We start from the raw sequence: 55,275 nt of genomic DNA, 5'->3' as shown, positions 1-55,275 counted from the left end.
GTCTGGATGAAGGAGGTGTAGAAGCCGCGCTTGCCGTTCGGCGCATGCTCCGCGACGTAGGTCGCCGCACCGCCATATTCGCCGCCGAGCGCCAGACCCTGGGCGAGGCGCAGCACGATCAGGATGATCGGGGCCGCGATGCCGATGGTCGCCGCGTTGGGCAACAGGCCGACGATGAAGGTCGACAGACCCATGATCAGGATGGTGACGAGGAAGGTGTATTTGCGGCCGACGATGTCGCCGACACGGCCGAACACAATCGCGCCGAACGGACGCACCAGGAAGCCCGCGGCAAACGCCAGCAGCGCGAAGATATCGCGGGTTGCCGGCGGATAGGCCGAGAAGAACTGCGCGCCGATGATGCCGGCCAGCGAACCGTAGAGATAGAAGTCGTACCACTCGAAGACGGTACCGAGCGAGGAGGCGAGAATGACGAACCGTTCGTCCTTCGTCATCCCCTGCGCGCTCGATTGAGACACAGCCATTGTCGACATGTTTGGGTCGCTCCCCGAAAATCGTTTCCTCTCGCCCCCAGAATGTCCGGACGTGCCGGATCAGCCCAGGTCTTGGCCACAAGGTAACATCGGCGTGAAACCCTCCCCAATACGACTTTCGGCCTTGCGCACTGGTGCTGCGGTATCCAGCGCCGGTGTGCAAATGCCAAGCCGGGGGGATTAACCCCTTTGCAGCAAAGGGATAATGTCCACTTGCATGCCACGGCCGCTCGGGGAAGAATTGACGCACCCGGGATCTGTTCGCCGATCCGCCGCGAACGACAGCAAGAGAACGATGAACGCTCCTTCGACCCATCTCGTCATCGCCGACGATCATCCCCTGTTCCGCGATGCGCTGCGGCAGGCGGTGGCGGGCGTTCTCCCCTCGGCCCGGATCGACGAGGCCGGAACCTTCGAGGATCTGACCAAGCTCCTGGAGCAGACCTCCGAGGTCGATCTGGTCATGCTCGACCTCTCCATGCCGGGGATCTCCGGCTTTTCCGGCCTGATCTATCTGCGCGCGCAATACCCGGCGATTCCGGTCGTGATCGTCTCGGCATCCGACGACAGCGCCACGATCCGCCGCTCGCTCGATTTCGGCGCGTCCGGCTTCATCCCGAAGCGGTTCGGGGTCGAAACCTTGCGCGATGCCATCCTCAAGGTGATGGAGGGCGACGTCTGGGTTCCCACCGACACCGACCTGTCGGCTGCGGCCGATCCCGACATGACCCGCCTGCGCGACCGCCTGGTGACGCTGACGCCGCAGCAGGTCCGGGTCCTGATGATGCTGTCGGAAGGCCTTCTCAACAAGCAGATCGCCTACGAGCTCGGTGTCTCAGAGGCCACCATCAAGGCGCATGTCTCGGCGATCCTGCAAAAGCTCGGCGTCGAGAGCCGGACGCAAGCGGTGATTGCCGCGGCGAAGATCGCCGGCAGCCAGTGGAAGCAGGGCACGCCGACGGGGTAGCGTTTGCGCGTCAACTGGCGGATGTCCGGGCTCGCGGCAGAGCGCAATCATTCGTCGCGATGAGAGCTTCGGCGGTTTTGACCCGTGTGGGCATGTCGATCGATGGATTAGCTGGACCGCTAAACCGTCGTTTGGAATAGACCGCCAGTAGCTGACGCGGCTAAGTTGGGGTCAAACCCCGGAGGATGAAGATGCCGTACTTCACAGCCAACCAGACCCAATCCGATCGCACGTCTAAGGTGCTTGCAGATGTCTTCTGTGCGCTTTTACTAGGGACCTTTTCCATCGTCTTTTTCGGCCTGGTTGGCGGCCTTATTGCTTTAGTTCTGCTGGAAGCTTGCTTGCTCGCCCTCGATTGGGTGATGCCGAGCGACGATGATGCCGCTGGGGTTGTCCGCTAGGAGATCAAGGGCCAACGAATGAGCAAGCCCGTAAAATCTGAAAGCGAACTCGTCGCCATGGCGAGAGCCGAGTTGAAGGTCCACGCCGACTGTCCCGATGGAATGACGATTTCCATCCTCCGCGACGGGAAATCCTGGGAGTTTCGGGCCAGCGCTGATCAGGCGACCTCTGATCGGCCGGGCTATCCTGAATGCGTTGCCATGCTGGTCCAGATTGGGGATCACCTCTGCAGGCAGTACGACGTCGAGGGTTAGGCGCGCCTCGACAGCCGACACCGGTCAGAAGATGCGGTCGATCACCATCGTCAGGCCAGCTGAGAAGGCCATGATGATCACCAGGGGGACTCCTGTCTCAAAGAATGGCAGCTCCATCCACCGATGTGACTGCCCGTTGCGAGGCAGGAAGACCCAGAGGAGAGCGATCGACAAGACGACCAGGAATGCGCCGATCACGAAATCCTCCTCTGGAGCAGTGATATCTCGCTGGAGGTTGTCCTCCGCCGGTCGCGTCGCCGGTAAGCCCCGAAGGTCAACCCAATTAAGCCTAGTGACGCTAACTTAGACATTGCTGCGGCAAACTGTCCATTTTCCTGTTGACCGGGAATTGGCCGACGGTAAAGGTGGCCCTGCTTCACGCGGCGGCTGAGACCTGAACGTGTCTTGCCGAAAACCGACAGCAAGAACGGGCGGAAGCATCAGGAGGGGTCAACTAGCTCCCGCGCAGACGTGGCAGGCAGCTGATGCAGCGCCATGGTCCTGCTCGCCTGGGGGATAGTACTCAGCGAGCGGGGACAAGGCATCGATGCGCCCATTGTTGGCGATGAGTACGGCTATCGACTGGCTGAACGAAAAGGTCGGCAACGTCTGCAATATTCTGGTGCTCGCGGCCTGCGTCGTGAGTGCTGTCAATGCGATGATCCGCTACGCCTTCAGTTACAGCTCGAACAGCTGGCTAGAGACGCAGTGGTATATGTTCGCCGTCATCGTGATGTTCGGCGCGTCCTACACCTTTAAGCGCAACGAGCACGTCCGCGTCGAGATCCTTTATCTCATGCTCACCGAACGCGGCCAGCTGTGGCTGGACCTGATCGGGACATTGGTCTTCCTCGTCCCTGCCTGCCTGCTCCTCAGCTACCTCTCTTGGGGGATGTTCTACAATTCGTTCGTCATCGGCGAAATGTCCAACAATGCAGGCGGCCTTCTGCGGTGGCCGATCAAGTTCGTCCTGCCGGCCGGCTTCTTCATGGTGGCTTTGCAGGGTATCTCGGAGGTCATCAAGCGCGCCGCCGCCTTGCGCGGTGAAGTCACCATCGATGCGAAATACGAGCGGCCGACCCAATGATCACGATCGAGATGATGCCGCCGCTGATGTTCGGCGGTCTTGTGCTGGCGATGCTCATCGGCTTTCCGGTCGCCTTCACGCTGGCCGCCCTCGGGCTCTCGTTCGGATTTCTCGCGATCCATTTGGGATTTTTCGAGTTCAGCTTCCTCCAGGCGATCCCGGAGCGCATCTACGGCAGCGTTCTGTCCAACGAGCTGCTGCTGGCCATCCCATTCTTCACGTTCATGGGCGCGATCCTCGAACGATGTGGCCTCGCAGAGGACATGCTGGATTCGATGGGACAGCTGTTTGGCCCCGTTCGCGGCGGTCTCGGCTATTCCGTGATCATCGTCGGCTTCATCCTTGGGGCCATCACAGGCACAGTGGCGGCGCAGGTCATCGCCATGGCGCTGATCTCGATGCCGGTCATGATCCGCTACGGCTACAACGTGCGCTACATCACCGGCGTGCTCGCAGCCTCCGGCACCATAACCCAGCTGGTGCCTCCCTCGCTGGTTTTGATCGTGCTCGCGGACCAACTCGGAAAGTCGGTGGGTGACATGTATCTGGGCGCCTGGGGGCCATCGATACTTCAGATCGCGCTGTTCGCGGGCTACACCTTCGTTCTGAGCATCGTCAAACCGGGCCATGTTCCGGCGGTGCCGAAGGAAGCGAGGACGCTCAAGGGCTGGGCACTCTGGCGCAAATGCCTTCTGGGCATCATTCCGTCCGCCGTTCTGATCTTCGTGGTGCTCGGCACGATGATGCTGGGGCTCGCCACGCCGACCGAAGCGGGTGCCATGGGCGCCGTCGGCGCGATCGTCCTCGCCGTCATCCATCACAAGGATTTCAGCTCGGCCGGTCACAAGGTCTTGCTCGTGGGCGTGGCCGCGGCCGGCGTGGGCACCATCATCGGCATCTACTTCACGCCTAATCTGCCGTTCAAAATTGCGTTCGCGATTGCCTATCTGGCGGTGGCCTGGGCGTGTCTCGAGGTAATCAGGATTCCCGACCTGCGCTTGCTGGTAAAGCAGGGTTATGAGACCACCATGCGCATCACCTGCATGGTGACTTTTATCCTCATTGGATCGACCTGTTTCTCGATTGTCTTTCTCGGCTGCAACGGGGGCGTCTGGCTGGAACACATGCTGACATCGTTGCCGGGCGGTGTATGGGGCTTCTTAATCTTCATCAATCTGTTCATCTTCTTTGTCGCCTTCTTCCTCGACTTCTTCGAGATTGCCTTCATTATCGTTCCCATGATCGCGCCGACCGCCCTCAAGCTCCTCACGCCTGTCGTCGGCGCGGATGCCGCCTTGATCTGGTTTGGGATCATGCTGTGCGTGAACATGCAGACCTCCTTCCTGCATCCCCCCTTCGGCTTCGCACTGTTCTATTTGCGCGGCGTGGCGCCGAGGGAAGTCAAGAGTTCAGACATCTATTGGGGTGCGGTGCCGTGGATCGGTCTGCAGGCGATCATGGTTGCGGTCGTGATCGCATTCCCGATCACTGTCACCGGGTTGCTGGACGCCCCGATCAAGGTGGATCTGGATAAGATCAAGATCGAGATTCCGGACATCGAGTTGCCGCCACCGCTGGTCGATTTCGGGCAGCCCAAGAACTAAGGGACGTCCGCCGAAGCACTTCCGCTTTTCGTCCAACCCGGGGGGTTGACGCTCTCCGCTTTTCGCGCTGCTGCTGGAGATGACGGGACATCATGTGCGCGTTCTTCGAAACATGATTTGCAGGGACGTGACCGAGCCACCCCTAGGGGTTGGGCCGTCGTCGCTCAAAACAGCAACGGCTGGGTCAACCGATCGGCGGCCAAATATTCTACTTTACAGAAATTCGGATTCAGCGTAAATCCTGGCTCACCCTGATCCGGCGAAAGGGGCGGTCGTACGTCGTCACGAGCCGCGGATCGGGCTGCGGTGGACGCTTTGGCGCCGTCGCGGATGTGGGACGCAGGGCGGGGTGATGGATTGAGCCGAGCCCCGTGAGCGCCTCGCAAGCCGCGTTGTACGAACGGCGCCGTTCGCGTAACGGCAAAACCGTGTGGTCCTGGCCGTCGTTGCTACGGTCAAGCGCTTGCGGATGCGGCATCTGCGCCAACCGGCGCGGTGTCGGTGACTTTCGTGAGGGCGAGGGAGGCCAGAGGGAACTCGGCTCCCGGGAGAGCGCGGCATAAGCCGTCCGACCATCGCGCAGGGAAGGCCGTGTGTTCGGCTTCACCTGTATGCTGCTGTGCGGTTCCTTCTGCGTGTGCATTTCGCGCAGCGGACCGCGGGTGCGAGCCAGCACCCGGCCTTCCCTGCGCCCTTTCTCCAGGAGGGCGTGACGCGAAGCGCAAAACTCGGGCGAAACGCGCCGCGAGAAGGCGAAGCCATGTCTGCGAGTCGAGACGCTGGTTTGAGGTCGATAACGGTTCACCTTGCGCCGTCATTGCGAGGAGCGCAGCGACGAAGCAGGGTACGCCGACGGGGTGATCCGCTACAGCGTGGTCAGAAGCACGCTGGCCGCTTTGATATCCGCCGTATCGGCGCCCTCGGCAAAGCCCTCGAGCGGCGATTGGAGCCATCGCTTCGCCTCGTCGCGCTGCCCGCGTCCGGCAAACAGCCCGGCGAGATCGATCGCAGCGCGCAGCTCCCAGGCCGTGGCGCCTTGCCGGCGGCTGAGATCCAGGGATTGCATGAAGTGGGCTTCTGCCTGCTCGGCGTCGGGCTCCGGCAGCGACAACAGAACTCTGCCTTTCATCCGCAGCAATTCGGGCATGTAGAGATGATCGCCGCTCTGATCGACGAGGCGGATCGCATCGTCGATCAGGCGCGCACTCTGCTCGACCTGTCCAAGCGCCAACAAGCCTTGAACCAGCGCGATGTTGAAGGTCGTGGTGAGCAGTTCGTAGCCGGCCTCGTGGAGCTCGCGTAGGCAAGCCATGATCGTATCGACGCCTTGCGCGGCGTCTCCCCGCCGGATCGCCAGTTCGCCCTTCACGCCGCGGCCCACCACGAGATAGGGACCCATCGAGCGAGATTCGGCATGCGCGATGAATTGGTCGATGCTCTGCTCGGCGCCGTCGAGATCGCCGTCCCAGAGCGAGATCGAGACCGCCCAGATCAACGCGATGCACAGCGTGATCGGATGCTCCATCTGCGCGGCTTCAGTCACCGTCTGTTGCGCCAGCTGCCGCGCGTCCGCGGGCCGGCCCTGCAACCAGAGTTCGCGCGCCAGCGTGATGCCGGCCCGGTTGCGATGATCGAAGCCATGGATGGTGCTGATTCGTTCGGCGCCCGGCCCTTGCCATGCGACCTCCAGCATCTTCAGCGCGTCGCGGTGCTCGCCGGCCAGATGCAGCGAAACCCCGAGCAGCGAATGGGCGAGGACGATCGAGCCGGGATCGCCGAGCGCCTGCGCGACCGCAAGGCTCTGCTGCGCATAGCCAAGCGCGGCATGGAACTGCCCCATCCGTTCGTGAAAGATATGCATGCGGCCGAGCAGCTGCAGCTGGTTCGGCGCGTCGCCGCGCGCCTCCGCGATCGCAAGGCTCCTGCTCAAGGCCACGCGCGCCGCCTCGCTGCCGCCGCGCGTGAACATCAGGGTCAGCCCGAGGGCAGCCTGGATGTGCATTTCATCGGCGCTGCCGCGCGCGGACGGGGTCATCGCAAGCAGTGCCCGTTCCGACCAGCGCCGGCATTCGATCAAGAGGGACATCGCGAGGAAGATCGGCGCTGCCGCGGCGGCGAGCGCAATGCCGGCGGTGGCGTCGCCGCCCGCGCCAAAGCACCAGTCCAGCGCGGCACGCACATTGTGGAGCGCGGAGAAGTGGATCGCCCGTTCGTCGGCGTTCGGCGTTGCCGCCCATGTGCTGCCGGCCTGCTCCAGCCATCGCCGGTAGTAGGTCGCGTGGCGGGCGGCGAGCGCGGCGTCGTTCGGCTCGATCTCGAGCAGATAGGCGCGCGTGGTATCGAGCAGACGGTAGCGCATCATGGCGCCGACCGGCCGCGGCGCGACCATCGATTTGGCGACGAGACTGTCGATGGCATCGAACAAATGGGAGCGGTCGGCACGTTCATCCGGGACGACCTCGAGGGCGGCGTCGATGGTGAAGTGACCTGCGAAGACCGCCAGCCTGCGGAGGACGAGGCGCTCGATGTCGGACAGCAGCCCGTAGCTCCAGTCCAGCGTCGCCCGCAACGTCTTCTGTCGCGGGGGCGCGGTGCGCTGGCCCTGCCAGAGCAGATTGAGACGCTCATCGAGCAGCGCGGCCGTCTGCTCCAGGCCGTAAGCTTCGACCCGGCCGGCGGCGAGCTCGATCGCCAGGGCCATGCCGTCGAGGTTGCGGCAGATCCTCGCGATAGTCGCGGCGTTGGTATCGTCGAGCGCGATCTGCGCGCCGCCAGCGGTCGCCCGTTCGATGAAGAGCTGAAGCGCGGGATAGGTCTGTGCAGCCGCCGCACTCAGCCCGGCACTATCAGGCGGTACGGCGAGCGGCGCCAACCGATAGACCTGCTCGCCCTCGACGCGCAGGGCTTCGCGGCTGGTGGCGAGGATGTGGACATCAGGCGCAGCGTGGAAGATCGCCGAAGCCAGCGGTGCCGCCGCGGCGATGACATGCTCGCAATTGTCGAGGATGAGCAGCAACCGCTTGTCCCTGACATGCGCGAGCAGCGCGGGCAGGGGATCGTCGGTCTCGGCCGGCAAGCCGAGCATCAACAGGATCGAGGTGATCACGAGATTGGGATCGCTGAGCGCGGCAAGGTCGACGAAATGCGCGGCGTCGGAGAACGTCGCGAGCAGGTCGTGGGCGATCGCCACCGCGACGGCAGTCTTGCCCACGCCGCCCGGACCGACGATCGTGACGAAGCGCGAGGTGAGAAGCTTGTCGGAGATGGTGGCGACCGCCTGGTCGCGTCCGACCATCCGTTGCAGCCGATTCGGCAGCTTGACCGGCGGCAATTCCATCGGCGGGGACGAGCGCCGCGCCGCCGGAGGCTCCGTGTGCGAGATCGGCGCCACGAAGCAATAGCCGCGCCCGGAAAGCGTCGTGATGTAGCGTGCGCCGTCCTTGCCGTCGCCGAGCGCCTTGCGGAGAGCGGCGATGTGAAAGCGCAGATTGGCCTCTTCGACGGTGATGCCGGGCCACACCAGCGCCATCAGATCCCATTTGCTGACGACCTCGTTCGGCCGCGACATCAGTGCGATCAGCGCGTCGAAGGCCTTCGAACCCAGCGGCACCGCGACGCCGTCGCGCGTCACGAGCCTTTCATGTGGCGCCACGGTGAATGGTCCGAACGAGAGTCTTGGCCCGGTCGGCGTGGTCATCGCGAAATCTTGCTCATTTGCGAACCGGATAGCCAGAGGGCAGCCATCCCGCAAGGCCTGCGTTGCATCGGCCTCAGACCGTGTTTGCAAGCCTCCCATAAGCTTCTGCGCCGGCCTCACAACTTCTCACAAGTCCAAACGGGTCTCCGGGGCGCGTCGCTGCTAGTCAGTTTGCGCGACGGCAAGGAGCTCTTCATGACGCAAACGGCAAAACTGCTCTACACGGCCCGGACCCACACCAGCGGAGGCCGGCACGACGGCATATCGCGCAGTTCCGACGGTCGCCTCGACGTCAAGCTGTCGCCGCCGGGCGGGGCCGGCATCGGCACAAATCCCGAGCAATTGTTTGCGGCCGGCTGGTCGGCCTGCTTCGAAGGCGCCATGGAACTCGCCGCGCGCAAGCAGAAGGTGACCCTTCCCAGGAAAAGCGCGATCGATGCGGAGATCGATCTGGTGCTCGACGAGGGCGCCTACGCGCTGAGGGCGCGCCTCAATGTCAGCCTGCCGGGACTCGACCCCGAGATCGCACGCGGCATCATCGATGAAGCGCATCAAACCTGCCCCTACTCCAAGGCCGTCCGCGGCAACATCGACGTCACGGTCGCGCTGATCTGACGCACCATCATAAATCACGACAAGGTCACATCATCATGAAGCAGCTCATCGATCAGCACCGCCGCCAGTTTCTCGGCATCGCCACCGGAGCCGCCGCCGCCGGCATCGGCGTGATCGCGTTCGCTCGTGCCGAGACCGAACCGCAGCGATCCCAAGCATCGAATGCGTCCTTCGGCGCGATCAAGCAGATCGATGCCGGCGTTCTCAACGTCGGCTATGCCGAGGCGGGTCCCTCGAACGGTCCGGTGGCGATCCTGCTGCATGGCTGGCCCTACGACATTCACGCCTTCATCGACGTCGCGCCCCTCCTGGCAAAGGCCGGCTATCGCGTGATCATCCCATACTTGCGTGGCTACGGCACGACGCACTTCCTCTCCAGCGAGACGCCGCGCAATGGCGAGCCTGCCGCGATGGCCTCCGACATCATCGCGCTGATGGACAAGCTCGAGATCAAGAAGGCCGTCGTCGCCGGTTTCGATTGGGGCGCGCGTACCGCCGACATCATCGCCGCGCTGTGGCCGGAGCGGTGTCGCGCGCTGGTGTCGGTCAGCGGCTATCTGATCTCCAGCCAGGCTGCGGGCAATATGCCGCTGCCGCCGTCGGCCGAGCTGCAATGGTGGTACCAGTTCTACTTCGCGACCGAGCGCGGCCGGGCCGGCTACGAGAAGTACACGCATGATTTCGCCAAGCTGATCTGGAAGCTGGCTTCGCCGCAGTGGAAGTTCGACGACGCTACCTTCAACAGAAGCGTGGCGTCGCTCGACAACAAGGATCATGTCGCGATCACGATCCACAATTACCGCTGGCGGCTCGGGCTCGCCCAGGGCGAGGCAAAATACGAGCATCTCGAAAAGAAGCTGGCCGCGGCTCCGCAGATCGAGGTGCCGACGATCACGATGGAGGGCGATGCCAACGGCGCGCCCCATCCCGAGCCGAGCGCCTATGCCAAGAAGTTCTCAGGCCGATACGAGTTTCGCCTGATCACCGGCGGCGTCGGCCACAATCTGCCACAGGAGGCGCCGCAGGCCTTCGCCAAGGCCGTCATCGACGCCGACGGCGCCTAGGCATTCGTCGGCACCTCCGTCCAGCCTCATTGATCGAGCCCGATGAAACATCATGACGATAGCCGAACCCGAAAAGAAGAAATCTTTCTACACCACGATGATCGTGCTGACCGTGGTCGTCCTCGTCGTGCTCCTGACCTGCATGCCTTACCTCGTCACGATCGCCTTTGCGGAAGGGCCAGCGGAACAGAGCGCGGCGGACGCCTCGCCGATCTTCGGCGTCACAATTCCAGCCGGCTATAAGCGGTGGGAGCTGATCGCGCCGGCCGAAGAGGCCGCGCCGCTCGACGAGCTGCGCGCTGTTGTCGGCAACCAGACCGCCATCGATGCCTATCAGGCCGGAAAACTGCCGTTCCCGGACGGCACCATTCTGGTCAAGCGCGCCTGGAAGCGGAAGCAGTCACCGGAGTTCGCGTCCGCGACGATTCCCGGCGCCGCCACCACGGTCCAGGTGATGGTGAAGGATTCCAGGAAATACGCGGCTACCGGCGGCTGGGGCTTTGGCCGCTTCGTCAACGGCAAACCGGTGGACGAGGCGCAGCACCGCACCTGCTGGGGCTGTCACGAAGCCCGGGCCAAGAGCCGCGACTATGTCTTCACGCGGCTTGCGCCTTGAGACATACGGTGACTGGCTTGAAGACTTGGTTCATCAGCGGCAGCTCTCGCGGGCTTGGCCGTGCCATCACGGAAGCGGCACTCGCCGCGGGCGACCAGGTGGTTGCCACTGCGCGAACGCTCCAACCGCTTGAACCGTTGCGGGAACGTTTCGCTGAAAGACTGTGCCTTGCAACGCTCGACGTCACGGATGAAGCTGCCGCGCCGGCAGCCATCGCGCTTGCTGCGGAGACGTTCGGCGGACTCGACGTGGTCGTCAACAATGCCGGCTACGGCGACCTCGGATCGGTCGAGGATACTGGCCTGGACTCGTTCCGGCGGCAGATCGAGGCCAATTTGATAGGCACCATTATCGTCACCAAGGCGGCGATTCCGGTGCTGCGCCGGCAGCGCCGTGGCCACATCGTGCAAGTCTCGTCCGTAGGCGGCCGGATCGGCGCCCCAGCCCGCGCCGCCTATTCGGCCGCGAAATGGGGTATCGAGGGCTTTTCGGAATCGCTGGCGCGCGAGATGGCGCTGATCGGCGTGAACGTCACGATCGTCGAGCCCGGCGGCTTTCGCACCGGCTTTGCGCGAGCCGCACATGGGACCGGCGAAGGACGCCCGGAATACGATGCGCTCGTCGGCGCTGCCGTCAGGATGCAGCGCGATTACGACGGCCGGCGGCCCGGCGATCCAGCCAAAGCCGCGGCCGTGGTTCTGAAGCTTGCCGATATGGAGCGCCCGCCTCTGCGCATTGCGCTCGGAAGCGATGCCGTCGACGCCATCGCTGCGATCGATAAGCTCCGCCTCGAAGAGCTGGAGAGGTGGCGAGCGCTCAGCGTATCGACTGACTATTGACCCCGGGGGCCTCACTCCGCCGCCACCATTTGTTGCGTGCGCCACTGGCCCAGCAGGGCACGCAGCGAAGCCGGCTTCACCGGCTTGTTGAGCACCGCGATCTTCTCGTCACGCGCGGCGACCTGCACGGCGGGACTGCGATCGGCGGTGATCAGGATCGCAGGGATGCCATCGCCGAAACGGCGGCGGATCTCGCGGATGGCGGCGATGCCGTTGCCGCGATCGAGGTGATAATCGACCAGAAGGCCGGTGACGCGGCGGCCGGCGGTTTCGATCGCAGCGATCGCGCCTTCGGGATCGGCGACCGCGATCACCTCGGCGTCCCAAGCCTTGAGCAGCGTGCGCATGCCGTCGAGGATCGCCGCATCGTTCTCGATGCAGACGATCAGCGCGCCCGAGATCGGTGTGCGCGCCAGCGGCGTCGCGCTGGTCACGGCCGCGGTGTGGGTGACCGCCTTCGCCGTCGGCACCGTCACCGAGAAGACCGAGCCGCCGCTTCGATTGCCGTCGATGGCGATGCCGTGCTTGAGCACGCGGGCCAGGCGTTCCACGATCGAGAGGCCGAGGCCCAGACCGCGCGCGATCCGCGCCCCCTGCTCCAGGCGATGGAATTCCTTGAAGATCTCGCCTCGCTTGACCGCGGGGATACCGACGCCGGTGTCGTAGACGCAGATCTTGAGCGAGGCGCCGCGGCGGCGGCAGCCGACCAGCACGCGGCCGCGCGGGGTATACTTGATCGCGTTCGAGATCAGGTTCTGGAGCAGGCGCCGCAGCAGGAGCCGGTCCGACTCGACCGGCAACGAGCAGGGCACGAAGGCGAGCTCCAGGCCCTTGGCGCGCGCGATCGGCGCGAACTCGATTTCCAGCGACCGCATCAGATCGGCCATCTTGAAGCTCGAGATCGAGGTCGCCATCGCGCCAGCGTCGAGCCTGGAAATGTCGAGCAGCGCGCCGAGGATTTCCTCGATCGCCTGCAAGGATTCGTCGATGTTCTCGACCAGCCGCGTCTCCTCGCCATTGTGCTGGCGCTCGACGAGGCTGGTGACGTAGAGCCGCGCCGCGTTCAGCGGCTGCAGGATGTCGTGGCTGGCGGCGGCGAGGAAACGCGTCTTGGAGATGCTGGCGTCCTCCGCCGCGCTCTTGGCGATGGCCAGCTCGGAGTTCAGCCGCGTCAGCTCCTCGGTGCGGTCGCGCACGCGCTTTTCCAGCGTCGCATTGGCGCGCTCCAGCGCTTCGGCGGCTTCGAAGCTCGGCGTGACGTCGGTGAAAGTGATGACGAAGCCCCCGCCGGGCATGCGGTTGGTGAGCACTTCGATCACCATGTGGCGTTCCGGCAGCCGCTCGAGATAAGGCTCGCTGTCGGTGGTGTAGGCCGCAAGGCGCCGTTCCAGCAGGGCCTTGCGCTCGAGCGGATCGTTCGGATCGCCGAGGCCGATGAACTCCAGGATCTCGCGCAAGGGCGTGCCGAACTGGATCAGATGCAGCGGCACATTGAGGAGGTCGCCGAACTGCCGGTTGGAGCAGATCAGTTGCAGATCGGCGTCGAACACGGCGATGCCCTGGCGCACATGGTTGAGCGCGGTCTGCAGGATCTCGCGGTTGAAATGCAGCGCGGCGTGCGAATCGTCGAGCAGCTTCAGCGCGGCCTTGGCGGAGACCGTCCGCTTGCGCAGCAGCAGCGACATCACGAGGCGGGAGGAGGCCGCGCCGATCGAGGAGGCAATCAGATGCTCGGCGTGCTGCAGCAGCTCGAAATCGGCGGGCGCACCGGGCTCCAGCCGCACGTTGCGCCGCGCCGAGAAGGCCTCGAAGGAATGTCGCGCGCGGTCGGGCCCGAGATATTGCGCCACCGTGGTCTGGATGTCCTGCACGGTGACGGTGCTGCGCCAGCGGCGGAAGCTCGGGGAGATCGGTGCGAGCGTATTGGGCACGAACAGATCGGCTTGCAGCAGCTCGATGGAGGATGGCCGGCGTGCCAGCGACAGCAGCACATAGGTCAGGATGTTGAGGGACAGCGACCAGATCACGCCGTGCATCAGGGGCGGCAGGTCGGCGCCGAACAGTGCCTGCGGCCGCAGCGCCTCGATGCCGAACGGGCCGTGCTGCAGCAGCAGGATGCCTGACGTCGAGGAATCCATGAAGCTCGGCATGAACAGCGTGTAGAGCCACACCGCAAACCCGACCAGCATGCCGCCGATCGCCCCGCGCGCGGTCGCGCGCCGCCAGAGCAGGCCGCCGAAGAAGCTCGGGGCGAGCTGGGCGATGGCGGCAAAGGAGAGCAGGCCGATCGCCGCGAGCTGGGTGCTGCCGAGCGCGCGATAGTAGAAATAGGCCATCACCATGATGGCGAAGATCGCGAGCCGGCGCGAGCGCAGCAGGAAGTTGCTGAAATCGGCCCCGCCGGCGCGCCCCTCCGGCCGACGTTTCAGCACCAGCGGCACCACGAGGTCGTTCGAGACCATGATGGAGAGCGCGACGCATTCGACGATCACCATGGCGGTTGCCGCCGAAAGCCCGCCGACGAAGACGGCGACGCTGAGCAGGTTCGCGCCGCTCTCGATCGGCAGGGCCAGCACGTACATATCAGGGTCGGCCGTGCCGAACGGGAAGGTCACGAGGCCGGCGAGCGCGATCGGGATCACGAACAGGTTGATGGCGACGAGGTAGAGCGGAAACAGCCAGCGCGCGCGGCCGACCTCGGCATCCGAGGAATTCTCCACCACGCTGACGTGAAACTGGCGCGGCAGCAGCATGATCGCGCACAGCGACAGCAATGTCATGGTCAGGAAGTTGCCGATCGACGGCGAATAATTGATGGCGCGCACCGCTTCCGGCGTCCTCATCGCGCGCTCGATCAATTCATGCGGCGAGAACATCCAGAAGGTGACGAAGATGCCGGCGGCGAGGAAGGCGACCAGCTTGATGATGGACTCGGTCGCGATCGCCAGCATCAGGCCGTGCTGGTGCTCGGTCGCGTCGGTCTGTCGCGTGCCGAACAGCACAGCGAAGGCCGCCATCGTCAGCGTCACCATCAGCGCCATGTCGCCGAGGATCGGGATGTGCGAGAAGGCCTGGTCTTCGCTCAGGATTGTGCCCAGCGAGGAAGCCACCGCCTTGAGCTGGAGCGCGATATAGGGCACCGAGCCGATGATCGCGATTGCGGCGACGGTCGCCGCCACCGCTTGGCTCTTGCCGTAGCGGGCCCCGATGAAGTCGGCGATAGAGGTGATGTTGTGGGCTTTCGCCAGCTGGATCACGCGTCGGAGCACCCCGGCCCCCAACCCGATCATCAGGATCGGGCCGACATAGATCGCGAGGAAATCGGTCGAGGTGCGGGTCGCGAAGCCGACCGACCCGAAGAAGGTCCAGGACGTGCAGTAGATCGCCAGCGACAGTGGATAGATCAGCCCGGAGGCGCGGCCGCGACCGGCCGGCGAGCGGCGGTCGCCGTGGCTCGCCACCAGGAACAGGAAGCCGATATAGCCGAAGGCGGCGGCGATCACGCCCCAATCGTGCAGCATGGGTCGGGGGCTCTCTCCCTGGGCGCCGGCGGCGCCCGAGCTCATTTTCCTTGCAAACCTAGCGCGTTGAGCGGACGCAAGCGACAGCGAAATGCCGTGCGGCGGTAGGAACTGCCGGCGTCGTTAAGCGGTGGGGCGAGCTGTCCGCCCGCTCTTACCCTCCAGGGGAGGGTAAAAGAGGCCTATTCCGCGGCCAGCGACTTCGCGCGCAGCGGCAGGCCGAGGCGGTCCCACACTTGCAGCAGCGCTTCGGCGAGCTGATCGATAAGGCCGTCGTCGTGATACGGCGAGGGCGTGATGCGCAGGCGCTCGGTGCCCTTGGCGACGGTCGGATAGTTGATCGGCTGGATGTAGATCCCGTGCTGTTCGAGCAGCAGGTCGGAAGCCTGCTTGCACTTCTCGGGATCGCCGACGAACAGCGGTACGATGTGTGTGTCGCTCGACATCACCGGCAGGCCGGCGGCATTGAGGATCGCCTTGACCCGGGCGGCACGGTCCTGGTGGCGCTCGCGCTCCCAGCTCGACGTCTTCAGGTGCCTGATCGCGGCGGTCGCGGCCGAGCAGACCGCCGGCGGCAGCGCGGTGGTGAAGATGAAGCCCGGCGCATAGGAGCGCACGGCGTCGATGATCTGGCCGTTGGCGGCGATGTAGCCGCCGAGACAGCCGAACGCCTTGGCCAGCGTGCCCTCGAGAATGTCGATGCGATGCATCACGCCGTCGCGCTCGGCGATGCCGCCGCCGCGCGGGCCGTACATGCCGACGGCGTGGACTTCGTCGACATAGGTCATCGCGCCATATTTCTCGGCGAGATCGCAGATCCTGGCGAGCGGCGCGACATCGCCGTCCATGGAATAGAGACTCTCGCAGACGATCAGCTTCGGCCGATCGGGACCGGCCGCTTTCAACAGCTCTTCGAGATGCGCAACGTCGTTGTGGCGGAACACGATCCGCTCGCAGCCGGACTGGCGGATGCCCTCGATCATCGAATTGTGGTTGAGCTCGTCCGACAGGATCAGGCAGTTCGGAATGAGCTTTGCGATGGTCGGGATGCCGGTCTGGTTCGAGACATAGCCCGAGGTGAACAGCAGCGCGGCTTCCTTGCCGTGGAGATCGGCGAGCTCGGCTTCGAGCTGCACCAGCGGATGATGCGTGCCGGCGATGTTGCGGGTGCCGCCGGCGCCGGTGCCGACGCGCGTGGCAGTCTCGACCATGGCGCCGACCACCTTCGGATGCTGGCCCATGCCGAGATAGTCGTTGGAGCACCAGATCACGACGTCGCGCTTGCCCTTGGGCGAGTGCCAGACCGCATGCGGGAACCGGCCGGCCGTGCGTTCGAGGTCGGCGAACACGCGATAACGCCGCTCGGTGTGGAGACGATCGAGGGCGGAATCGAAGAATTGGGCGTAATCCATCGGCAAACCTGCAACGGAACCTGACCAAGGGGACGGGTCTACTTAGAGCTTTTCCAGCTCCAATGTCTATGCGCTATCCCACATTTGGATCTGTGGGGCATTTGGGCAAAATGCCCTATCCGGCGCGTCTCAGTTTGATCCCGATCAATCCTGCGCGACATATAATGCTGCTCTGCACCATCTGCCGGGGCGACCCAGCCTATGGTCTTCCGTCGCAGCCCGGCGCGCGCTTTCCTTGCTCAACCAGGCTCTCGAAAGGACCCTTCCATGAAGCGCGTGATGATCCTCAACGGCCCCAACCTCAACATGCTCGGCATCCGCGAGCCGCACATCTACGGCACGACGACGCTCGCGGAGGTCAACGCGAGCTGCGAGGACGCGGCCGCCAGGCTCGGCCTCAAGCTCGCCTTCCACCAGTCCAACCACGAGGGCGTGCTGGTTGATCTGATCCAGTCGGCGCGGCAGGACGCCGAGGCCATCGTCATCAATCCGGCCGGCCTCTCCTTCACCTCGGTCTCGATCATGGACGCGATCAAGACGTTCGAGGGTCCGGTGCTGGAGGTGCACATCTCCAACATCCACGCCCGTGACGAATATCACCGGCACTCCAAGATCTCGTACGTGGCGACCGGCGTGATCTGCGGGCTCGGGCCGTTCGGCTACATCGCGGCGCTGCACGCGATCGCGAATATGAAGTGAGGCGCCAGCCGCGCCGGAGGTCTGCTCCCTCGCCCCGTTCTTACGGGGAGAGGGTTGGGGTGAGGGGCTGTTTCGGCAATGATGGTGAGAGTTGGACTCGCGGAGACTCCCCCTCACCCGCCACGCTTCGCGTGTCGGCCTCTCCCCGCAGGCGGGGAGAGGCGAATAACTCACGTCGTCCGAAACTGCAGCACGCCGTCCTGCATCTCGGGCGTGAGGCGGCCCTCGACGATCATGTAGTTGACGTGGGCGACGAGCTCGCCGGCGGCAAAGCCCATCTGGTGCTCGTCCAGCACGTGCTTGTTGAACACCACGGGCACCAGAGCGCGCGAGGTTTGCGGCACCTCACGGCAGGCTTCCGCGATCAATCGGCAGCGCTCTTCGTGGTGGTCGGCGAGCTGCTTGATGCGGGTCTTCAATCCGTAGAATGGCACGCCATGGCCGGGCAGCACCAGCACGTCATAGGGCAGCGTCGTGGTCAGGCTGGCGAGCGAGGCCAGATATTCGCCGAGCGAGTTCTGGTCGGGCTCGACCGCCCAGACGCTGACATTCGGCGAGATCTTGCTCAGCACCTGGTCGGCGGAGAGGAACAGCTTGTCGTCGGCGCAATACAGCATCACCTGGTCGAGGGCGTGGCCGCCGCCGGTGATGACCTTGAAGCGGCGCGTGCCGATCACGACGTCGTCGCCATGCGAGATGCGGCGGTAGGACGGCGGCAGCACCGAGACGCGCTTCAGATAGTCCTGGCCGCGGCCGAGCAGCTTTTCGGTGAGCGACTCGTCCATGCCATGGCGGCGGAAGAACAGCCGCTGCGCCTCGCGCCGCTCCTCGGTGCCGCGGTTCTGGTGATAGACCGATTGCAGATATTCGACCTGCGACATCACCAGCGGGCAGCCGAACCGCTCGACGATCCAACCGGCGAGGCCGACATGATCCGGGTGGGAGTGGGTGACGATCAGGCGCGTGATGTTGACGCCTTTCAGCGGTCCGTCGAACAGCTTCGTCCAGGCCTCGATCGTCTCCTCGTTGCCGAAGCCGGCATCGATCATCGCATAGCCGTCGCCATCGGCGAGCAGGTAGATGTTCACGTGGTTGAGGCGGAACGGCAGCTTCAGCCGCGCCCACAACACGCCGGGCCGCACCTCGACCACCTGTTCGGGGCCGGGATGCTGTTCCCAGGGGTAGCGCAGGGCCTCGGCCGAGGACTGCGGGGTGTCGGTTTTCGAGCTCATGCTATCGGCTTAAACCCAGCGCGCGCGGGGCGCCAGCCGAAAAAGGATGCTGGGCGGCGACAGCATGGCGGTCATACCGAGGCAGTTTTCCGTAGCCCGGATTGCGCTACGCTCCATCCAGGCTACAGGACAGGGCCTTACGCCGCCCGCATGTCGTTGAGGAAGGCGTCGATCTCCCCGCGCAGCATATCGGCCTCGCGGCGCAACGCGTCCGAAGCGCCCAGCACCTCGGTGGCCGCAGCGCCGGCTTCGGCGGACGCGGTGGAGACGCCGACGATGTTGCTGGAGACCTCGCTGGTGCCGCCGGCGGCATGCTGGATGTTGCGGGCGATTTCGCGCGTCGCGGCGCCCTGCTCCTCGACCGCCGCTGCGATCGTGGTGGTGACGTCGTTGATCTCGCCGATGATCCGGCCGATGCCCTGGATGGCGCCGACCGCGGAGGTCGTGACTGACTGCATGCTGGCGATCTGGGTGCGGATCTCGTCGGTCGCCTTGGCGGTCTGGCTCGCCAGGCTCTTCACCTCGGAGGCAACCACCGCGAAGCCGCGGCCGGCCTCGCCGGCGCGCGCCGCCTCGATGGTGGCGTTGAGCGCGAGCAGATTGGTCTGCGAGGCAATGGTCTGGATCAGGTCGACGACGACGCTGATGCGGCTCGCGCTGTCGGCAAGGCTCTGCACCGTGGCGTCGGTCGCTCCCGCTTCGTCGACCGCCTTTTTGGCGATCTCGGCGGAGGTCACGACCTGACGGCTGATCTCCTGGATCGAGGAGGACAGCTGCTCGGTGCCGGCCGAGACGGTCTGCACGTTGACCGACGTCTCTTCCGCCGCGGAGGCGACCGCGTTGACCAGCGCGTTGGACTGGTCGGCGGTGTTCGACATGCTCTGCGCGGTCGATTGCATCGAATTGGCCGATTGGGCCAGATTATCGAGCGCGGAGCGCACCGTGCTTTCGAACTGGGCGATCTTCGCCTCCATGCGCGCGGCGCGCTCGGCCTTGGCGATACGGTCCTTGTCCTGCTCGCTCGTCAGCGCGCGGGTCTCGATCATGCTCTCCCGGAACACCTGCAGCGTGTTCGCCATCACCGAGATTTCGTCGTTGTGATTCTTCGAGCGGTAGATCTCGGTTTCGAGATCCCCGTTCGCGAGCAGCTGCATCGACTGCTGCAAGGCGCCGATCCGGCGCAGGATGTTACGGCCGACATAGAGCCAGACGAACAGCGCCGAGCCGACCAGCATCAGCGCGCCCAAGCCCAGCATGACCGACGTCGCGAGCGAAATCTCCTGCCGCGCCTGGAAGGTCGAGGTGTTGGTCTCTTTCTGCACGCCGTCGACGAGCTGCTGCACGCTGATGCCGAGCCCGACATTGAGCTTGCGGGTCTCGTCCAGGATGGTCTGGCCGTAGTCGATGGAGTCGAGCTCTTTCTCGCGCAGATTGAACACGCCGGTCTTGCCGGTGCCGAGCGCGAGCAGCTTTTCCGCGGTGTCGCGCAGCATCTTGTTGCCCTGGTTGTCCGGCAACAGATCGAGGTTCGACCGCAGGCGCCCCTGCGCCGTCTTGAATTCCTTCTGGATGTCATCGAGCTTGTCGCTGGTGTTCGCCGACAGCGCCGCGCTCATGTTGGCGGCGGCGAGATTACCGCTGGCGACGACGTTGCCGAGCTGACCGACGGTCTGCGCGGCGTCGGTCGCGTCTGCGGCTGACAGGTCGGCTGAACCGAGAATGGCATTGACGCGGGTCTGCGCGTCCAGCATCGCCGGACTCGCTGCGCCGACGAACGCGCCCTGCGCGGCGCGAAGCGCGTCATATTGCTTGTCGTGCAGCGCCGCGATGTCGAGCCGTTCGCGGGCGGCTTTCGTCAGGCTCTGAGCCGCCTCGTTGATGCTCTTCATCGTCTCGCTGAGCCCGGAGACGACGCTCTTGTCGCCGCCGAGCTCGATGATCTCGTTGAGCTTCTGCTGCGTCTGCTCCTGTAATTCCCTGAGTTTCTTGGTGCGCTCGTTCAGAGCGTCCTCGCTCTGCGCCGCAAGCAGGGCCGGTCCCTGCGCCGCGAGGCTCGCACTCAGCGCCGACAATTGCAGGCTGGCGGAAAGGCGCGGAATGTCCCGTCCGCTCAGTTCAGTCATGCGTCCGCCGAGATTCTGCAGCGCAAGGCCGGCGCCGGCCGCGATCACGAGGCCCATGCCCGCGATGACCGCAAACGCCGCGAACAGGCTGCCGCGCACGCCCCATTTGGGCATTTTGAAACGCGGACGGAAACTGCCAAGGAAGCGGCCAAGGCCCAAACGGATCGGCATCGAAAATTCCCCCAATGTTCTTCTATTTGTGGCTGCAGTATCGGCAGCACCGGTTAAGGAATCGCAATGAGCCCAATCGGTTGACGTTGTTCCGCAGAGCGAAAAAAGAGGGGCCGGCAACGAGGCCGGCCCCTTCATCTTGATAAGGTCCTGGTAACCGATCAGTAGCGCGCCATGGCCGGGCTCGCCCAGTTGAAGCGGTAGTTGACGCCCGCCTTGAAGGTATGGTCGTCGGTGGTGAAGGCGCCGGTGCCGGCGAGCGGACCGGCAGTGAAGCTGGCGTCGCCGAAATTGTAGTACTGGTACTCGGCCTTGGCCGACCAGTTCGGGGCGAACATGTATTCGAGGCCGGCGCCGACGGTGTAGCCGTTGCGGTGATCGCCGGTGATGACGAAGGCGGCCGGCACGCCGCCGACGGTGACCCTCTCGTTGTTGTCCGAATAGGCGTAGCCGCCCTTCACATAGACCAGGCCGGGACCCCAGGTGTAGCCGACGCGGCCCGTGATCGAGCCGAGGCCGCGCTGGTCGTTGGTGTAGGCGATGCCGCCCGGGAACACGGCGCCGACGCTGCCGGAGAGCCAGGAATACTGGCCTTCGACGCCGACCACGAAGTTCGGGTGGAACTGCCAGTCCGCACCGACCTGCACGCCGCCGAGGAAGCGGCCGTTGCCGTTGTTGCCGGTGGAAAGGCCATTGAAATTGTTGTCGCTGGAGAACGCGCCGCCGACATGGGCGCCGAGATAGAAGCCCGTCCAATTGTAGATCGGCGCGGCGTAGGCCGGCGCGGGCGTCTTGTAATAATTGCGGTTGCCGAGATCGGCACCGACGGCCGGCGCAGCCGCGCCCAACACGAGCAGCGCCACGGTCGCAAACAGAATCTTCTTCATCGTCTTGAACTCCAACACGTAAGGTCCCCGGCAGGCGCGTTTTCTGCGCCGCATTGGTTTTGCAGATAGCTCGCTTTTGACGAAAATGCTGTCACATCCGTGGCACAGCGACGGCCAACGTAACTTGTTGGGCCGTAAATGATTTTCGTGCTTAATGGCAACTTAAGAAGTGGTGAAGGAAGGCTTAACGGCGCACTCTGTCGGTAACTTGCGCGCGCCTTGCGTTAACCAAGACGCCGCCGTGCCTCATCGCGCATCTGCGCGCGAAAGGCGGCGCGCTTTGCCGGCCTGTCTTCCTCACGCACGTCGTGTCGATCGAAGATGTCGAACTTCTCCAGGATCGGATAGCGCTCGCTCGCCATCGCGAGCACGCGCAGTATCCTGGTCCCCTCCGGCGTCGGGCCGCTGACCTCCCAGCGCCGGATGGTGTCGGCGCCGCCTCTTTCCGGCAGTCCGCAAAGCTTGGCCATGTCGGCCGCGCTGAGCTTGCGCTCGAGGGCATCGGAGAGGTCGTTGCGAAGCTGCTTCAGTTCGGCGCCGGTCATGCTTGCGTCCAGGGAAGTCACTGAAAGCAATGCACTAGCGCTGATTCGGGTCCATCCGAAGACGGTGTGAGTCCGCCGCGCTCCGGCACCTTCGTCCGCACACGGAGTTATGAAGGGAGAACCCATGGAAATTTGCCGATACATGAACACTTGGCATATCGGGGCGCGCAACGGGTGAAGGGATCAGCCATGAAAACCATCAGACTCGCCATTTCCGCGCTGATCACGACGGGACTGCTTGCCGCATCATTCGCAGCTGAGGCGAAAAAGGTCCGGTCCAGCCGGCAATACAGCACTGGTGTGGTGGCTCCGACCTATGGCGGAGCCGGAGCGCCGGCCGCGCAACCGAGGGCGGCCTACGGATCGTCGGGACAGACGGTTGGCACTGTCACCGCGCCGTCGATCGGATCATACAATTGGCCCTCGGTCGGCGTGACCAACTCGGCTCCCACCTGGAGCAACACCACGAGATAGAGGGCTCCGGCAAGGTGGAGGCCACTGGCGGATCAACGCATGCCGCTCGCCGATCCCGAGAGCAGATAAAGCGCGATGAGCAATGTCGCGACCGACATCATCGTCGTGATCGAGACCGTGGCCGCAACCAGCTTCTCCTCGACCTTGTGTTCATGTGCGAGGACGTAGACGGTTTTCGCCGTCGGCACGGCCGCGCAGATGACCGCCGCAACCGTGTAGAGAGGGGTGAGGCCGATCACGACGCAAAGCCCGTAGACGATGAGCGGCATGACCACCAGTTTCACCGCCGCGAGCGCAAACGACGCTTTCAGGTTGGACCGCAAGCCCTCGATGGACAGGCCAAGCCCAATGGCGAACAGCGCGCACGGCGTGAGCGCGGCAGCGATCATGTTGAGATAGGCCGCGACCGGTGCCGGAATCGGCAGTCCCGTCACCGCCCAGGTGAGGCCGATGAACGTCGACAGCACCATGGGATTGAGCAGGATCTGCTTTGCCAGTCCCATAGAGCCCACGGAGGCCCCGCGTGCATCGCGCTTTTCCAGCAGGATCACCGTGATCGGAAACATCACCGCGGCCACGAACACCGTCGCGACGGCCGCGGGCAGGACGGCGGGTTGGCCGTAGATCGCATGCAGGATCGGCAGCGCAACGAACCCGGTGTTGGTCATCGCCGCCGCCATCCCGTGAATGGTGCTGCTGGCGAGGTCGTGTTTGCCGCCTGCGCGGACCGGCACGAACACGAGCGCGAAGCAGATCAGCGAGCCGCCGCCGAAGGCGAGCAGAAAACGCCATTCCAGGAGATTGCGCGCCGGCTCCTGGGCGATCGTGACAATCAACAGCGCCGGCATCGCCACGTTGTAGGCGAAATGCACCAGGGCATCGGCCAGCGCCCGCGAGAGATAGCCGAGCTCGCCGGCGAGCCAGCCGGTGACGATGATCGCGAATACGGGAAGAACGAGGCTGGCGACCTCCATCCGGCTTCCCCCTCATTTTCGAACAGGGAGGGTAGACCGGCAATGGACTGGCGTCACTCCGTGATTTGTGGGTCGCCTTGATTTGTCGGAGGGGAATCCGCCTCGCTAGATTCCCCGGCGCCCCTGGTCTCCGATCACGCAGCGCCAGGCCGCCAGGCGCTCGGCCGGATGCTGGTTCATCCATTCGGCAAGCTGCGGCGCGCCCATCAGGCAGGCCTGCACCGAAATTTGCGCAAAGTCCGACGTGGTGACGATCTGCTCGTGACAATTGGAGGGAGAGGCGAGGCTGCAAAGCACGGCGATGATCTTGATCACGATACGTTACCTCCGTCGCGGCCGATGAACGGGCGACGGATCGCCGGCTTTCCCTGGCCCTCGTCCGTCGGATCGACCGGCGGGAAGATGCTGTCGTAGATCGCCCGCGCTTCCTGGATGAGACGCGTTCGCTCGCGCTCGGACTTCGAGACAAATCGAATAACTTCGCCCATGTTGGCTCCGAATATCAGTGTGAGTCCGTCATGAGATGACGTCGATCATTCAAACGTCATCTATGGTCATGCCCTTAAGCTTTGAAGCGGCCGGTCCGGTCACGACTGGATAAAAAGCGCGTGACCAGGCTGCGCAGTTCCCAGCATCCCGGTGCGTCTTGCTTGCTGGGTTGTTGAGCTGCCCATCACACCACGTTCGTTGTACGGCGCCAGCCGCGACGAGCGATTATGGCGTCAAGTCACCCCTTGCCGACATGAGCAAGGATGATCTCACGAAAGCAAATGCCGCTGAATCGAATATGTTTCGCCTTGCTCGGCGTGCAAGTTTTTGGAACCATCACGGAAATCAATGAACGAGGATGAGCCGCCTCAGGCCGCCGGCGCGTGCTCCTTCCGTCCGGGCATGGCTGCGAGCAATTCGCGCGTATAGGCGTGCTCGGGCGCGGCGAAGAGTTGCGCCGTCGGCTTCAGCTCGACGATGGCGCCGCGCTGCATCACCGCGATACGGTCGCAGATCTGGGCCGCGACGCGCAGATCGTGGGTGATGAACAGCATCGACAAGCCAAGGCGCGCCTTGAGATCTTCCAGGAGCTTCAACACCTGCGCCTGCACCGAGACGTCGAGCGCCGAGACGGCTTCATCCGCGACGATGATCTCCGGCTCGAGCGCGAGCGCGCGGGCAATGCCGATGCGCTGGCGCTGGCCGCCGGAGAATTCATGCGGATAGCGCTCGAGCGCGCCGGCGTCCAGGCCCACCATCTTGAGGAGCTCGCGGGCGCGGTCGAACGCCACCTTCGGATCGGTCCCGGCTGCGATCGGCCCGTCGGCGATGATGTGGCCGATCTTGCGGCGCGGATTGAGCGAGGCGAACGGATCCTGGAAGATCATCTGGATGCGATGGCGCTCGCCGCGCAGCGCCTTGCCGGAAAGCGAGGTCAGGTCGGTCTCGCCGATCCGCACCGTGCCGCGGTCGGCTTCGATCAGTCGCATCACCAAGCGCGCTACCGACGACTTGCCCGAGCCGGATTCACCGACGAGGCCGAGCGTCTCGCCCTTGAGGATGTTGAAGTTGACCGCGCGCGCCGCATCGACGCGGCGGGCCTGGCGGAACCAGCCGCCCGACGTGACGTAGGTCTTGTCCAGCCCGATCACCTCGACGGCCTTGGCCCGATCGTCCAATGGCTCTCGCGGCGGCGGATCCATCGAGGGCACGGCGGCAAGCAATGCCTTGGTGTAGTCGTGCTGCGGCTCGTTGAAGATGGCCGCGGCCGGACCTTCCTCCACGACCTTGCCGTGGCGGAGCACCACGACCTGGTCGGCGATGTCGGCGACCACGCCGAAATCATGGGTGATGAACATCACCGCCATGTTGCGGCTCCGCTGGAGGTTGCGGATCAGCTTCAGGATCTGGGCCTGCGTGGTGACGTCGAGCGCGGTGGTCGGCTCGTCCGCGACCAGCACCGCGGGCTCGAGAGCGAGCGCCATCGCGATCATGGCGCGCTGGCGTTGGCCGCCGGAGAGCTGGTGCGGATAGGCGCGCACGATGCGCTCAGGGTCGGGCAGGCCGACTTCGCTTGCCAGCGCCAGCGCCTTGGCCCGCCGCTCCTTCGGCGTGAGCAGGCCGTGCGCCTCGAACATCTCCGCCATCTGGTCGCCGATCCGCATCAACGGATTGAGCGCGGTCATCGGCTCCTGGAAGATCATCGCCAGCCGACGGCCGCGCAGATCGCGCCAGCCGTCGTCAGCGAGCTTGAGCAGGTCCCGGCCCTCGAACTGGATTTCACCAGAGGTGACCGAGACCGTATCCGGCAAAAGGCCCATCAGCGCATGCGCGCACATCGACTTGCCGGAGCCGGACTCGCCGACGACGCAGACGATCTTGCCGGGCTGCAGATCGAGCGAGACACCGTCGACCGCGAAGGGGCGCTCGGCGCCCTTGGGCAGCGCGATCCGCAAGTTCCTGATGGAGACGGCGGGCGAGGCGGTCATCGTCAGCGGCCCTCCCGCGACAGGCGCGGATTGAGCGCATCGTTGAGGCCTTCGCCGATCAGGTTCAGCCCGAGCACCGAGATCAGGATGGCGATGCCGGGAAACACGGTGATCCACCAGGCCTGCCGGATCACGGTGCGGCCGGCGCCGACCATGTAGCCCCAGGAGATCAGATTGGGATCGCCGAGGCCGAGGAAGGACAGCGAGGATTCAAGCAGGATCGCGGTGGCCACCATCAACGAGGCCAGCACGATCACGGGCGACAACGCGTTGGGCAGGATCTCGCGCAGGATGATCCAGCTGTTGCTCTGGCCGGTGACGACGGCGGCCTGGACATATTCGCGGGTGCGCAGCGACAGCACCTCGCCGCGCACGAGGCGAGCGACCGGCGGCCAGCTCACCACCGCGATCGAGGCGACGATCGAATAGATCGAGGGCTGCAGGATGGCGACCAGCACGATCGCGAGCGCGAAGCTCGGAATGGTCTGGAAGAACTCGGTGAAGCGCATCAGGGCGTCGTCGACCTTGCCGCCGAAATAACCGGCCATGGCGCCGATCGGCACGCCCACGATCAGCGCCGCCAGCGTGGAGACGAGACCGACCAGCAGCGAGACGCGGGCGCCGAAGATCATGCCGGCGAAGATGTCGCGGCCGAGCGCGTCGGTGCCGAGCGGCACGGCCCCGAGCGTGAACGGCGGCAGGAACGGCCGCTGCACCATGCGCCAGGGCGAGTTCGGGAACAGCATCGGTCCGAACACCGCGACAGAGATTGCAACCAGGAGGATGACGAGCCCGATGACGCCGCTCGGGCTCTTCAGCATCGATTTCCAGAACTGTTTCATGCGGCGTATTCGATCCGCGGATCGACCAGGCGATAGACGAGGTCGGTGATGAGGTTGAAGGTGAGGACCATGGCGGAGCAGATCACGAACACGCCGAGCAGCAGATTGTAGTCCCGCTGCAGCAGCGCGTCGTACATCAGCCGCCCGATGCCGGGCCAGGCGAACACGGTCTCGGTGATGACGGCGCCGCCGATCAGCGTGCCGGAATGCACGCCGGCGAGCGTCACCACCGGCAGCAGCGCGTTGCGCAGCACGTGGCGGCGCTGGATCACGGCGTCGGAGAGCCCCTTGGCGCGCGCCGTCTTGACGAAGTCGAGGCGTTTCACCTCCAGCATCGAGGCGCGCGTCATGCGGGTGTAGGTCGCCATGAAGAACAGGCCGAGTGTCATCGCCGGCATGATCAGGTGCTTTGCGACGTCGACCGCATGGGCAAGGCCGGTGAGGTTGGCCCCGACCGTCTCGTAACCGAAGCTCGGCAGCCAATCCATCGTGACCGAGAACAGGAGGATGCCCATCAGCGCCACCCAGAAGATCGGCATGGCGTAGAAGATCAGAGCGAACACGGTGATGGCGGTGTCGAGGAAGGTTCCGGCAAAGCGCGCGGCGAAGGTGCCGAACAGGATGCCGAGCGTGAGCGAGATCGCGAAGGCGGTCAGCGTCAACAACAGCGTCGCCGGCAGCCGCTCGCCGATCAGTTTTGCGACCGGAGCCTGCTGGCGGAAGGAAAAGCCGAGGTCGAGGCTGACGACGCCCTTGACGTAGATGAAGAGCTGCTCGGGCAGCGGCTTGTCGAGCCCGAACTTCTCCCGGAGCTGCTTGACGAAGACCTGATCGCTGGCCCCGGCCTCGCCCGCCATCACGATCGCGGGATCGCCGGGCGCCAGGCGGATCAGGAAGAAATTGAGAACGACGATCGCGAGCAGGACGATCACGCCCTTCAGGACACGCTGAGCAACGAAGGAGAGCATCTAGTGAGTCATATTGGTGATGTGACCTGGCGCCACGGAGACGGAGTGACTCCCTCGCCCCGCTCTTGTCCGCCGAAGCCTCGGCGAAGGCGGATGCGGGGAGAGGGTTGGGGTGAGGGGGACTTCCCGCGAGCGTATCAGCAGTTGGACTCGTGGAGACTCCCCCTCACCCGAATGTGCGCTATGCGCACATTCGACCTCTCCCCGCAGGGGAGAGAGGTAAGAGGCTTCACTTGTCGAGCCATGCGTCCTTGAAGCCGTCATTGACCCCGATCCCCGTGGTGATCAGGTTCTTGACCTTGCAGCGCATGATGGTCGGAAATTGCAGCTCGAGCATCCAGGCCACCGGCACGTCCTCGACCAGGATCTTCTGCGCCTTCTCGTAGATCTCCTTGCGCTTGGAATCCGGCGTTGCAACCGCGCCCTCGGCGAACAGCTTGTCGATATCCGGGTTGGAGTAACCCTCGACGTTGTTGAACATCTGGCCCTTGGCGATGTTGCTGGAGATGTAGTTGCGTCCCACTCCGAGCGCGGGGTCGCCGTACTGGTAGAGATAGGTAAAGGCGATGTCGTAATCCCACTCGGCGATCTTCTGGTTGCCGCCGGCGACGTCGGTGGCGATCGTCTCGATGGTCATGCCGACATCCTGGAGGTTCTGCTTGACGGCTTCGCCCCAGCGCTGCCAGGTCTCGCCATAGGCGAGCGGCAGCAGGCGGATCTTTTCGCCCTTGTAGCCGGCTTCCTTCAGCAGTGCCTTGGCCTTGGCCGGATCGTAGGGGTATTTCTTCACGTCATCGGTATAGAACTTGATGGTCGAGGCCGACGGGCCGGTGGCGACCTTGCCGAGCCCGTTCCAGATCACGTCCTTGGCGAAGTCGCGGTCGACCGCATACATGATCGCCTGCCGCACCCGCTTGTCGGCGAGCGGACCTTGGCGGTTGTTCAGCCACAGCCAGGCCAGCGGCGAGAAGAATTCCCAGCCGGCGCCGGTGACGCAGGTGTCCTTCAGCTTGGACAGCCGCGGCACGTCGAAATTCTCGACCGAGCCGCCGGGCAGCACGTCGACCTTGCCGGTCTCGTAAGCCACCGAGCGCGCGGCGGCGTCCGGGATGATCTGCCAGTAGATCTCGTCGAGATGGGGCTTGCCCTTTTCGTGGTAGTTCGGATTCTTGACCAGGCGGATGAACGAGCCCTTCTGCCATTCCTTGAACATGAATGGGCCGGTGCCGATGGGTGCGTTGTTGTAGGGGTTGGTCTTCCAGTCGGTGCCTGCATAGAGATGCTTCGGCACCATCGGCATCGAGCCGACCTCGAAGATGCCGAGGAACGGGCCGAACGGCTGCTTCAGCGTGAAGACCACCGTATGATCGTCCGGCGTCTCGACCTTGTCGACCTGCGCCAAATTGGTGCGGGCGCGCGCATGGGTCTGCTTCAGCATCTCGATCGAGAACAGCACGTCGGCGGCGGTGAAGGGCTTGCCGTCGTGCCAGGTCACGCCCTTCTTCAGCTTGAAGATGTAGGTCTTGGCGTCCTCGCTGACGCTCCAGCTCTCGGCGAGCTCCGGCAGGGGATCGAGCTTGGGGCTGTAGCGCAAGAGGCCTTCGAAGATGTTGCCCGAGACCATCTGGGTGGGGCCGTTCTGGACCTGTGCAAGCATCAGGCCGGGCGGCTCGGGCTGAATCACGGCATTGATCACACCCCCCGTCTTCGGCTCTTGCGCCAGCGCAGGGGCCGCAAGGCCGCAAGCCAGGAGGAGACCAAGCAACACTCGTTTTGGCATGTCGTAATCTTTCTCAAGCGAGACCAGCCGGAAACGCTTCGCACGCGCCCTCGCGCGCAAAGCGACGGTCGGTCCATCCCAGTCCCCATCCGCCATCGAGGCTCACACAGTCCCGTTCAGCGCGGCAAGATGAAAGTCGCGACAGTGCTCGCACAAAAAATGTACAGCTCGTCCTGTTTCTCCGCCTGTGCGACGGCACGGTAGATCGGCCAGCTCCGAGGGATCAGGCGGCCTTCAGAAGTGATGAGAGCATGCCGGGGCAGTGCACAAGTCCGCGCCTGCGACCAAAAGCATCAGCCCGTCATTTTGCGCCGAGCGCCCGCCGCAATTCCTCGAGCGCCTCTGCAAGCTGCTCGCGGTGCGCGATGTCGTCCTTGGGAAGCGCGGCGACGCTGCCGGCGAGCTCCCGCAGGATGCCGGCCAGCAGGCCGAAGTTGACGTGCAGATGCACCGATTTGCGTTCATCGGCCGCACCAGGATGTTGCAGCACCAGCGCAATGCCGCTGCCGTCGAGCTTCGCCTCGAAGCGGGACGAATGCTCGAAGGTGCCGACATAGAATTTGTCGGGATATTCGAGTGCGACCTCTGCCTTGTCGGGAACCGGCTTGGACATGCGAACCTCATCTATGCCCGCGCATTCTGGCCGGGAATGAGCCGGCCCGCCTTGCGCCAGGTCAGAGGCGGTCGACGCCAAATTTGATCCGGATCAAAGCCGGCCCGCCGCTTTTGCGATCGAATGGCAAGTAGCGGGACGCGGCTGCGCATCCCGTTTGCTTGAGCCGTGAGACGATGGATGGACATTCAGGCCACGACTATCCCTGCGGATGACGACGGCGGACCCGATATCGCCGGTCTTGAGCCGTCGCCGGATGCGGGCGTGCAGCACTGCCTGCAATTGCTCGGCAATGCCGGCTTGCGCCCGACACGCCAGCGCGTGGCGCTGGGCCGACTGCTGTTCCTGGGCGGCCATCGTCACGTCACCGCAGAAAGTCTCTACGCAGAAGCGATGGCTGCGAACGCATACCTGTCGCTCGCCACCGTCTACAACACGCTGAACCAGTTCACCGAAGCGGGCCTCTTGCGCCGGATCGCGGCCGACGGCATCAAGTCGTTCTTCGACACCGACACGTCCCTGCATCCGCACTTCTATCTCGAAGGCGAGGACGTGCTGGTCGACGTGGCCGAGGGCCTCGCCTTCACCAAGATGCCCGAGGCGCTTCCCGGCCACGAGATCGCGCGGCTCGATGTCGTCGTCCATTTACGCCGGAAGCGAACCTAGCGCTTGCCCTGCAGGGAGGGTAAGACGCCTCACTGCAAGCCTGCGCGGCGGAATCCCTCCAGATAGTGTTCGCGATCTCGCTCACTGGCCCACGGCAGCTGCGTCGCGATCCAGTGCAGCGAGATGCCCGGCTGGGTGCGGCGGAGCTCTCCGAGTGCCATTTCCGCAAGCGTGCCATCGCCGGTCATGCCGGCGGAGACGGCGAGCACGCGGTATGCGCCGGTAAGATCGCCGCGGTGGCGGATCGCCTCGCGCGCCAGCGCGATGGCCTCGCCATAGTGCCGTTCGGTGAAGCGCGCATAGGCGGCGATACCGTGATAGATCGCCAATGACGGATCGCGCGGCGACAGCCGGATCGCCTTTTGCGCGGCCTCGAACGAGTCGTTCGAGCGTCCGGCATAGGACAGTGCCAGCGCGTAATAGCCCTGCGCCAGTGAGAAGTTCGGATTGAGCGCGAGCGCCTGCTCGAACTCGGACAGCGCGTCTGGGAGCCTGCGGGTCGAGAAGCAGACGCTGCCGAGCGCGGCATGTGCCCAGGCGTCCTCATGGTCGCAGCGCACCGCTTTGAGCGCGGCGGCTTCCGCGGACGGCGCAACCGCGGCCAGCTCGGTCCAGCCGAGATGCACGCCGAACATGTCGTTCACGGCCAGCACCGACAACGCCTGGCCGTAATCCGGATCGATCGCGATCGCGCGCGCGAGCAGCGCCTTCGCGGCCGCATGGTCCTGCCGGGTCACGCGCCAATAATGCGACAGCGCGCGCATCAACAGGTCCCAGGCGTCGAGGCTCGCCGGCGGCTTACGACGGCTGCGGAAATTCTCGGCGGCGTGGATCTGCGGCTCGATCGCGGCGGCGATCGCGTTGGTGATCTCGTCCTGCACGGCGAAGACGTCGACGAGCTCGCGGTCATAGCGCTCGGCCCAGAGATGACCGCCCGACACGGCGTCGTTGAGCTGCGCGGTGATGCGCACCCGGTTGTCCGTCTTGCGCACGCTGCCTTCGACGATGTAGCGGACGCCGAGCTCCTCGGCGATCTGCCTGATATGGACCGCGCGTCCCTTGTAGGTGAAGGAGGAGTTACGGGCGATCACCATGAACCAGCGCTGCTTCGACAGCGCGGTGAGGATGTCCTCGCTGATCCCGTCGCCGAAATAGTCCTGCTCGGGATCCCCGCTCTTGTTCTCGAAGGCGAGCACCGCGACCGCCGGGCGGTCCGCCATGCGCGGGGGAGCGAGCCTGGCTTCGGTCCGCGCGGGCGATGCCGCCACCTCTTCCCGGACCTCGCCGACGAACCGAAAGCCCTTGCGCGGAATGGTCTTGATCAGGCGCTGGCTCGCGCCGTCGTCGCCGAGCGCCTTGCGCGCGGCGTTGATCCGGCTGTTGAGGGCGGAATCCGAGACGATGCGGTCGTTCCAGACCTGGCTGATCAGGTCATCCTTACTGACCACACGCGCCCGTTGCGTGACCAGATAAAGCAAGAGATCGAACACTTGCGGCTGCAACGGAACGGTTTCCCCGTCGCAAGTGAGCTCCCGAAGGTCACCGTCCAGCACGTTGTTTTCAAAGCGAAATCGCACGTTCTCGTCGTCTCAAGCAAAAATCAAAGTCGTCTCAGGCGAAAATCAATCGTCCGCGAAAGCCGCGGGACGTCCGATCCGGCATGGTGCGAAGACCAAACCGTGTCGATGCCTCGGCACAACGGAGTGTTTCATGACCCAAATTGATCATCAGGTTCATTCTCTCGGCCCGGAGGTTACGGGCTCTCGTATTTTCAGGTTCATCGCCTTTCTGTACGGAATTGCGGCATATCTCGTGTTTTTCGTCACCATTCTCTACGCGATCGGCTTCGTCATGGGGGTGATGGTGCCCAAGACCATCGATACCGGTGCCGAAGCGCCCGTCGTTCGCGCGGTCGTCATCAATCTGCTGCTGATGTCGCTGTTCGCGGTTCAACACAGCGTGATGGCGCGCCAACAATTCAAGGCATGGTGGACGCAGTTCGTCCCCAAGCCGGTCGAGCGAAGCACGTATGTGCTGTTCGCGAGCCTGTCATTGCTCCTGCTGTTCTGGCAGTGGCGTCCGCTACCCGCGGTCATATGGGAGGTCGAGAACCCCGATCTTGCCGTGACACTGGTCACATTGTCCTTCGCTGGCTGGGTGCTGGTGTTCACCTCGACCTTCATCATCAACCATTTCGAACTGTTCGGCCTGCATCAGGTGACGAATCATCTCGTCGGCAAGGAAATGCAGCCGCCGCGTTTCAAGACGCCGCTGCTCTACAAATTCGTCCGCCATCCGATCTATCTCGGTTTCATCATCGCGTTCTGGGCGGCGCCAGTCATGACCGCGGGTCATCTCTTGTTCGCGGCCGTGACCACGCTCTACATCTTCGTCGGCATCGCGCTGGAGGAGAGCGATCTCGTCGATCTCTTCGGCGACGAGTACCGGCAGTACAAGCAACGCGTCTCCATGCTTATTCCCTGGCGCCGGTCGGTATAGTCTAGGTCAAGCCCCGCGCATCCAATCGAAACGGCGCGCGGGGCGCCGACGCGCGATAACGATCCATCAGAAAAAGGGAGACGTCCAAATGAAACATGTCGGAAACTGCTTCTGCGGCGCGGTCACGGTCGAGGTCACGGGCGCGCCGGAGGCGATGGGCTATTGCCATTGCCGCTCCTGCCGCTCGTGGTCGGGCGGTCCGGTCAACGCTTTCAGCCTTTGGAAGCCGGAAGCCGTGCGCATCATCGAAGGCGCTCAGAATGTCGAGACCTTCGTCAAGACGCCGCTCAGCCAGCGCAAATATTGCAGGAAGTGCGGTGGCCATCTCATGACCAACCATCCGCCGCTCGGTCTGGTCGACGTTTTCGCCGCCACCATCCCCACCCTCGCGTTCACGCCCAGCGTCCACGTCAACTATGCCGAGACCGTGCTGCCGATGCGCGATGGCCTGCCCAAGCTGAAGGATTTTCCCGCCGAGTTCGGCGGAAGCGGCGAAATGATGCAGGAATAGCGGCGCGCCTTTGGCATTTTTTCGAGAGGGCGGCAGAGCGCCGCCCTCTCTGGCTTCTTCCAAGAGAGAAGGATCAAGGACTAGCCTCCGCGCGATTCGACCACCTTGCGGCAGGAATCGGACAGCTTCGACTTGTTCTCGCGCAGGCAGGCGTTCATCTGCGGCGGCTTGCCGATATGCTCGGCGCAGAATTTGCTGGCGTCGCCGCGGCAGGCCATTTGCTCCTGCACAGATGGACCGGACTGTGCGGCAGCAGGCAGGGCGGCAGCTGCGAGCAGCAGCGCGGCAAGAACCGAAATCTTCATAGAGCACCTCTTTGGAATTCTCGTTGGTCCCGACCGGGATCAATCGGGCCGGACCATTCCGCAAAGGCCGGGCGCCGGTCCATGCCATGTTCATGGCAGCGGCCAGTCCTCCCGCCCGCGGTACCCCCATCTTCATGGCATGTATCCGCGCGCCGACTTTTGTCATTCAGGCTGCACCTCGGCTGCGAGACCCGGTGATTGCGTCGGGACGCCGAACGGAACCAGGAGAGCAAGATGTCGAAGAGAGCTGGAGCGCTGGGCGCAGGGCTGACGGTCATGGCGCTGGCGGGCGCGGCGACGGTGTCGCTGGGCACGAGCCCGGCGCAGGCCGTGGTCTATTGCAAGACCGTTGGCGTGCCCAAGGGCTGCGTGGTGCGGCCGACTGGCGCCGTGGTGGTGGGAGCGCCGGTCGCGCGGGCTGCCGTCGCGACCCCCGGTGTCGGCGCGCCCGGTGTCGGTGTGCGTGCCGGCACGCCGATGAATCGCGGCGGCCCGGTCAATCGCGTCGGCGTGCGCTGATATTTCCGCTTCATTGAATTGATGCATCGCTTCGGGCCAAGGGGCCTGCGGACGACCCCCCCGTCCTCCGCAGGCAATTTTACCCGGCCCGTCCCCTCTCTCCGTGCGCCCCACACGTTCGGGGAGGGGGCCCTTTCAGCCCGCGGCCATGTCGCTGTCGGGAAAACGTTGCGGCAATTTCAGCCGCACGCGCGTGCCGGAGGAATCAGACGTCAGGTCGAGCACCGCGCCGCAGCGCGCGGCGCGGCTTTTCATGTTGCGCAGGCCGCGCGCGGTCTGGCCGGCCCCCGCGGCCTCGCCATTGCCGGCCAGCGCAAAGCCGCCTCCGTCGTCAGTCACGCTGATCACGCCATACGGCCCCTGGCCCGCGTCGAACGTGTCGATGGTCACCGCGATGCGGCGGGCCTGCGCGTGCTTGACCGCATTGGTCACGGCTTCGTCGAGGATGCGCACGATCTGGACGACGTGCCATGGCCTGAGCTCGGGATGCAGCGGCAGGCCCTGCGGCGTCGCCACGCGCCAGTCGAGCGTGATGTCGTGCGGGCGCAATTGGGCCGTGGCGCGCTCGCGCCAGGAGCCGAGCGCCAGCATCAGGTCGCCGCCAATGTCGTCCATGGAATCGATCACGAGACGGAGATCCTTCAGCGCCGCGCGGGCGGCGTCCGTGATGCTCGCGCCCGTGCTGCCGCGTTCGGACAGCGCGACGATGCTCACCAGCTGGCCGCCGAGGCCGTCGTGCAGGTCTCGCATCAGGCGCGTGCGCTCGTTGGCGAGCGCCGCCGCGCGGGCGCGCTCCTCCTCGCGGGCAAAGCTCGCCTTCAGCCGCTCCTCGGCCTCCCGCACCCGCGTCACCAACTGGCCGGCAAAGCTGTCGACCTGGTTCAAGGCGCGGGCGAAGCGCCAGGTCAGCCCGGCGCCGATCGCGACCAGCATCGCCGAATAGGACAGGCGCGAGACGAAGATGCGATCGTTGCTCACGATGTCGAGCACCGTGAGCATGTCCTGGACCCAGCAGACCAGCACGATGGTCACCGCGCAGCCGATCGTGAAGCTCGCCGCGTCTTGCCGTCGCACCACCGCGGTTGCAGTGACGCAAGCCATCAGAAACAGGCAGAGCCCGACGGTGGGAATGCCGAGCACCAGGAACAGGATGCGCGGTAGCGGCGGGCCCCCGATCAGCCCGACCACGAACACGAGGACGCCGGGCACGAACAGCAGCGTGCCGTAGCGCGGCCAGCGCCAGCCGAAGAACAGCACGCCGAACACGACGATCAGCGCGCTCTCAATCGGTGCGGAGGCCAGCAGCACCGCGGCCAGGTGCGATACCGTAGCCGGCGGCACCGGCGGCGGCGCGAATGCCTGCACCACGCCGAGCACCATCGCCGTCGCCAGTACGCCATAGACCGGCTCGTGACGCCGCATCAGCCACATGATCGCGAGGATGACGGCCAGGATCGCCTGCCAGGCGGAAAACACCACCGGCAGGGTGACGAACAGCAGCGTGCGTGTCTCATAGGCCGGGCGCAAGGCGGCATCCGGCCCGACATAGACGGTGTCGAGGAAGCCCTTGAGCGGGCCCCATACGAACAGCCGCACCGTGATCTCGTTTCCGCCCTCGCGCAGCAGCGACGCGGGGATGGCGGCGATCTGCGGCGTGTTGCGGTCGGGCCGGTTGGCGTTGGTGTCGCGTCGGGAGTCGAGCACGACGACGCCGTTGACGGCGACCTCCACCGCGTTGCTGAAGCGCGGCAGGAACACCGACCAGCCCGAGGCCGCATCGCCGCTCCGGAACGTGAAGGTGCCGGCGTAGATCGGCGGGTCGGCCAGCGAATAGCGCGACGAGGTGAAATGGGGCAGCGTCACCGGGCGCGTCAGACCGTCCTCCCGCGCCGAGAAATCGTCCACCGCGTAGTCGTCGGGATCGCTCGGCTGCAGCAACCGAATCCCCAGGATCGTGACGATCACGATCAGCGCCTGAAGCAGCAGATAGGGCACGAGGCGCGAGGCGATTAGCCGGCGCCGCGGGCGTGTCGGTGCCTTCGTAGGTGCTTTGGCCGCGATCTCGCTCACAGCTTGATCAGGCCCTGCTGCACCGCCTCGAACACCGCCTCGCTGCGCGTATGCACCTCGAGCTTGCGATAGATGTTCTTGATATGGCCGGGGACGGTCTGTTTGGACAGGCCGAGATGGCTCGCGATCTCGGCATAGCTGAAGCCTTTGGCGATGCCCCACAGAATATCGATCTCGCGCGGGGTGAGCCTTGCCGTATTGAGCGCGGGGCCGGGCGGCGGCTCCGCCGAATTCTGCGCGGCACCTTGCGTCCTGCGCACGATGAAGCGGGCGATCGAGGCCGAGATCGGCGAATGTCCCGCGACCAGATCGCGCACCGTGGTGGCGATGTCGGTGGGGAAGGCGTCCTTGAGCAGGTAGCCGGTGGCGCCGACCGTGATCGCGGAGATCACGCTTTCCTCGTCGCCGAGCGCGGAAATCACCATGATTTCGGTGTCGGGGAAGCGCTGCCGCATCTCGCGGATCAGCTCGACGCCGTGGCCGTCGGGCAGTCGGAGGTCGGTCAGCAGCACGCGCGGCGCCCCGGCGGCGAGGGCCTGCCGCGCCTCCGCAAGCGTACCGGCGCTGCGGACCTCGTAACCGGCCTTGGCCAGCGCATCCTGCAGCCGCCAGCAGGTCGGCGCATCGTCCTCGACGAGGAGGATGGTGATGGCTTCACCCGTCTCGCCTTGTTCGGTCATGATCATGGTCCCGCGATCCGCGTGTCCCCCGCGGCGCGAGGCAAGTCTAACCGCAGCCCGAAGACGGTGACACCCATAATCATGGGGGCGGGAAAGTCACGGGACTGCCATGTGCCGACCCAACGTTGCCGCGCGACGGAGTGCCGCCGCCAATCCAGCTTACGAAAGATCAACCCGCGGCGGCGGATATCGCCGCGCCAGGACCGATAGCGACAGCGGCCGTTCGTCTTCCGGTAGCTCCAAATAGGCCAGCACGAGCGGCCGCTTCCAATCGCCGACGCCGAAATCCATCGCCGTCCATTTCTGCGGCTCGGGCCCTTCGAGCCCCCGGACCCAGACGAAATAGCGGGGAAGGTCGTCCGTGTCCGTCGTGCGTCTCCTGGCCATCGAAGCGGTCCGCTGCGTCAAGATCGTTGCCGCACGATATAGGGAATATCTGGGGGAAGTCGAACGTCCCGGGACGATCGGGGAAGCTTGCCGCCCGCGCCGGTGCCGGTTGGCGACAAAAGCGCTGTCGTTGCCCGTTAAGGTTCGATCCGTTCGAGAAATGATCGCGTCAGCGCGACAACCTCATCGAGGTTGGTTTCGAGCAGCCAATGGCCGCCATCCAGGAAATGCAGTTCGGCATCCGGCAGGTCGCGGAGATAGGCCCGCCCTGACTCCTCAGGCATGTAATGGTCCTGCGGCCCCCACAGGATCAATGTTGGCGGCTTGTGCTGCTGAAGATATCGGCGGTGCTCGGGAAACCATTGGCGGTTCGCCTTGAGGCCAAACAGAACGTCTGCGGCGGCGTCTTTCCGCCGCTCGGTCATCAGCGACCAGTGCAATCGCCAAAGGTCCGGCGCGATGAGCCCAGCCAGATCCGCACGCACGTCATTCAGGAACTCGTCGCGGAAATTCTCTTCAGTGATAGCTTCCCTCATCGCCGCACGCATCTCCTGATCGGGCAGTGACCAGAACTTCTCGATGTCGGCGTATGCCGGGCCAAGCGCATCTTCGTAAGGTATGTCGCCGTTTTGAATGATCTGGGCCACCACCCTTTCAGGCCGCATGATCGCCAGCCTGGCTCCGATCGGTGAGCCGAAATCATGAAGGTAGATCACGAAGCGTTCGATCTTCAGCTGCTTCACGAACTGGTCGAGCCACGCGGCATAGCCGTCGAAGCTGTAATCGAAGTCATCAGGTGTCCCGCTATAGCCGAACCCGGGATAGTCGGGAGCAATCAGCCGCCATTTATCGGCCAGTCGCGGCATCAGATTGCGGAATTCGTAGGATGAACAGGGATAGCCGTGCGGTAGCAGAACGACGGGCGCGCGTTCAGGACCGGCTTCTCGGTAGAAGGTATCCACGGATCCGATCCGGACCCTGCAATGTCTGACGCGTGTGTCCATGTCTTGCTTCCTTTGTAGATAAAGCAACTTCGGGGGCGGGGTTCCCGGCATCTGCTTCGTGGTGGGTAGAACCGCAGGCGGCTCTGCGGAACAACGACCGGAAGCTCACCGTTACGAAGCAACACCGGAACGGGAGGTCGTTGTGATCCATCATGTCTCCGTCGGTACGAATGATGTTCAGCGTGCGAAGCGCTTCTACGATGCGGTCTTGCCGGTCGTCGGGATCACGCCGATGGCCGAGGACGAGGGTGGACTGGGCTACGGAAGCGGGACGTTTCACTTCAGCGTTCAAGTTCCGATCGATGGAAAACCCGCGACCGTGGGTAACGGCAGTCATATCGCCTTTGCCGTCGAGAACCGCGCGATGGTCGATCGCTTCTACGCAGCAGCATTAGAGCATGGTGGCAGCGACGCTGGCGCTCCCGGGCTGCGGCCGAGTTACGACCTCAACTATTATGGGGCGTTTGTCCGCGATCCAGACGGTCACAAGATCGAGGCCGTGACCTACTCGGCACAATAGTCGCGAGCGGGAAGGCGCCATGCCGACCATGCCCTATGCAATTATCGAAGCGCCTTCGACGCTCGGCCTTGCGACCGACGGCGTGGAGCGCTTGCCCGAACAGCTGCTGAAGCTTCGACTTGCGGAGCGCATCGGCGCACGCCGCGCCGGGCGGCTGGTGGTGCCTTCGAAAGATCCGGTGCCGGATCCCGAGACCGGCATCTTGAACGCCGGCGCAATAGCGGCGTGGTCGCCCCAGCTCGCCGACGCGGTGGAAGCGGTGCTTGTCGCGGGCGAGTTTCCGCTGGTGCTGGGCGGCGATTGCACGATCTTGCTGGGCTCGATGCTCGCGCTTCGACGGCGCGGCCGCTACGGCCTGTTGTTCATCGACGGCCACGCCGATTTTTTCCAGCCCGAGGCGGAGCCCAATGGTGAGGGCGCCTCGATGGACCTTGCCTTCGTTTCCGGCTACGGCCCGTCCCTCCTGGCCGACATCGAAGGTCACGGTCCTCTGGTCCGCCCTGAAGACATTGTGGCGTTTGGATATCGCGATCACCAGGATCAGGCGGAATATGGAAGCCAGCCGCTTCCCGAAGAGCTCAAGGTGCTTGATCTTCCTGCTGTGCGGGCGCGGGGCATCGAGGCCGCTGCACGCGAAGCCGTCGATTACCTGATGCGAGCCGAGCTGGACGGCTTCTTCATCCATCTCGACGCCGATTGTCTCGACGATGCCATCATGCCGGCTGTCGATTTTCGCGTGCCGGGTGGGTTGTCGTGGGACGAGCTATCGACCGTGCTCCGGGTTGGCTTGGCGAGTGGCAAGGCGGTCGGCCTGGAGATCACCATTTACAATCCGGGCCTGGATGAAGACGGCAGCGCCGGGCGTGGCCTGGCCGATGTGCTCGCAGCAACGCTCGGGTCGTAGCTCGAGCTTGCTGAACCAGTTCGACTTCGCCAAGAGGCTTCGCCGGACACGCTTCGCCCTTCGAGCCCCGCCACGCGAAGCCCGAAGGGCGAAGCGTGGTGCCCCTGGCCGGAATCGAACCAGCACTCCTTGCGGAACTCGATTTTGAGTCGAGCGCGTCTACCAGTTCCGCCACAGGGGCCCTCGGTCGGCCCCATAGGCGGCGTCGCGAAGCCGGCGGACTATAGCCATGGACGGGACGGGGTCAACCCGCGCCAAAGTGATCCCGGCCGTTCTCGACAGCCGCATGGGCCGGGGCTAGAGGCTTAGGGCGCGCGAGAGATACGAAAGAGGCTGCCGTGACCACCCAGAGTGCCGCCATACCTGCGTTCAAGCCGGGCGCCACGAGCCCCGCGCTGACCGCCGCGGCCTTGGTCACGCTGATCGGCGCAGCCACGATTGCGGGCGCCTGGTTCTTCCAGCTCGTCCTGGAGATCCTGCCCTGCCCATTGTGCCTGGAGCAGCGCTACGCCTATTACCTTGCGATACCGCTCGGTGTGCTGACGGCGCTGGCGGCGCGAAGCGGCGCGCCGCGGCCGCTGCTGCTGGCTGGGCTGGCGATCCTCACCCTGGCCACGCTCGCCAATGCCGGCCTCGGCGCCTACCATTCCGGGGTCGAATGGGGGTTCTGGAAGGGGCCGACCGATTGCTCCGGTCCGGTCGTCAACCTCGGCAGCGCCGCCGATCTCTTGTCGAAGCTCGACACCGTGAAGGTGGTGCGCTGCGACGAGGTGCAATGGCGCTTCCTCGGCCTGTCGCTCGCCGGCTACAACGTGCTGATCTCCCTCGTGATGGCCGCGATCGCCGCGTGGGGATTCGTGCGGACCGCGAAGCGCTAAAGCTCAATCATCCACGTCGTCCTGCGTGCGCCCGAACAGGTGCACGATGCCCGGCGTTGCGATCGTCACGAAGACGAAACGCGACAGGTGGTGGGCGCCGACGAAGATCGGGTCGATGTGCAGCGTCAAGGCCAGCGCCAGCATCGCGTCCATCGCGCCCGGCGCGAAGGCGACGACGACGTCGGAGAATTTCACCGGGGTGGTCAGCGCCACGATGCCAACGAAGATGGCGGAGACGGCGATGGCCACGGCAAACGAGCCCAGCGCAGCGCGGAGGTGGCCGGCGAGCGTCTTGATCCGCATCCGCGCGAAACGGCTGCCGATCAGTGCGCCGATCCCGATCAGCGCAACGCCACGCACCCAGTCCGGCAGGCCGCCCTCGACCCATCCGGCACCATGCAGCACGCTGGAGGCGATCATCGCGCCGAACATCCAGCTCGCGGGAAACCTGATCAGCCGCAACACGAGCGCTGCGGCCAGCGACGCGGCGGCTAGCTCGAGCAGGTCGAGCGGCGAGGCGATGGTCGTCGTCAACGACGGTGCAGCGGAGGGCGTGACGCCTGCAATCGCCAGCACCATCGGCAGCGCGGCGGTCAGGATCATGACGCGCATGGTCTGCACCACCGCAATGCCCGGCAGGTCGGCGCCGCGCTCGACCGCCAGGATCGTGATCTGCGACAGCGCGCCGGGACTGCCGGCCAGGAAAGCGGAGGTGCGGTCCCAGCCATGCATGCGCTGGAGGTAATAGCTCGACCCGAACGTGGAGCAGAACGTGGCGAGCGCAAGCAGGCCGATGGTGACGGGGTAGGCGCTGACCTGCTGAAGCAAATGGCGCGAGACGACCGAGCCCAGCGAGATGCCGAGCAGCACCAGCACGGTCTGGGTCAAAATCGGCGGCAAGGTCAGCTGGCGGCCGGCGATCGCGGCGATCCCGACCGCGATCATCGAGCCGGAGATCAGCCCGCCGGGAAGGCCGGCGAGCAGAAACACAAGGCCGCCGGCGGTGCCGATGACGAGCGTCTCCACCGTGCTCAGGATCGTGGCACGGCTCGGCCATTCGAACGACAGGGAGGCGGTGATGTGCTTCACGCCACCTTATCGCAAATCAGCGCGAGGCGCACAATTGCAGGCTCATCATGCCGCAATGCGCGAGGCCTTCCGCGGAGGCTCGGAAGGAATCGTGACGGGCTTATTTCTTGTCGGCTGCGGGAGCGGCGACTGCGCTGCCGGCCTTCGCCTCCTTTTTGCATTCGCGACGGAATTTCTTGCGCTCCTTCCCCTTCAATCCCTTGGCGTCCGCCTGCCTGGAGCATTCCAGCGATTCCGCCGATCGCTCCTTCGTTGCCTTCTTGTCGTCGACGGTGGCGGCAGTGTCGGTCTTGGCGGCCGGCGCGGCGGTCTGCGCGAAAGCGGTGCCGGTGACGAGCAGGGAGGCGAGAGCAACGGCGGCGAGGCGGGACGTGAAGGTCATGTGGTGCACTCTGCTTGCGAGAATTGCGAAGGGCTGGAACGTTGGCTCGCGTTGCTGAACGCGACATGAATGAGTTGAGCGGCAGGATCACTATATTTTGCCGGCGCAACCCATCGCATCCTTGTCGCAAGCGGCCGGCACGCTAGGATAGCAATCCTCAATTCACTTCCGTCGGGGAAGATCAAGCAGGAGACCCAGGGATGACCATTCAGACGAAATTGTTGTATGCGATCGCAGCGTCCGGTGTCGCGGGATTGCTGACGAGCGCGCCGGCACAGGCACTGACAGCGCAGGAGTGCAGCGCGAAGTACCAGGCCGCCAAGAAGGACGGCTCGCTCGGCACCATGAAGTGGAATGACTTCCGCAAGGCCCAATGCGGTGCCGATGCGACGCCCGCCGCTGCGCCGACAGCGGCTGCGCCCACAGCTCCCGCGGAGCCGAAGCAGGCCAAGAAGGAAGAGGCACCCGCCGCCGCGCCGGCCCTGCCGGCCGGTCCTGCGGTCTACCCAAACGCGGTCGATCCGAAATATGCCAAGGAGACGCCCGGCAAGGCGCGCCTGCACACCTGCGTCGACCAGTACAATGCCAACAAGTCCACCAACGGCAACGGCGGCTTGAAATGGATTCAGAAAGGCGGCGGCTATTACAGCGAATGCACCAAGAAGCTGAAGGGCGCCGCCTGAGCTTCGCAGCGAAGGCCGGAGCAAGGCTCCGGCCGATTCGCCTGAATTCTCGCGCATGATCTTGGCAGAACACCTGCGCTCACCCGGCCCTGGGGGTCCGGATCATGCTTAGTCCAGCAGCTTCTCGGCAGATTTCGCCACGAGCTGCGACCGCTTGCGCGGACCGCTCTCGACGAACAACAGGCTCTGGCCGAAGATGAAGCAGTAGAACAGAAAGGCCTGCGCGTCGGCCTCCTCGGCCGCAAGACCGGTTGCGCGATAGAGGTCGCCGACGTGCCTGAGCCGCGCCGCGTCGACGCTCGCCACCGCCGCCGCGGCGTTGTCCTCCGATCGGGCCCATTGCCGGATCGCGAGCTCGATCGCCATCCCTTCTGGATTGAGCCGCTCGGAATAAAGCTGGATCACCGCCTTCAGCCGCTCGCGGGGCGCTTGTCCGTCGAGGCTCGTCTGCTGCGCGATCGCGGCGATGCGGCCCTTGCGCCAGGCTTCGAGCATGGCCTCGAGCAGTGCGGCGCGGTCGGCGAAGCGCCGGTAGAAGCCGCCCTTGGTGACGCCGAGATTCTTGGCGAGCACCTCGACCCGCACGCCCTCCACCCCCGCGCGGGCGAGCTCGGCAAACCCAGCCTCGACCCAGACGTCGCCCTTGCCGTCGCTCATGAAGAAAGCCTCACCCGGTCTTGATACGGTGCCGTATTGCTAACGTGACACGGGTTTGATACGCTACCGTATCAACGAGCAAGGACGAAATTGCGGGAGGAAATGCGATGGAGCAGGAGGCGACCTATCGCGGCACGGTCTATCCGTGGCAATGCGACCATGTCGGGCACATGAACATCATGTGGTATGTCGGCAAGTTCGACGAGGCCAATTGGAATCTGTTCGCTCGTCTCGGCCTGACGCCGAGCTATTTGCGCATCTCCGGCCGCGGCATGGCCGCGGTGCAGCAGAACATCGCCTACAAGCGCGAGCTGCTCGCCGGCGACATCGTCGAGATCCGCAGCCATCTGCTCGAGATCAGGGACAAGTCGATCCGCTTCCGGCACGACATGACGAATGCGGAGACCGGCGAGCTCGCGGCGACGTGCGAGATCACCGGCGTGCACATGGACCGTCAGCTCCGCAAGTCCGCCCCGTTCGCCGATTGCATTCGCGAAGCTGCCTTGAAGCATCTTGCCGAACCAGCCGAGGTGTGAGCCATGACCGCATTCGAGCCGAAAAACCCGGGCTATCGCGCGGCGGCGATCGCCATGTTCGATGCCCAACCGGCCATGCGCACGCTCGGTATCGTGATCGTCCGGCTCGCGCCGGGCGAGGTCGAGCTGGCGATGCTGCATGCGCCGGCCCTCACGCAGCAGAATGGTTTCATCCATGCCGGCATCATCACGGCCGGGCTCGACAACGCCTGCGGCGTTGCGGCCTTCAGCTTGATGCCGGCGGAGGCCGGTATCCTCACCGTCGAATTCAAGACCACGCTGCTCGCGCCTGCCCGCGGCGAGCGTTTCGTCTTCAAGGCCGAAGTGGTCAAGCCCGGCCGCACGCTGACCTTCTGCGAGGCAAAGGCCTACGCCGAGCATGACGGCAAGATCACGCCGATCGCCACGATGAGCGGGACCCTGATGGCGATGCTGCCGGCGGCTTAGTTGAGCCGGGCGCGATTCGCGTGGCAATCGCGCCCGCGGCATTCTATATGACCCGTAACAATGGCCGGGGCGCGGGCGTATATCCGCAAGACGGGACCGGAACGGGACGATATGACTGGATTTGGGAATAATGGCCTTGGGCCGAGCCGGCGCGCAGCCTTGACGCTGATCGGAGCGGGCGCTCTCGCCGTGGGTGGGATCGTTTCGGCGCGCGCCGCCACCGGCGATGACGAGGTGCTGACCGAAGCCAAGGTGCTGCGCGATCCCGACACGCCGGTCGCAGGCAATCCCGACGGCAACATCACCATCGTCGAATGGTCCGACTACAATTGTCCCTATTGCCGCAAGCTCGAGCCCGAGCTGCGCCAGGTGGTCCAGGACGACGGCAAGGTGCGGCTGGTCATGAAGGACTGGCCGATCCTCGGGCCGGTTTCGGTCACCGCGGCGCGGAGCGCGCTGGCGGCCAAGTTCCAGGGCAAGTATCACCAGGCCCATGACGCCCTGATCGGCGTCAGCTCGCGCCTGACCGAGCCGCGCATCAACGAGCTGCTCGCGGCTGCCGGGGTCGACATGGACCGCTTGAAGCGCGATCTCACCGGCCACGCCAAGGACATCGACGCCATCCTCAAGCGCAACAACGAGCAGGCTGAAGCTTTCGGCTTCCAGGGCACCCCGTCCTTCATCGTCGGCAAGTATCGCGTGCCCGGCGTGCTCAGCATGACCGAGTTCGAGCAGGTCATCGCCGACGCCCGCAAGGCCAAGATGAACTGAGCCGGCGATATTTCAGGACGCAATACAAAGGCGCCGTCGCGGGTCTGCGACGGCGCCTCGTTCATGTCGATCGGACGAAATTACTTCGACGAGATCCGGACCCAGTCCTTGTGCGCGCGATCGCGCAGCGCATCCCAATCGGCCTTGGCGACGTCCCAGTTCACGATCGTTCGGTTGGTGGTCGCGATGTCGCCTTTGGCGACTGACGACGTCTGCATGGAATCATAGACGTAGACGCCGCCCGCAAGCAGCAACGCGCCCAGGATCATTCCGAAAAAAGTCTGCATGGCGAACCTCCGGTGACGGGCGATAACGTCGGCCCGGAGTGATGGTTCCGCGACTATGCGGCGCATCCAAGTGAGGTTGTTCATTCTCCATTCAGCCACTCCATCAGCTCCGCATTGATCTCGCGCGGATAGGTGTGGCTGAGGTCGTCGATCTCTCGATAGGTGACTTGGGCACCGGCGGCGGACAGCGCCGCCTGCGTCTGCCGTGCGGTCTGCACCGGAAACATCCAGTCGAGCTTGCCGTGAGTGATGAAGACCGGCAAGCCTTGCAGGCGCGTTGCGTCGGCCATCTCCGCCATCAGCGGATGGAAGGTCGCCGCAACCGGGGCGAGATGCGTGAAGGGCGAGGCGCCGTCGAGGCCGGTGACGTAGCAGAAGGTGCCGCCGTCGCTCATGCCGGTCAGCAGCATGCGCGAGGGGTCGATGCGCCAGCGGCCGCGTACAGTATCGATGATGCGCATGAGGTTCGGTGTGTCGGTGTCGTCGCCCATCAGCGCCCAGGTCGGGCCGGTCGCGGTCGGCGCCACCAGGATCGACCCGAGAGTGCGGGCGTCGCGGAGCCAGCTCCACAGAAAGCCGCGTCCGTTGCCGCTGCCGCCATGCAGCGCCATCACCAGCGGCATGGCACGCTCGGGCGCATAATATTCGGGGACATAGACCGAGAAGCCGCCGCGGCTGCCAGGCTCGTTGTGGTCGTGGAAGATGCCGGTATCTTCGCCCGCGCTGGCTTGGAGCCGCGACAACAAATCCGCATTGTCGCGATTGGCGGCGTTGAGGAAGAAGCTGCTCACCGGCGGAAACTGCCCTGCCAGCGGATAGAGCGCCTCCTGCGCGCGCGGGACAAGGCGCAGCGCGCGGAACACCGCGACGAGATCGCCATGGCCACGCTCGACCTCACGAATGCCGGCAAAGGCAGCGAGCGTCTCGCCGCAGGCGCGATCGAGCCGCTCGCGCAAGCCTCCGAACTGCTCCGGCCAGTCCCCGATTGCTGCGTGCGCCGTCTGCAGCGCCTCGTCCGGCGTGCCGATCGCATCCATCACCGAGGCGAAGGCCGGTGGATGCAGATGCCGCTGGAAGAAGCCGAGCGCTTCCAGCGCATTGAGCAGCGGCGGCAGCACGGCCACGATGTCGTCCACCACGGCCTCGGTCATCGCCCGCTTCCTCAAAGCCTTTTGGATCAGTGCAGCTTCGGCGCCTTCAGGAGCTTGAAGCGATCGGTCGACGTCACGGTGACGTCGAAGGTGACGCCTTCGTGATGAACGGTGAGCGGCACGTCGACGCCGGCGGCGCCGAGCGCCCACATTTTCTTGTAGAAGGCGGTCTGGCTCGTCACCCTGTCACCGTTCACGGCGAGAATGACGTCGCCGGTCTTGAGCTCGGCGCGGGCGGCCGGGCCATTGGCGGAGATCCCGATCACCACCACGCGGTTGTCGATCTCGGTCGAGTAGAGTCCGAGCCAGGGTCGTGCCGGCTTGTTGACACGGCCGAACTTGCGCAAGTCCTCCAGGACCGGCTTCAGGAGGTCGATCGGCACGATCATGTTGACGTGCTCGGCCTCGCCGTCACGTTCGCGATCGAGCTGGAGCGAGCCGATGCCGATCAGCTCGCCGCGTTCGTTGAGCAGCGCCGTACCGCCCCAGTTCGGATGCGCGGGAGCGGTGAAGATGGCCTCGTCCAGCAGATATTCCCAGTAACCGGCGAATTCCTGCTTGGCCACGACCTGGCTCGCGACCGAACGCGTGCGTCCGCCGGCGCCGCCGACCACGACGCGGTCGCCGATCCGTGTCGCCGCCGACGAGCCGAGCGGCAGCGGCGCAATGTCGAGCTGGCCGAGCGCCTGCACCAGCCCGAACCCGGTCTCGGAATCGAAGCCGAGCGCATGGCCCTCCACCACGCGTCCGTCGGCGCGGTGCAGCCAGACCGACTCTGCCTCGGTGATGAGATAACCTATCGTGAGCACCAGGCCGTCATCGATCACGACGCCGTTGCCGGCGCGTTCGGTGCCCAGCGTCTCGGCACTGAAGGCGTCCGGAGGGATGATGGCGTGCAGGCCGACGACGGAGCCGAGCGCGCGGTCGAGATCGAAACCATAGTCGCTCGCCCGCGGCTGGTTCGCCGGCGGCACTCTCCATTCGGTCAGAGCGCTCATGGAGTTCTCCTGGCTGAGAGCATCGCTCCGGCAGGCTGGCGGAGCGACGCGCGAAGCACGCCTAATTTAGGCCGGAGCAGGCCGTCTTGAAAGCCTCGTTCCCAACTATTCGGGAGAACGCCGCGTGAAATCTTGGAAAGGCCCGGAAACACATCGTCATCTGATCCGGCGCATGGCTGCTGTCCGGCGCAGTGCTAGGCGCCGTGCAGTGAAGCTGCTAACCATTGCCGCCTCGTTTGACCAAGGGATCACGGACGACAAGCATGGACAACCGCAGCGACATCTGGCGTGGCATCGACACGATCAAGGCACGCTTCATCGACCTCAGCGACAGGGTCTGGGGCATGCCTGAGGTCTGCTACACCGAGGCGCGGTCCGCCGCCGAGCATCTCGCCGAGCTGCGCCATCAGGGCTTCCGCATCACTGAGAACGTCGCCGGCATCCCGACTGCGCTGATCGGCGAGTGGGGCGAGGGCGGTCCGGTCATTGCCTTCATGGGCGAGTACGATGCGCTGCCGGGCCTCAGCCAGGAGGCGGGTGTCGCCGAGCATCGCCCGATCGAGACCGGCGGCCATGGCCATGGCTGCGGTCACAACCTGCTCGGTTCCGCAGCGCTGCTCGCCGCGACCGCGGTGAAGGACTGGCTGGCCGAGAACAAGGTGCCCGGCCGCGTGCGCTATTACGGCTGTCCGGCGGAGGAAGGCGGCGCGGCCAAGGCCTTCATGGTGCGCTCCGGCGCGTTCGAGGACGCCGACATCGCCATCACCTGGCACCCGCACAGCTTCTGGGAGGTGGCGGTAACGCCCTCGCTTGCGAATACGCGCGCGGATTTCATCTTCACCGGCCGCACTTCGCATGCGGCGGCCTCGCCGCATCTTGGCCGTTCGGCGCTCGATGCGGTGGAATTGATGAATGTCGGCGTGAACTACATGCGCGAGCACATGCCGAGCGACGCGCGCGTGCACTATGCCCTGCTCGACACCGGCGGCATCGCGCCGAACGTGGTGCAGGCCCATGCCCGCGTGCGCTATTCGATCCGCGCGCGCGATCTTCCCGGCATGAACGAGTTGGTCGAGCGTGTGTCCAAGATCGCGCAAGGCGCGGCGTTGATGACCGAGACCAAGGTCGAGATGAAGATCATCTCCGCGGTCTCCAACATCCTGCCGAACACGCCGCTGGAGCAGGCGCTGCATCAGGTCATGGAAGAGCTCGGACCGCCGCATTTCGACGATGCGGACAAGAGCTTTGCCGGCCAGATCCGTGCGACCTTGAGCGACAAGGATATCGCCTCGGTCTATTACGCGATCGGCATGGAGCCGACCGATCGGCCGCTGGCCGACTTCCTGGTGCCGCTCGATGCCAAGCGCAATCCGCTGGTCGGCTCCACCGATGTCGGCGACGTGAGCTGGGTGGTGCCGACCGTGCAGGTGCACGCACCGACGGTTGCAATCGGCACGCCCTTCCACACCTGGCAGGTGGTGGCGCAGGGCAAGAGCCCGCACGCGCACAAGGCCATGGTGCAGGCCGCCAAGGCGATGGCAGGTCTCGGCATCAAGGCGTTGACGGAACCGGAGCTGATCAAGGTTGCCAAGGCGGATCTCCAGAAGCGGACGGCCCGCACTCCTTACGTCTGTCCATTGCCGGATCACGTCGCGCCGCCGCTCGACATGTCCGTGGCGTAGGAATTCGCCTCGATACTTTGTCTGATCCAGCGAACAAATTTTCCGCAGTGCAGCGCGCAATCCGGCAGATTTTGATGCTGGATTGCCGAACGGATGGGCTGCGGAGCGCAATTTTGCCCAACGGACAGCCAATAGACCGTTTGCATACACACGGTCCCAGTTGACGTGCACCCCATTCGGTGTGCCATCTACCGCCAGCTAAACCAGGCGGTCGCGAGCGGCCGCCTGCATCCATGTCGGAACCAGACGGGGGACAACCATGCTGGACAAAGAGCTGCGTTCGATGATCGGTCAGGTGAAGGACGGGCGGATGGACCGCCGCGCCTTCGTCAAGCGCCTCGCCGCGGTCGGTCTCACCGCTCCCCTCGCCAACCAGCTCCTCGCGCTTGGCGGCGTTGCGATGGCGCAGAGCCCCGCGGTCTACAAGCCGACCAAGCGCGGGGGCGGCGGCCCTCTCAAGGTGCTGTGGTGGCAGGGGCCGACGCTGCTCAATCCTCATTTCGCCACCGGCACCAAGGACCAGGACGGATCGCGGCTTTTCTACGAACCGCTCGCCAGCTGGGACGCCGACGGCAATCTCAACCCGATCCTCGCGGCAGAGATTCCCTCGCTTGCAAACGGCGGTCTCGCCGCCGATGCCAAATCGGTGGTCTGGAAAATCAAGCCGGGAGTCAAATGGCACGATGGCAAGCCGCTGACTGCCGACGACTTCGTGTTCACCTGGCAATACGCCAGCGATCCCGCCACGGCTGCCGTCAGCATCAGCACCTATGGTGACATCACGGTCGAGAAGGTCAGCGATCTTTCGATTCGCATCCTGTTCAAGACCCCGACGCCGTTCTGGGCCAACGCGTTCGTCGGCGCTTATGGATGCGTTCTCCCCAAGCATCTGTTTGCCGACTACAAAGGCCCGAAGTCCCGCGAGGCGCCGAACAATCTTGCCCCGGTGGGCACCGGTCCCTACAAGTTCGTCGAGTTCAAGCCGGGCGATGTGGTCCGCGGCGAGCTCAATCCCGACTATCACATGCCCAACCGTCCGCATTTCGACACGATCGAGATGAAGGGCGGCGGCGATGCCGTCTCGGCGGCGCGCGCGGTGATCCAGACCGGCGAATTCGATTTCGCCTGGAACATGCAGGTCGAAGACGACGTGCTGCTGCGTCTGGAGAAGGGCGGGAAGGGCAAGACCGTTTATGCCACCGGCGGCGACATCGAGTTCATCGCGATCAACTTCACCGATCCGAACACTGAGATCGACGGCGAACGGTCCTCGATGAAGACCAAGCACCCGATCTTCTCCGATCCGAACGTGCGCAAGGCGCTCGCCCTGCTCGTCGACCGCGACTCCGTCAAGAAGGCGATCTATGGTCGGGCCGGCCGCACCACGGCCAACTACCTCAACGGCCCCGAGAAGTTCGTCTCCAAGAACACCTCGTGGGAGTTCAACATCGAGAAGGCGTCGAAGATGCTCGATGACGCCGGCTGGAAGGTCGGCGCCGACGGCATCCGCGAGAAGGACGGCAAGAAATTCAAGCTTCTGTACCAGACCTCGACCAACGGTCCGCGCCAGAAGACCCAGGCCATCGTCAAGCAGGCCTGTCAGAAGGCCGGCATCGACGTGGAGCTGAAATCGGTCGTCGCCTCGGTCTTCTTCTCGTCTGACGTCGCCAACCCGGACACCTATCCGAAGTTCTATGCCGACATCGAGGAGTTCCAGATCCCGATGACGCAGCCCGATCCGGCCCTGCACATGCGGCGCTACATCTCCGCCAATGTGGCCACCAAGGAGAACAAATGGCAGGGGCAGAACTTCCCGCGCTACGTCAACAAGGAGTATGATGACGCCATTGCTGCGGCTGAGACCGAGACCGATCCAGTCAAGCGCGCCGCGCTCTACATCAAGTGCAACGACCTGTTGTGGCAGGACACCGTGTTCATTCCGGTGATGCATCGCCTGCTGGTGGATGCCTGCTCCAACACGTTGCGGCCGGCGCTCTCGGGCTGGGCCAATCGGACCGATAACCTTCAGGACTGGTACCGGGAGGCATGAGCGCAGGCTAGACGGGATTCTTCCCTATGAGTCAGTATGTCCTGCGTCGCCTCCTGATCGCCGTTCCGAGCCTGCTGGCGATTTCGCTGGTGCTGTTCGTCGTGCTTGCGCTCGCGCCCGGCGATCCGTTCTCCGAACTGGCCACCAATCCGAACGTGCCGCCCGAAGTGCAGGCGGCACTCCGGGCCAAGTTCGGTCTCGACGACCCGATCTACCTCCGCTACCTGCACTGGCTCAACGCCATGCTGCACGGCGACTGGGGCTTCTCCTTCGTCAGCCGGATGAACGTCGACACGCTGATCCTCCAGCGCCTGCCCGCCACGCTCTACGTGATCGGCTCGGCGCAGATCCTGGCGCTGCTGATCGCGATTCCGGTCGGCGTCTATGCCGCGACCAGGCCGTATTCGCTGTTCGACCAGATCGCGAATACGCTCGCCTTCGTCGGCTTCTCGCTGCCGACCTTCTTCACCGGCATCCTGTTCATCCTGATCTTCTCGGTCACGCTGGACTGGCTGCCTTTCGTCTACACCACCGACATCAAGGCCACCGGCATCCGCTGGGTGCTGGAGATGATCCGTCAGGCGATCATGCCGGTGGCGGTGCTCGGCCTGTTCCAAGCGGCGTCGATGACGCGCTTCGTGCGCTCGGCGATGCTCGACGTCATCCGGCTCGACTACGTCACCACGGCGCGGGCCAAGGGCCTCGGCCAGACCACGGTGATCATCAAGCACGTGATGCGCAACGCCATGATTCCCGTGGTCACGCTGATCGCGTTGCAGATGCCCGCGGTGTTCGGCGGCGCCATCGTCACCGAGCAGATCTTCCGCATTCCCGGCATCGGCTCGCTGCTGATCTCCTCCATCCTTTCCAACGACACGCCGGTGGTGATGGCCGTCACCTTCGTCTTCGCGTGCCTCGTGGTGCTGTTCAATCTCATCGCGGACCTGCTTTATGGCTGGCTTGACCCTCGCATCTCCCTCCGCTGAGCGGCGCGCCTATTCGCCCTGGCGCGAAGCATGGCGGCGTTACAGCCGCCACCGGCTCGCGGTGGTCAGCGCTGTCCTGCTCCTCATCCTGGTGCTCGCCGTCGTGCTTGGGCCGTTCGTGTGGCGTGTGAAGATCAACGAGATCGACATCGTCGCGGGCCTGCAGGGTCCGTCGCTCGCCCATCCCTTCGGCACCGACGATCTCGGCCAGGACATTCTGGCGCGCATGATCTATGGCGGCCGCATCTCGCTCGCGGTCGGGCTCGCCGCGATGCTGGTCGCTGTCATCATCGGCACAGTGATCGGCGCGCTCGCCGGTATGTCGCGCGGCGCGCTCGGACACGGATTGATGTGGCTCACCGACCTGTTCCTGTCGCTGCCGCAGCTGCCGCTGCTGCTGCTGCTGATCTATCTGTTCCGCGACGGGCTGAAGCAGGTGTTCGGGCCCGAAGGCGGCATCTTCATCTTGATCGTGCTCGTGATCGGAGGTCTGCGCTGGATGCCGGTGGCGCGGCTGGTGCGTGCCCAGTTCTTGTCGCTCCGCGAAAAGGAGTTCGTCGAAGCCGCCCGTGCGCTCGGTGCCAGTCCGGTGCGGCAGGTGGTACGGCACATCCTGCCCAATGCGGTCGGCCCGGTGATCATCGCCGGTACCATCGACGTCGCCGCCGCGATCATCGCGGAATCGACGCTGTCCTTCCTCGGCCTCGGCTTCCCGCCGGATACCCCGACCTGGGGCCGGCTGCTGTTTGACGCCAAGGATTTTCTCGACATCGGTCCGCACTGGGCGCTGTTTCCGGGCGGCGCGATCTTCGTCGCGGTGGTGGCCATCAACTTCATCGGCGACGGTCTGCGCGACGCGCTCGATGCGCGACGGGTGATCTGATGGCGCCGCTGCTCGAGATCAAGGGCCTGAAAACCCACTTCTCCACGGACGACGGCATCCTCCAGGCCGTCGACGGTGTCGACATCTCCATCAACAGGGGCGAGACGCTCTGCGTCGTCGGCGAATCCGGCTGCGGCAAGACCGTGACCGCGATGTCGATCCTGAAGCTGATCGCGATGCCGCCGGGCCGGATCGCGGCGGGCCAGATCATCTTCGAGGGGCGCGATCTGGTGCCGCTGACCAGCAACCAGCTCGACGAGATCAGGGCGAAGGAGATCGGCTTCATCTTCCAGGAGCCGATGACCTCGCTCAATCCGGTGCTCACCATCGGCGAGCAGATCGCCGAGAGCCTGCGACGGCACGAAGCGGTGACCAGGAAGCAGGCGCTCGAGCGCACCATCGAGATGCTGAAACTGGTGCAGATCCCGAACGCCGAAGGCCGCGTGCACAATTATCCGCATCAGTTTTCCGGCGGCATGCGCCAGCGCGTGATGATCGCGATGGCTCTCGCCTGCAAGCCGAAGCTGATCATCGCCGACGAGCCCACCACCGCGCTCGACGTCACCATCCAGGCGCAGATCCTCGACCTGTTGCAGGACATGAAGGACCGCTTCGGCATGGCGGTGATGCTGATCACCCATGCCATGGGCGTCGTCGCCGAGACCGCGCAGCGCGTCGTCGTGATGTATGCCGGCAAGGTGGTGGAGGAGGCGCCCGTCGACGATCTCTTCGGCGATCCCCGTCACCCCTATACGCAAGGCCTGATCCGCTCGATCCCGCGCATCGATCTCGACAGCGAGCACAAGACGCGGCTCGAGGCGATCGGCGGCTCTGTGCCGATCCTGATCAACCCGCCGGTCGGCTGCCGCTTCGCGCCGCGCTGCAAGTTCGCCATGAATGTCTGCACCGAGAAGGAGCCGCTGCTGCGCGAGATCGCCCCCGGTCACCGCATGGCCTGTCATCTCGGAGATACCAGCGTGGGAGCCGCGTCATGAGCGAGCCCTTGCTCCGCGTCAGCGGCCTGAAGAAACATTTCCCGGTGCTCGGCGGCCTCTTGTCGCGCCAGGTCGGCACCGTCTATGCGGTCGACGGCGTGTCGTTCTCGGTCAACCGCGGCGAGACGCTCGGCCTCGTCGGCGAATCCGGTTGCGGCAAGTCGACGACCGGGCGCTGCGTGCTGCGCCTGATCGAGCCGACCGACGGCGAGGTCACCTTCGACGGCCAGGACGTACGCAAGCTCGGCGGCAACGATCTGCGCGCGATGCGGCGGAACATGCAGCTGGTGTTCCAGGATCCGTTCGCCTCGCTCAATCCGCGCATGACGGTCGGGGCCATTCTCGGCGAGGCCTTTACCATCCACAATCTCGCCTCCT

At 64.8% G+C, this 55,275-nt stretch carries 57 protein-coding genes and 1 tRNA gene (2 of these 58 cut by a window edge); 28 read left to right on the top strand and 30 right to left on the bottom strand.

What is annotated here, in order from left to right; all coding sequences use genetic code 11:
• Positions 1 to 455: the 5' portion of an MFS transporter gene (locus N2605_RS32155; protein ID WP_193375171.1), read on the bottom strand. Its footprint begins 1,171 nt before the window's first position; the window shows 455 of its 1,626 coding nt (coding positions 1-455); the start codon lies at positions 453 to 455; its stop codon lies beyond the left edge, outside the window.
• A 334-nt stretch (positions 456 to 789) separates the two neighbouring features.
• On the opposite strand from N2605_RS32155, the gene N2605_RS32150 reads away from it, so the two are divergent.
• The 3 genes from N2605_RS32150 to N2605_RS32140 all read left to right on the top strand — a co-directional run bounded on the left by N2605_RS32150 (position 790) and on the right by N2605_RS32140 (position 2,117).
• Complete coding sequence (locus N2605_RS32150; RefSeq protein WP_225126866.1) at positions 790 to 1,461, top strand: response regulator transcription factor; 672 nt, start codon at positions 790 to 792, stop codon at positions 1,459 to 1,461.
• Positions 1,462 to 1,652: 191 nt separating this feature from the next.
• Positions 1,653 to 1,862 carry a hypothetical protein gene (locus N2605_RS32145; RefSeq protein WP_036020622.1) on the top strand — a complete coding sequence of 70 codons (210 nt, stop codon included), beginning with the start codon at positions 1,653 to 1,655 and terminating at the stop codon, positions 1,860 to 1,862.
• 18 nt (positions 1,863 to 1,880) lie between these two features.
• Positions 1,881 to 2,117 carry a hypothetical protein gene (locus N2605_RS32140; RefSeq protein WP_025033504.1) on the top strand — a complete coding sequence of 79 codons (237 nt, stop codon included), beginning with the start codon at positions 1,881 to 1,883 and terminating at the stop codon, positions 2,115 to 2,117.
• A gap of 24 nt (positions 2,118 to 2,141) precedes the next feature.
• Here N2605_RS32140 and N2605_RS32135 read toward each other — a convergent pair whose 3' ends face one another.
• Entirely contained in the window at positions 2,142 to 2,315 is a 174-nt protein-coding gene (locus tag N2605_RS32135) for a hypothetical protein (protein ID WP_157785976.1), read from the bottom strand.
• Between the two features lie 349 nt (positions 2,316 to 2,664).
• Between N2605_RS32135 and N2605_RS32130 the strand changes: the two genes are divergently transcribed.
• Positions 2,665 to 3,204, top strand: a complete 540-nt coding sequence (locus N2605_RS32130) for a TRAP transporter small permease subunit (RefSeq protein WP_036020596.1) — start codon at positions 2,665 to 2,667, stop codon at positions 3,202 to 3,204.
• Positions 3,201 to 4,808, top strand: coding sequence for a TRAP transporter large permease (locus N2605_RS32125; RefSeq protein WP_225126868.1), 1,608 nt, complete (start codon positions 3,201 to 3,203; stop codon positions 4,806 to 4,808). The genes N2605_RS32130 and N2605_RS32125 overlap by 4 nt, the downstream gene beginning before the upstream one ends.
• Before the next feature lie 865 nt (positions 4,809 to 5,673).
• Here the strand turns inward: N2605_RS32125 and N2605_RS32120 are convergent.
• Entirely contained in the window at positions 5,674 to 8,505 is a 2,832-nt protein-coding gene (locus N2605_RS32120; RefSeq protein WP_260344916.1) for an ATP-binding protein, read from the bottom strand.
• A 195-nt stretch (positions 8,506 to 8,700) separates the two neighbouring features.
• On the opposite strand from N2605_RS32120, the gene N2605_RS32115 reads away from it, so the two are divergent.
• The 4 genes from N2605_RS32115 to N2605_RS32100 are packed head-to-tail and all read left to right on the top strand — an operon-like array spanning position 8,701 to position 11,639.
• Complete coding sequence (locus tag N2605_RS32115; protein ID WP_035996651.1) at positions 8,701 to 9,120, top strand: organic hydroperoxide resistance protein; 420 nt, start codon at positions 8,701 to 8,703, stop codon at positions 9,118 to 9,120.
• Positions 9,121 to 9,155: 35 nt separating this feature from the next.
• The gene (locus N2605_RS32110) at positions 9,156 to 10,184 is read left to right on the top strand and encodes an alpha/beta fold hydrolase (RefSeq protein WP_260344913.1); all 1,029 of its coding nucleotides are present in this window, start codon (positions 9,156 to 9,158) and stop codon (positions 10,182 to 10,184) included.
• Between the two features lie 52 nt (positions 10,185 to 10,236).
• Positions 10,237 to 10,800: a cytochrome P460 family protein gene (locus N2605_RS32105; RefSeq protein ID WP_260344911.1), complete on the top strand. Its 564-nt coding sequence runs from the start codon at positions 10,237 to 10,239 to the stop codon at positions 10,798 to 10,800.
• A 17-nt stretch (positions 10,801 to 10,817) separates the two neighbouring features.
• Complete coding sequence (locus N2605_RS32100) at positions 10,818 to 11,639, top strand: SDR family NAD(P)-dependent oxidoreductase (protein ID WP_260344909.1); 822 nt, start codon at positions 10,818 to 10,820, stop codon at positions 11,637 to 11,639.
• An 11-nt stretch (positions 11,640 to 11,650) separates the two neighbouring features.
• Here the strand turns inward: N2605_RS32100 and N2605_RS32095 are convergent, their stop codons facing one another.
• Positions 11,651 to 15,160 (bottom strand): PAS domain-containing hybrid sensor histidine kinase/response regulator, encoded by a 3,510-nt coding sequence (locus N2605_RS32095; RefSeq protein ID WP_225147421.1) that lies wholly within the window; start codon positions 15,158 to 15,160, stop codon positions 11,651 to 11,653.
• A 182-nt stretch (positions 15,161 to 15,342) separates the two neighbouring features.
• On the bottom strand, positions 15,343 to 16,572 hold the full coding sequence (gene hemA, locus N2605_RS32090; protein ID WP_035996665.1) for a 5-aminolevulinate synthase: 1,230 nt from the start codon (positions 16,570 to 16,572) through the stop codon (positions 15,343 to 15,345).
• A gap of 267 nt (positions 16,573 to 16,839) precedes the next feature.
• On the opposite strand from hemA, the gene aroQ reads away from it, so the two are divergent.
• Positions 16,840 to 17,271: a type II 3-dehydroquinate dehydratase gene (gene aroQ, locus N2605_RS32085; RefSeq protein ID WP_036020614.1), complete on the top strand. Its 432-nt coding sequence runs from the start codon at positions 16,840 to 16,842 to the stop codon at positions 17,269 to 17,271.
• Between the two features lie 170 nt (positions 17,272 to 17,441).
• On the opposite strand, the gene N2605_RS32080 is transcribed toward aroQ, so the two are convergent.
• The 4 genes from N2605_RS32080 to N2605_RS32065 form a co-directional block, all read right to left on the bottom strand.
• Positions 17,442 to 18,503 carry an MBL fold metallo-hydrolase gene (locus N2605_RS32080; protein WP_035996672.1) on the bottom strand — a complete coding sequence of 354 codons (1,062 nt, stop codon included), beginning with the start codon at positions 18,501 to 18,503 and terminating at the stop codon, positions 17,442 to 17,444.
• A 137-nt stretch (positions 18,504 to 18,640) separates the two neighbouring features.
• The gene (locus N2605_RS32075; protein WP_074447650.1) at positions 18,641 to 20,797 is read right to left on the bottom strand and encodes a methyl-accepting chemotaxis protein; all 2,157 of its coding nucleotides are present in this window, start codon (positions 20,795 to 20,797) and stop codon (positions 18,641 to 18,643) included.
• A 161-nt stretch (positions 20,798 to 20,958) separates the two neighbouring features.
• The gene (locus tag N2605_RS32070) at positions 20,959 to 21,684 is read right to left on the bottom strand and encodes an outer membrane protein (protein WP_035996788.1); all 726 of its coding nucleotides are present in this window, start codon (positions 21,682 to 21,684) and stop codon (positions 20,959 to 20,961) included.
• A 224-nt stretch (positions 21,685 to 21,908) separates the two neighbouring features.
• Complete coding sequence (locus N2605_RS32065) at positions 21,909 to 22,229, bottom strand: hypothetical protein (RefSeq protein ID WP_035996689.1); 321 nt, start codon at positions 22,227 to 22,229, stop codon at positions 21,909 to 21,911.
• Between the two features lie 189 nt (positions 22,230 to 22,418).
• On the opposite strand from N2605_RS32065, the gene N2605_RS32060 reads away from it, so the two are divergent.
• Positions 22,419 to 22,703: a hypothetical protein gene (locus N2605_RS32060; RefSeq protein WP_036040247.1), complete on the top strand. Its 285-nt coding sequence runs from the start codon at positions 22,419 to 22,421 to the stop codon at positions 22,701 to 22,703.
• A gap of 32 nt (positions 22,704 to 22,735) precedes the next feature.
• Here N2605_RS32060 and N2605_RS32055 read toward each other — a convergent pair whose 3' ends face one another.
• From N2605_RS32055 to N2605_RS32020, 8 genes are all read right to left on the bottom strand, one after another.
• The gene (locus N2605_RS32055; protein WP_260344901.1) at positions 22,736 to 23,677 is read right to left on the bottom strand and encodes an AEC family transporter; all 942 of its coding nucleotides are present in this window, start codon (positions 23,675 to 23,677) and stop codon (positions 22,736 to 22,738) included.
• Positions 23,678 to 23,782: 105 nt separating this feature from the next.
• The gene (locus N2605_RS32050) at positions 23,783 to 23,992 is read right to left on the bottom strand and encodes a hypothetical protein (protein WP_035996696.1); all 210 of its coding nucleotides are present in this window, start codon (positions 23,990 to 23,992) and stop codon (positions 23,783 to 23,785) included.
• Positions 23,989 to 24,165, bottom strand: coding sequence for a hypothetical protein (locus N2605_RS32045; protein WP_192893053.1), 177 nt, complete (start codon positions 24,163 to 24,165; stop codon positions 23,989 to 23,991). Before N2605_RS32045 ends, N2605_RS32050 begins: the two co-directional genes overlap by 4 nt.
• 369 nt (positions 24,166 to 24,534) lie before the next feature.
• Entirely contained in the window at positions 24,535 to 26,154 is a 1,620-nt protein-coding gene (locus tag N2605_RS32040; protein WP_260344898.1) for an ABC transporter ATP-binding protein, read from the bottom strand.
• Between the two features lie 2 nt (positions 26,155 to 26,156).
• Positions 26,157 to 26,996 carry an ABC transporter permease gene (locus tag N2605_RS32035; protein ID WP_035996700.1) on the bottom strand — a complete coding sequence of 280 codons (840 nt, stop codon included), beginning with the start codon at positions 26,994 to 26,996 and terminating at the stop codon, positions 26,157 to 26,159.
• Positions 26,993 to 27,964, bottom strand: coding sequence for an ABC transporter permease (locus N2605_RS32030; RefSeq protein WP_057028407.1), 972 nt, complete (start codon positions 27,962 to 27,964; stop codon positions 26,993 to 26,995). The genes N2605_RS32035 and N2605_RS32030 overlap by 4 nt, the downstream gene beginning before the upstream one ends.
• 229 nt (positions 27,965 to 28,193) lie before the next feature.
• On the bottom strand, positions 28,194 to 29,744 hold the full coding sequence (locus tag N2605_RS32025) for an ABC transporter substrate-binding protein (RefSeq protein WP_035996790.1): 1,551 nt from the start codon (positions 29,742 to 29,744) through the stop codon (positions 28,194 to 28,196).
• A gap of 301 nt (positions 29,745 to 30,045) precedes the next feature.
• Positions 30,046 to 30,357 carry a hypothetical protein gene (locus N2605_RS32020; RefSeq protein WP_260344894.1) on the bottom strand — a complete coding sequence of 104 codons (312 nt, stop codon included), beginning with the start codon at positions 30,355 to 30,357 and terminating at the stop codon, positions 30,046 to 30,048.
• Between the two features lie 180 nt (positions 30,358 to 30,537).
• Here N2605_RS32020 and irr point away from each other — a divergent pair, with 180 nt between their 5' ends.
• A complete protein-coding gene (gene irr, locus N2605_RS32015) occupies positions 30,538 to 31,023 on the top strand; it encodes a Fur family transcriptional regulator Irr (RefSeq protein WP_035996708.1) in 486 nt (161 codons plus the stop codon).
• A 29-nt stretch (positions 31,024 to 31,052) separates the two neighbouring features.
• Here irr and N2605_RS32010 read toward each other — a convergent pair whose 3' ends face one another.
• Positions 31,053 to 32,600, bottom strand: coding sequence for a winged helix-turn-helix domain-containing tetratricopeptide repeat protein (locus N2605_RS32010; RefSeq protein ID WP_260344892.1), 1,548 nt, complete (start codon positions 32,598 to 32,600; stop codon positions 31,053 to 31,055).
• A gap of 133 nt (positions 32,601 to 32,733) precedes the next feature.
• Between N2605_RS32010 and mddA the strand changes: the two genes are divergently transcribed.
• Together mddA and N2605_RS32000 are read left to right on the top strand one after the other, a co-directional pair.
• Positions 32,734 to 33,522 carry a methanethiol S-methyltransferase gene (mddA, locus tag N2605_RS32005; protein ID WP_035996713.1) on the top strand — a complete coding sequence of 263 codons (789 nt, stop codon included), beginning with the start codon at positions 32,734 to 32,736 and terminating at the stop codon, positions 33,520 to 33,522.
• Positions 33,523 to 33,610: 88 nt separating this feature from the next.
• Positions 33,611 to 34,033, top strand: coding sequence for a GFA family protein (locus N2605_RS32000; RefSeq protein ID WP_035996716.1), 423 nt, complete (start codon positions 33,611 to 33,613; stop codon positions 34,031 to 34,033).
• A gap of 80 nt (positions 34,034 to 34,113) precedes the next feature.
• On the opposite strand, the gene N2605_RS31995 is transcribed toward N2605_RS32000, so the two are convergent.
• Positions 34,114 to 34,338: a hypothetical protein gene (locus tag N2605_RS31995; protein WP_036020653.1), complete on the bottom strand. Its 225-nt coding sequence runs from the start codon at positions 34,336 to 34,338 to the stop codon at positions 34,114 to 34,116.
• A gap of 234 nt (positions 34,339 to 34,572) precedes the next feature.
• Here N2605_RS31995 and N2605_RS31990 point away from each other — a divergent pair, with 234 nt between their 5' ends.
• On the top strand, positions 34,573 to 34,857 hold the full coding sequence (locus N2605_RS31990; RefSeq protein ID WP_036020657.1) for a hypothetical protein: 285 nt from the start codon (positions 34,573 to 34,575) through the stop codon (positions 34,855 to 34,857).
• A gap of 135 nt (positions 34,858 to 34,992) precedes the next feature.
• On the opposite strand, the gene N2605_RS31985 is transcribed toward N2605_RS31990, so the two are convergent.
• From N2605_RS31985 to N2605_RS31970, 4 genes are all read right to left on the bottom strand, one after another.
• Positions 34,993 to 36,927: a sensor histidine kinase gene (locus tag N2605_RS31985; protein WP_036020659.1), complete on the bottom strand. Its 1,935-nt coding sequence runs from the start codon at positions 36,925 to 36,927 to the stop codon at positions 34,993 to 34,995.
• Positions 36,924 to 37,607, bottom strand: coding sequence for a response regulator transcription factor (locus N2605_RS31980; RefSeq protein ID WP_036020692.1), 684 nt, complete (start codon positions 37,605 to 37,607; stop codon positions 36,924 to 36,926). Before N2605_RS31980 ends, N2605_RS31985 begins: the two co-directional genes overlap by 4 nt.
• Positions 37,608 to 37,766: 159 nt before the next feature.
• Complete coding sequence (locus N2605_RS31975) at positions 37,767 to 37,994, bottom strand: hypothetical protein (RefSeq protein WP_036020661.1); 228 nt, start codon at positions 37,992 to 37,994, stop codon at positions 37,767 to 37,769.
• A gap of 137 nt (positions 37,995 to 38,131) precedes the next feature.
• Entirely contained in the window at positions 38,132 to 38,998 is an 867-nt protein-coding gene (locus tag N2605_RS31970; RefSeq protein WP_036020665.1) for an alpha/beta fold hydrolase, read from the bottom strand.
• A gap of 142 nt (positions 38,999 to 39,140) precedes the next feature.
• Here N2605_RS31970 and N2605_RS31965 point away from each other — a divergent pair, with 142 nt between their 5' ends.
• Both N2605_RS31965 and N2605_RS31960 read left to right on the top strand, forming a co-directional pair.
• On the top strand, positions 39,141 to 39,518 hold the full coding sequence (locus tag N2605_RS31965; protein WP_035996730.1) for a VOC family protein: 378 nt from the start codon (positions 39,141 to 39,143) through the stop codon (positions 39,516 to 39,518).
• A 19-nt stretch (positions 39,519 to 39,537) separates the two neighbouring features.
• On the top strand, positions 39,538 to 40,422 hold the full coding sequence (locus tag N2605_RS31960) for an arginase family protein (protein ID WP_036020669.1): 885 nt from the start codon (positions 39,538 to 39,540) through the stop codon (positions 40,420 to 40,422).
• Between the two features lie 96 nt (positions 40,423 to 40,518).
• Here N2605_RS31960 and N2605_RS31955 read toward each other — a convergent pair.
• Positions 40,519 to 40,603, bottom strand: a tRNA-Leu gene (locus tag N2605_RS31955).
• A 157-nt stretch (positions 40,604 to 40,760) separates the two neighbouring features.
• Here N2605_RS31955 and N2605_RS31950 point away from each other — a divergent pair.
• Positions 40,761 to 41,300: a disulfide bond formation protein B gene (locus N2605_RS31950; RefSeq protein WP_109142230.1), complete on the top strand. Its 540-nt coding sequence runs from the start codon at positions 40,761 to 40,763 to the stop codon at positions 41,298 to 41,300.
• 3 nt (positions 41,301 to 41,303) lie between these two features.
• Here the strand turns inward: N2605_RS31950 and N2605_RS31945 are convergent, their stop codons facing one another.
• Both N2605_RS31945 and N2605_RS31940 read right to left on the bottom strand, forming a co-directional pair.
• Complete coding sequence (locus tag N2605_RS31945) at positions 41,304 to 42,389, bottom strand: AbrB family transcriptional regulator (protein WP_036020673.1); 1,086 nt, start codon at positions 42,387 to 42,389, stop codon at positions 41,304 to 41,306.
• 100 nt (positions 42,390 to 42,489) lie between these two features.
• Complete coding sequence (locus tag N2605_RS31940) at positions 42,490 to 42,771, bottom strand: PsiF family protein (RefSeq protein WP_036020676.1); 282 nt, start codon at positions 42,769 to 42,771, stop codon at positions 42,490 to 42,492.
• A gap of 200 nt (positions 42,772 to 42,971) precedes the next feature.
• Between N2605_RS31940 and N2605_RS31935 the strand changes: the two genes are divergently transcribed.
• A complete protein-coding gene (locus N2605_RS31935; RefSeq protein WP_225142873.1) occupies positions 42,972 to 43,454 on the top strand; it encodes a hypothetical protein in 483 nt (160 codons plus the stop codon).
• 108 nt (positions 43,455 to 43,562) lie between these two features.
• Here N2605_RS31935 and N2605_RS31930 read toward each other — a convergent pair whose 3' ends face one another.
• Positions 43,563 to 44,111 carry a TetR/AcrR family transcriptional regulator gene (locus N2605_RS31930; protein ID WP_035996748.1) on the bottom strand — a complete coding sequence of 183 codons (549 nt, stop codon included), beginning with the start codon at positions 44,109 to 44,111 and terminating at the stop codon, positions 43,563 to 43,565.
• A gap of 107 nt (positions 44,112 to 44,218) precedes the next feature.
• Here N2605_RS31930 and N2605_RS31925 point away from each other — a divergent pair, with 107 nt between their 5' ends.
• From N2605_RS31925 to N2605_RS31915, 3 genes are all read left to right on the top strand, one after another.
• Positions 44,219 to 44,647 (top strand): acyl-CoA thioesterase, encoded by a 429-nt coding sequence (locus N2605_RS31925; protein ID WP_035996751.1) that lies wholly within the window; start codon positions 44,219 to 44,221, stop codon positions 44,645 to 44,647.
• 3 nt (positions 44,648 to 44,650) lie between these two features.
• Positions 44,651 to 45,094, top strand: a complete 444-nt coding sequence (locus N2605_RS31920; RefSeq protein WP_225113022.1) for a PaaI family thioesterase — start codon at positions 44,651 to 44,653, stop codon at positions 45,092 to 45,094.
• 111 nt (positions 45,095 to 45,205) lie between these two features.
• Positions 45,206 to 45,865 (top strand): DsbA family protein, encoded by a 660-nt coding sequence (locus tag N2605_RS31915; protein WP_035996797.1) that lies wholly within the window; start codon positions 45,206 to 45,208, stop codon positions 45,863 to 45,865.
• A gap of 80 nt (positions 45,866 to 45,945) precedes the next feature.
• Here N2605_RS31915 and N2605_RS31910 read toward each other — a convergent pair whose 3' ends face one another.
• The 3 genes from N2605_RS31910 to N2605_RS31900 form a co-directional block, all read right to left on the bottom strand.
• Positions 45,946 to 46,152 (bottom strand): hypothetical protein, encoded by a 207-nt coding sequence (locus N2605_RS31910; RefSeq protein WP_035996755.1) that lies wholly within the window; start codon positions 46,150 to 46,152, stop codon positions 45,946 to 45,948.
• Between the two features lie 80 nt (positions 46,153 to 46,232).
• Positions 46,233 to 47,303, bottom strand: coding sequence for a carboxylesterase family protein (locus N2605_RS31905; RefSeq protein ID WP_260344879.1), 1,071 nt, complete (start codon positions 47,301 to 47,303; stop codon positions 46,233 to 46,235).
• Between the two features lie 26 nt (positions 47,304 to 47,329).
• Positions 47,330 to 48,301, bottom strand: a complete 972-nt coding sequence (locus tag N2605_RS31900; RefSeq protein ID WP_225113025.1) for a S1C family serine protease — start codon at positions 48,299 to 48,301, stop codon at positions 47,330 to 47,332.
• Positions 48,302 to 48,564: 263 nt separating this feature from the next.
• Between N2605_RS31900 and N2605_RS31895 the strand changes: the two genes are divergently transcribed.
• The 6 genes from N2605_RS31895 to N2605_RS31870 all read left to right on the top strand — a co-directional run.
• A complete protein-coding gene (locus tag N2605_RS31895; protein ID WP_035996763.1) occupies positions 48,565 to 49,983 on the top strand; it encodes a M20 family metallopeptidase in 1,419 nt (472 codons plus the stop codon).
• Between the two features lie 259 nt (positions 49,984 to 50,242).
• Positions 50,243 to 52,033: a peptide ABC transporter substrate-binding protein gene (locus N2605_RS31890; RefSeq protein ID WP_225113027.1), complete on the top strand. Its 1,791-nt coding sequence runs from the start codon at positions 50,243 to 50,245 to the stop codon at positions 52,031 to 52,033.
• 26 nt (positions 52,034 to 52,059) lie between these two features.
• Complete coding sequence (locus N2605_RS31885; protein WP_260344876.1) at positions 52,060 to 53,019, top strand: ABC transporter permease; 960 nt, start codon at positions 52,060 to 52,062, stop codon at positions 53,017 to 53,019.
• Positions 52,985 to 53,902 carry an ABC transporter permease gene (locus N2605_RS31880; RefSeq protein WP_035996800.1) on the top strand — a complete coding sequence of 306 codons (918 nt, stop codon included), beginning with the start codon at positions 52,985 to 52,987 and terminating at the stop codon, positions 53,900 to 53,902. Before N2605_RS31885 ends, N2605_RS31880 begins: the two co-directional genes overlap by 35 nt.
• The gene (locus tag N2605_RS31875; RefSeq protein ID WP_260344873.1) at positions 53,902 to 54,897 is read left to right on the top strand and encodes an ABC transporter ATP-binding protein; all 996 of its coding nucleotides are present in this window, start codon (positions 53,902 to 53,904) and stop codon (positions 54,895 to 54,897) included. Before N2605_RS31880 ends, N2605_RS31875 begins: the two co-directional genes overlap by 1 nt.
• Positions 54,894 to 55,275, top strand: partial view of an ABC transporter ATP-binding protein gene (locus N2605_RS31870; protein WP_035996776.1) — the 5' portion only. The gene runs 587 nt beyond the window's last position; only the first 382 of its 969 coding nucleotides appear in the window; the start codon lies at positions 54,894 to 54,896; the stop codon falls past the right edge of the window. The genes N2605_RS31875 and N2605_RS31870 overlap by 4 nt, the downstream gene beginning before the upstream one ends.

The organism is Bradyrhizobium yuanmingense (assembly GCF_025200905.1).
GTDB lineage: Bacteria > Pseudomonadota > Alphaproteobacteria > Rhizobiales > Xanthobacteraceae > Bradyrhizobium > Bradyrhizobium yuanmingense.
The sequence above is the reverse complement of the archived record's forward strand: the minus strand, read 5'-3'. Positions and strand labels throughout refer to the sequence as shown.

Coding starts and splice junctions, on each gene's coding strand:
- N2605_RS32150 (WP_225126866.1), top strand. CDS start 790: ATGAACGCTCCTTCGACCCATCTCGTCATCGCCGACGATCATCCCCTG.
- N2605_RS32145 (WP_036020622.1), top strand. CDS start 1,653: ATGCCGTACTTCACAGCCAACCAGACCCAATCCGATCGCACGTCTAAG.
- N2605_RS32140 (WP_025033504.1), top strand. CDS start 1,881: ATGAGCAAGCCCGTAAAATCTGAAAGCGAACTCGTCGCCATGGCGAGA.
- N2605_RS32130 (WP_036020596.1), top strand. CDS start 2,665: ATGCGCCCATTGTTGGCGATGAGTACGGCTATCGACTGGCTGAACGAA.
- N2605_RS32125 (WP_225126868.1), top strand. CDS start 3,201: ATGATCACGATCGAGATGATGCCGCCGCTGATGTTCGGCGGTCTTGTG.
- N2605_RS32120 (WP_260344916.1), bottom strand. CDS start 8,505: ATGACCACGCCGACCGGGCCAAGACTCTCGTTCGGACCATTCACCGTG.
- N2605_RS32115 (WP_035996651.1), top strand. CDS start 8,701: ATGACGCAAACGGCAAAACTGCTCTACACGGCCCGGACCCACACCAGC.
- N2605_RS32110 (WP_260344913.1), top strand. CDS start 9,156: ATGAAGCAGCTCATCGATCAGCACCGCCGCCAGTTTCTCGGCATCGCC.
- N2605_RS32105 (WP_260344911.1), top strand. CDS start 10,237: ATGACGATAGCCGAACCCGAAAAGAAGAAATCTTTCTACACCACGATG.
- N2605_RS32095 (WP_225147421.1), bottom strand. CDS start 15,160: ATGCTGCACGATTGGGGCGTGATCGCCGCCGCCTTCGGCTATATCGGC.
- hemA (WP_035996665.1), bottom strand. CDS start 16,572: ATGGATTACGCCCAATTCTTCGATTCCGCCCTCGATCGTCTCCACACC.
- aroQ (WP_036020614.1), top strand. CDS start 16,840: ATGAAGCGCGTGATGATCCTCAACGGCCCCAACCTCAACATGCTCGGC.
- N2605_RS32080 (WP_035996672.1), bottom strand. CDS start 18,503: ATGAGCTCGAAAACCGACACCCCGCAGTCCTCGGCCGAGGCCCTGCGC.
- N2605_RS32075 (WP_074447650.1), bottom strand. CDS start 20,797: ATGCCGATCCGTTTGGGCCTTGGCCGCTTCCTTGGCAGTTTCCGTCCG.
- N2605_RS32070 (WP_035996788.1), bottom strand. CDS start 21,684: ATGAAGAAGATTCTGTTTGCGACCGTGGCGCTGCTCGTGTTGGGCGCG.
- N2605_RS32065 (WP_035996689.1), bottom strand. CDS start 22,229: ATGACCGGCGCCGAACTGAAGCAGCTTCGCAACGACCTCTCCGATGCC.
- N2605_RS32060 (WP_036040247.1), top strand. CDS start 22,419: ATGAAAACCATCAGACTCGCCATTTCCGCGCTGATCACGACGGGACTG.
- N2605_RS32055 (WP_260344901.1), bottom strand. CDS start 23,677: ATGGAGGTCGCCAGCCTCGTTCTTCCCGTATTCGCGATCATCGTCACC.
- N2605_RS32045 (WP_192893053.1), bottom strand. CDS start 24,165: ATGGGCGAAGTTATTCGATTTGTCTCGAAGTCCGAGCGCGAGCGAACG.
- N2605_RS32040 (WP_260344898.1), bottom strand. CDS start 26,154: ATGACCGCCTCGCCCGCCGTCTCCATCAGGAACTTGCGGATCGCGCTG.
- N2605_RS32035 (WP_035996700.1), bottom strand. CDS start 26,996: ATGAAACAGTTCTGGAAATCGATGCTGAAGAGCCCGAGCGGCGTCATC.
- N2605_RS32030 (WP_057028407.1), bottom strand. CDS start 27,964: ATGCTCTCCTTCGTTGCTCAGCGTGTCCTGAAGGGCGTGATCGTCCTG.
- N2605_RS32025 (WP_035996790.1), bottom strand. CDS start 29,744: ATGCCAAAACGAGTGTTGCTTGGTCTCCTCCTGGCTTGCGGCCTTGCG.
- N2605_RS32020 (WP_260344894.1), bottom strand. CDS start 30,357: ATGTCCAAGCCGGTTCCCGACAAGGCAGAGGTCGCACTCGAATATCCC.
- irr (WP_035996708.1), top strand. CDS start 30,538: ATGGACATTCAGGCCACGACTATCCCTGCGGATGACGACGGCGGACCC.
- mddA (WP_035996713.1), top strand. CDS start 32,734: ATGACCCAAATTGATCATCAGGTTCATTCTCTCGGCCCGGAGGTTACG.
- N2605_RS32000 (WP_035996716.1), top strand. CDS start 33,611: ATGAAACATGTCGGAAACTGCTTCTGCGGCGCGGTCACGGTCGAGGTC.
- N2605_RS31995 (WP_036020653.1), bottom strand. CDS start 34,338: ATGAAGATTTCGGTTCTTGCCGCGCTGCTGCTCGCAGCTGCCGCCCTG.
- N2605_RS31990 (WP_036020657.1), top strand. CDS start 34,573: ATGTCGAAGAGAGCTGGAGCGCTGGGCGCAGGGCTGACGGTCATGGCG.
- N2605_RS31980 (WP_036020692.1), bottom strand. CDS start 37,607: ATGACCGAACAAGGCGAGACGGGTGAAGCCATCACCATCCTCCTCGTC.
- N2605_RS31975 (WP_036020661.1), bottom strand. CDS start 37,994: ATGGCCAGGAGACGCACGACGGACACGGACGACCTTCCCCGCTATTTC.
- N2605_RS31970 (WP_036020665.1), bottom strand. CDS start 38,998: ATGGACACACGCGTCAGACATTGCAGGGTCCGGATCGGATCCGTGGAT.
- N2605_RS31960 (WP_036020669.1), top strand. CDS start 39,538: ATGCCGACCATGCCCTATGCAATTATCGAAGCGCCTTCGACGCTCGGC.
- N2605_RS31940 (WP_036020676.1), bottom strand. CDS start 42,771: ATGACCTTCACGTCCCGCCTCGCCGCCGTTGCTCTCGCCTCCCTGCTC.
- N2605_RS31935 (WP_225142873.1), top strand. CDS start 42,972: ATGACCATTCAGACGAAATTGTTGTATGCGATCGCAGCGTCCGGTGTC.
- N2605_RS31930 (WP_035996748.1), bottom strand. CDS start 44,111: ATGAGCGACGGCAAGGGCGACGTCTGGGTCGAGGCTGGGTTTGCCGAG.
- N2605_RS31925 (WP_035996751.1), top strand. CDS start 44,219: ATGGAGCAGGAGGCGACCTATCGCGGCACGGTCTATCCGTGGCAATGC.
- N2605_RS31920 (WP_225113022.1), top strand. CDS start 44,651: ATGACCGCATTCGAGCCGAAAAACCCGGGCTATCGCGCGGCGGCGATC.
- N2605_RS31915 (WP_035996797.1), top strand. CDS start 45,206: ATGACTGGATTTGGGAATAATGGCCTTGGGCCGAGCCGGCGCGCAGCC.
- N2605_RS31910 (WP_035996755.1), bottom strand. CDS start 46,152: ATGCAGACTTTTTTCGGAATGATCCTGGGCGCGTTGCTGCTTGCGGGC.
- N2605_RS31905 (WP_260344879.1), bottom strand. CDS start 47,303: ATGACCGAGGCCGTGGTGGACGACATCGTGGCCGTGCTGCCGCCGCTG.
- N2605_RS31900 (WP_225113025.1), bottom strand. CDS start 48,301: ATGAGCGCTCTGACCGAATGGAGAGTGCCGCCGGCGAACCAGCCGCGG.
- N2605_RS31895 (WP_035996763.1), top strand. CDS start 48,565: ATGGACAACCGCAGCGACATCTGGCGTGGCATCGACACGATCAAGGCA.
- N2605_RS31890 (WP_225113027.1), top strand. CDS start 50,243: ATGCTGGACAAAGAGCTGCGTTCGATGATCGGTCAGGTGAAGGACGGG.
- N2605_RS31885 (WP_260344876.1), top strand. CDS start 52,060: ATGAGTCAGTATGTCCTGCGTCGCCTCCTGATCGCCGTTCCGAGCCTG.
- N2605_RS31880 (WP_035996800.1), top strand. CDS start 52,985: ATGGCTGGCTTGACCCTCGCATCTCCCTCCGCTGAGCGGCGCGCCTAT.
- N2605_RS31875 (WP_260344873.1), top strand. CDS start 53,902: ATGGCGCCGCTGCTCGAGATCAAGGGCCTGAAAACCCACTTCTCCACG.